Below are 57,671 nucleotides of genomic sequence, written 5' to 3' on the forward strand. Positions count from 1 at the left end.
TATTATTAACCCAACCTACTTCCAGTATTTATCACTTTAACGCCATTAAAACGGGTAGTTGCACTTCCGTGCGATACTGCACTTACCTGACTTGGTTGCCCCTTTCCATCAGAAAATGTGCCTCCTAGGCGATAATCATTCCCACCACAACGTTTTGCACAAGTGTTCCAAAATTCTTGTGTATTGGATTGGTAAGCAGCATCTTTATACATTCCTACAATTTTGCCCTCCTTAATTTCGTAGGCCAATTGCGCGCTAAATTGAAAATTATAGCGCTGTTGATCAATGGAGTAAGAATTTCTGCCAAACATATAAATCCCTTTCTCTACATCCTTCACCATATCTGCAGCCGTTAATTCTGTCGAATCTGGCGCTAAAGATACATTTGGCATTCGCTGAAATTGAATACTATCCCAACTATCGGCATAACAACAGCCTTGCGATTCTTTTAGCCCTAAAATATGTGCTTGGTCGCGAATAGTTTGATAATTTACCAAAATTCCTTTCTTGATGATGTCCCATTTACCACATTTCACACCTTCATCGTCATATCCCACCGCACCTAATGATCCAACTTCCATTTTATCGGCTATAACATTAACCTGATCACTACCAAAGTTGAACTTTTTGCTCTCCCATTTATCTAGGGTTAAGAAACTAGTACCCGCATAATTTGCTTCATAGCCTAACACACGATCTAATTCTGTAGGGTGACCAACCGATTCGTGGATAGTTAAAAACAAATGCGAAGGATCTAACACCAAATCGTATTTACCTGCAGGAATGGGTTTTGCTTTTAATTTTTCGGCCACATGTACGGTTGCTTCTTTAACGTCTTCGAACATATCGTAACGCTTCTTGTAAAGTGTTACAGGCCCGCCTTTAATCTTCTCGCTTTCTTTTGGGGTAAGATATTCATAGCCCATTCCCATTGGTGCACTTAACGCATTTCTGGTTTCGAATTTCCCACTCAAAGCATCTGTTTTGGTAACGGTAAAATTGGGCCAGATCCGATGGATATCTTGATCAATATACGAACCATCTGTTGAAGCAAAATATTTTTGCTCGTTTACCATAAACAGATTGGAACTCACAAATTTAGCACCTCCTTTTAAGGCCTCACTGTTTACATTTAAAAGCAAATCTACTTTTTGAGGGATAGGTACTTCGAAAGCATTTACCTCGAGAGGTGTTTTCCAACTTACTTCACCATAACCCTTTTGTGGAGCCAATTGAACGGGTTCACTCATCAATTTCGAATTGCCCTTTGCAATGGCCACCGCTAATTCTGCAGCTTTGGCGATACTATCGTTGTCCATATTATTTGTAGCTGCAAAACCCCAAGAGCCATGCGCTAAAACGCGAACACCCATGCCGTACGACTCGCTATTGGCTACATTTTCTACGCGAGCATCACGAGTGGCAACCACTTGATTTAAATACCGTCCTATACGAACATCGGCGTAGGTTGCGCCCTTAGCTTTAGCTGCATTTAGAGCCACGTCGGCCATTTGCTTCTTCAGTTTTACATCAATAGGTGTTAGTGCCTCTTCTACAGAAATTAACTTTCCAAAGGTGTTTAAGCTCGGCAACAGGGTTGCTCCGGCACCTAAACCTGCGGTATATAAAAAATCTCTTCTTCTCAATTTATTTTATTTAAATTATTTCGGCTCAAAGTGTTTCGTCATATCTCGTCGCTTCTTAGGTCGCTCGCTCGATATGACGATTCTAGTAATTTACAATCTTGCAGGTTAAATCGCATCAGACAACGATGAAAATGTAAAATCTTTTATTTTCATCGGCGGAATCATCCCGCTTCCCGTTCTTACTGGTTTACCTAAAGCTTCAACATTATTTAGCATAATAATCGGACTTTCGTTAAACCTGAAATTTTTGATTGGAAACTTAATTTCGCCATTTTCAATATAAAAAGTACCGTCGCGCGTAAGTCCAGTTAGTAATAAAGTTTGAGGATCTACAGAACGGATATACCAAAAACGGGTTACTAAAATTCCCTTTTCTGTACTTTTTATCAAATCTTGTAGGGATTGTGTTCCTCCCTCAATTACCATGCTTCTCCCCCCTGGCATAGGTTCTACTCCTTTTTTATTAGCCCAAAATCTCGAGTACGATAAATTTTTAACCACACCTTTCTCTACCCATTGTGTTCTTTTGAGTGCCATTCCGTCTCCATTCCAAGTTGCCGAAGGAATTTCAGGATTCATTGGATCTGAATAAATATTCACATTTTCAGAAAATAATTGTTCGCCTAAACGCGTTCCTCCACCTTTTTTACTCATAAAACTTCGTCCCTCATCTGCGCTCCGGGCATCAAAACCCCTAAACATATTCCCCAAAATATCGCTTGCTGCTAAAGGTTCAAGAATTACAGTATATTTTCCGGGCTCGATAGCTTTCGCACCCGCAGAGCCGGTAGCTTTATTTGCCGCAATTTTACTCAAGGCAAGCACATCCATTTTACTTAAATCGTTAAAGTCTTGCTCAACATAACCTGAACCTGTTCCCTCTTTATTTCGTATCGTTACCGAAAAGGATACATTGGTCGATTTATTATATGCAAATAAACCCTTAGAATTCATTACCGAATTAAACCGAGTTGAATTTTCTAAGAAACCCGCTGCATCTAACCCAGCAGCTTTGGCTATGCTTAAACTTTTACCTACCATATCTGCTCGTGTATCGGGGGTCATGGCCGCTGTATTAGCATTATAAGTTGCCGATTCTTGGAAGGTCTGTGGGCCTAATAAAGGCATCGCTTCAGGGTTTTCTGGTGCCAGCATCGCTAACTCTTCTGCCCTGCTAACCACTTTCTTGAGTGATGCATCATCAAATTCGTTGATTGAGGCAGATCCTGTTTTTTTCCCAAAAATAGCGTTTACCGATAAGCTCATTACATTGATTTGTCCGGCAGTAGACACCGCATTGCGTGCATAACGAATGTTCCCTCCGTTTGATCCGTTTAAACTTACTTCGCATCCATCGGCTTTCGAGTAGCTAAGTACTTTTTTTAATATTGCTTGGGCTTCTTCTTTACTTAATATGGCCATAATTATATTTTTCTTGCTGTATTGATAACATTAACTCCATTAAATCGTGTGGTAGAACTCCCGTGAGAAACTGCACTGCTTTGTCCGGGTTGACCTTTTCCATCGTTAAACGATCCACCTAAACGAAAATCACTTTCATCGCAAATGGCTGTACACGAATTCCAAAATTCTTGCGTATTCGATTGGTAGGCTACATCGTTCAGCATCCCTTCAATTTTACCATTTTTTATTTCGTAAAATAGTTGTCCGCCGAACTGGAAATTATAACGTTGCTGATCGATAGAATAACTACCATCGCCAATAATGTAAATTCCTTTTTCTACATTTTTAATCATATCGTCGACACTCAATTTTGCTTTTCCAGATGCCAAAGACACGTTCGGCATGCGTTGAAATTGAACATCATTCCAACCCTGAGCATAACAACAACCTTGTGATTCGGTTAAGCCTATCATAGGGGCCTGATCTCTGATGGCTTGGAAATTAACCAAAATTCCATCCTTAATTAAATCCCATTTTTTGCATTTCACTCCTTCATCATCATAACCAACTGCGCCTAAGGAGCCTATCTGGGTTTTGTCGGCAATAATATTTACCTTATCACTGCCAAATTTAAAATTCTTCGATTTTAATTTCTCTAAAGTTAAGAAGCTTGTACCCGCATAATTAGCTTCATAACCTAATACACGATCTAACTCGGTTGGATGGCCTACTGATTCGTGAATAGTTAACCACAAGTGTGATGGATCTAAGACTAAATCGTATTTCCCTGGTTCAACAGATTTTGCGGTTATTTTTTCTTTAGCCACACGAGTGGCCTCTTTTACGTCGCCCAATATGTCGTACCTACTCTTATAACGTGTAATTACCCCACTTACTTTATCTTCTGCCCTAGCGTTCATGTATTCATAGCCCATCCCCATTGGCGAACTTAGTGCCCCTTGGGATTTAAATTTACCCGATGCCCTATCAATTACAGTGACTCCAAAAGAAGGGTAGATACGATGTATATCTTGATCAATATACGAACCGTCTGTTGATGCGAAATACTTTTGTTCGTTAATGGCGGCAAATGACGCATTGATAAAACTTGCTCCATTTTGAAGCGCAACATCGTTTACATTAAGCAAAAGATCTACTTTTTCTTTAATAGGCACTTCGAAAGCATTAAGTTCTAAAGGAGTTTTCCAACTTACTTCGCCATAACCTTTTTGAGGCGCCAATTGTACCGCTTCACCTTGGATCTTGGCATTTGCCTTCGCAACGGCAACTGCCTCTTCGGCCGTTTTAGCAATCGACTCTTTAGTTACGATATTGGTGGCGGCAAAGCCCCAACATCCGTTGGCAATAACTCTAATACCCACGCCAAAAGATTCAGTATTGGCAACGCCTTGCACACGTTTATCTCGCGTAGCAACAAATTGATTTAAATAACGGCCAATACGAACATCGGTATAACTTGCACCTTTAGATTTTGCTGCATTTAAGGCAACATCTGCGAGTTCCTTTTTAATTTTAATATCTATTTTATCAAGGGCTTTTAAAGGGTCTATTGGGTTTGCAAATGCGCCAAAATCTGGCAAAACGAGCGCTCCCATACCTAATCCAGATAAATAGAGAAAGTCTTTTCTTTTCAAAATACTTAGTTTTTATTCGTTTATATTGATTGTTTTAATTGTAATCAAGAGCTCGCTTTGGCTCAGTTAGTGGTTCAAAGGGTAAGATAGTTAATTTCTAATTTAAAAATTATAACATTTTCAATAGATTATATTTTTAATGGTTATGAAGCAATTATGAGCATATCTTTTTGAATTCTGTTGGGTATAGTCTTAATTTTCGTTATTTATTCATCAAAAAGCGCTGTTCGTACCATAAAAATGAGATTGTAGCTAAAAAGCCAACAAAAAACCACCATTTGCTTAATTCCAAATTAACTAGGTATTCGATTTTAGTTCTCTTTAACCCATTATTACTTCTATTCGATATAAAATTTTCTGTCGCTTTTAATTTTAGATAATTTTTAGCCGCTTTCCAATCTGTTTTTTGATAGTTAAATATATTTTCTACTTTGTTGTTGATTGATAAGGTGGTCCAGCCTTGTGCTTTTGGCCAAAACAACCCATCCCACTCAAAAGGTAATTCCATATTTTGCCTTGGGGCAACATTGGCACTATCTATAATTACAATTGGGGGTTCGGTAGATGATACACTAAGGCTTAATCTTGTTTTCTCATCAATAGTGGGCCATTGAGGCTCGATGCCATAGGTATACGGTTTTACTTTCTTACGTAAAGCTTTCTTTAGGAGTAATGACCAGAATTGGCTGTAATCCACTTCTTTTCCACTCAACTGCCACTGATAAGTTGATGAAATGTTTGTGGTAATAATTTTTCCCGCCCCGCTTAAACGACTATCCACACTAACTTTTCCGGCTGTATCGGTAAGTAATGGTTGATGATCTTGAACAGATTTCATAGCCTTTGCCCGCACTAGTAAACCCATTCCATTGTTTACGGCTATCATTAATTCACGATTAATCTCTTCTTCATCTATGATCGCTACATCAAAATTTTTTAATAAGGACTGATTAATTTGGTTTAGGTTTACAGCTTTCCTATTCAAAAATTCAGTACTGTACTTATCTTTACTGATTTGACCCCTAAAGGCTACTTGGAATTGATTTTCAAAAAGCCATTTCTTCAAAAATTTATATTCGAAATCTGGGAACGAGGCTAAAATTAACACCTTAATGGGCTCTAAACCCTCAACCTCGACCGGAACAGGTTCTACAACAAGCGTATCTTTACCATTTAGGGCAATGAGATTAAAAACCGCTTTGCCCAGTTGCTTAGGGTTACTTGTAAAAGAGAAATTAACCTTCGTGTTTGCTTTTACGACAGCCGAATCTAACGATGTACCTAAACCAAATAGCTTTATTTTAACGGTGTTGTTAGTAGAATTTTGGTAGGTACCTTGAACAGTTAATTGCTCGGTTGTTTTTATTTTTTTTAGCCAACTGGCTGATATAAAACCGGAAGGAATAGCCAAAGGATGAAAGGAAAGTTGATAGGCATTTAATTTCTTTAATTCATCTATACTAAGTCCGTACCCATAAATATTTATTTTTTTTATTTCGGGATGTGCTTGTAAGTGGTAGTTTAAATCGATGAAAGGATTTGGCTTTTCAGTAAAAAAGTTTAATTCACTGAGAGGTTCTTCCTTTTTTATATTATAGCGAACAGGGATAATTAATAGGGCAAAACAGGCTACCGTTAATACACTCGCCAACAGACGTAAGGTTAATCGGGATTTATCTTGGCGTTTTGTTTCCTTAACGATTAAGAAAATCGCAAAAGCTAAACAAATTAAAATAACGCTGTATTTAAAGTCCATTTTTAAGGTGATTAAAATAACTACGATATAAATTTGTTTCTGGAATGGCCACTTTAGTTTGAGGTTTTAACGTTTCCACTCCCACTAATCGCTGAATAGCTTTTTGCACTGCAATTATATCGCTCGGCTCTAGTTGATTTGAAGTACTTAACTTGCGAAGGCTTTTTAATGCTGGAAGATATGAATTTGGCTGATTTGCGGCGGCCATTATTAAGTGTTTTTCTCCCGAATGCAATAGCTCTTTATCCCCATACTTAAATAGTTTACCCGCTTTTACTTCTTCCAGCAGGGCTAATAATATCTTTAATTCTTCAATGGTCTTATTGGTATTTTTAAAATCTACCTGTTGTGTGGGTTGTATTATTTTATCCAACTCGCCACTCAAGCGTTTTTCTAATTTCAGTTTAGCGATCTTAAGCGTTGTTTTGGCAACATAAACTCTCGATTTTTGTTGCAAGTCTTTTAATAATCGCAAAGCTTTGTATTCAAACGGTAGCGCTTCTTGTGGTTTGTATGTGCGTAATCTCAATTCTGAACTCCACATTTCATTTAAAACTGCCTTAAGCTGCGCTTTTAATTCGGGCTCAAAAAATGTAGCATCTTCTGCAATGTCGTGCTTGTGGGCATACTCGTCTATTAGGGCTTTCACATCTCCATATGCAGGTTCATCATGCCCTTCATGGTCGCCACCACTACCTGTTTCAGATTCTTCACCTAAAAATTTCCCGTAACGCAGCCTTAATAGCTTTTGATCTATACCCAACGCATTACTCCTGTTTTTAAATTCTTCGGTGGTTAGTGTTGGTTGGTCTTTCAGCAGCTTTTCGGTATCGATAATAATCTGACGTTGACTCCTAAAATATTCGGGCACTAAATCTACGCCATTTGTCATTCCCGCCATACTCATCAATTCGGTAGTATCTACAATAGAAACCAAGTACACGTCAGATCTGCTCGTTTGATTATGATTATCGGTTGCATGGATGAAAAAATAGAGCTCATCGCCTGGTTTCATATTCAATGCAGTTAAATCAAGTAGCTTGTTTAATTTTACCCCTTTTTTGCCCCGAAAATCGTTGTTAAACGTTAATTTTTTCTCCGTAAAGCTCACGCCCTCGCCTTTGCCACTCGATAGTGTTGTAGAAATATGCGCCTCATTAATCCCATAATCATCACTAAGCAATACGCTTAAATTTACCTTTGGTACTTCGCCAATATCGATGCTGGTGTGGGGCTTAGGGTTAATAATTTTAATGCGTATTGGTAAATCAGGAATCACTTCGATAGGATATAAATCAGATCTTTTACCATCCAGCATCAGCTGATAAAAGCCAGATTGATCAATAATCTTAGTAAAGTCTCCTGAATTATCTAAGTCTACAATTTCTTTATCGTTAAAAATTATCTGAATTTTTTTTACAGTCTCATTCGCTTCAACATGCCAAATTACACTTGCCCCAACTTCAGTCTTTAGGCCAAACTGACGTTGTGAACGCATTACTTTTCCAGTATAACTAGGTGGTATTACTTTTAGATTGAAATCTGTAATTTCTGGTGAAATCCTTTCCTTAACTGCTAGTGTATGATGATGAGTTATTGACGAGTTTTGAATCGTTTTCGGAACGTAAAAATTAACCGCAAAAGAAATGATCAGCAGTAAAAAGCTTAGTATAAGTTTTCTTATGGGTTTATTTAGGCGATTTGAAATTGGAAAAATTTTAACAATTTTCTCGATTTGAAATTTTTCTAAAAGAGACAATTCATCATCTCCTTTTATAAATAAAGCGGCACTTTCTTCAAGCTCAGGAAACTCTGCGTTTAAATAGTTGGCCACTTCTAGTGTTGATAGTTTCCATTGGGGAAGAAAAATAAAAATTGATCCAAAAACCAGTAGAGATACTACTAATAGTATTAAAAATGCATTTACAGCAAAGAAGGAAGCAAAAGACATCAATAGTATTCCAGCAGCGAGGCTAAAAAAACATGTTTTTAGCAGATAAAGGGAAATTAGCTTTATCCTAAACCTTTCGATCCAATTTTTACCTTCAGCTTTTAGCATAATTTATGTTTTTATTTCTGAAGGAGAGCACACGTTCAATAATCAATACTAAAAAGGCTAACATCCACATCACATCATCTATCTTTTGAGTTCGTATTTCTATTGAAGGCCTTGGTGTACTGTTTTTAGCTTCCGAAAATTGTGTTTTAGCTATTACTCTTTGGTCGGCATTACTATCTTCGAAACCAAAATCTACATCGTTTGGCTTACCCAGCACTATAGGGAGCAATTCTTTTACAAATTGCTCGTCCCATACCAAATCTGACCATTGCGGATTAAAACGGCTATAAAAATGGAAATGGTTGCGCTTAGCCTCCTTAATTAAAAGTGGTACGCCATAACCGTCGACCCAAATTATCGTACCTTTTAAGTTGTCGAAAACAATTCTATTTTTAAGCGCTATTGCGTGATCAGCATCTCCCTTTATTTGAAGTGTCGAATTCACCTTTTGCACTTTTCCCTTTCGATAGCTAAATAATCGAGCATTTGATTTACTTTTTTTAAGTATTATGGCCTGGTCTGAGAGCCAAAACACAACATCTGCTTCGCCAGGTAATTTGGTAATTTCAATCTTCCTTTTCGTGAAATCGGCAATTGCATTTAAGCCTGCTTTAATATATCTTGAGTCGATACCCGTTGGGTCATAAATCATAACCTTTACCTTGGGTAGATTTTGAGGTTGCTTGGCATTGTAAATGGTGAAACCTGGTGTTGATTTGGCCCGATAAAGCTTACCCAAAAATGTGGATGGCCAAGTTTTCACCGTATCACGATTAATTACTTCTTTCCAAACCAATTTAAAATGGAGTTGAGGCAAATTTCCATCAAAATTAGTTAACCGGCGATCAGCAAACACATAGGCTGCATAACCATGCGGTAAATCTCTATTTAGTTGATTTAACAACGTATTATATTTTAATTCTGAAGAAAATTTAATTCCGCTAATGCTATCATTAAGCGTAAATTTTGCAAAGCCAAAATTAAAATTGTGCAGTTCGAAGCCTATCCTTATTAGCGAATCGATGGTGTTTTTATGGCCCTTATAAATTTCGACGAGTTGATTTTGATCCATTAAAATCCAGCCCTTATTTTTCGTAGATGGGGTCGTTTTTTTAAAATAAGGTTGCGCCAGCATGAAAGCTATAAGTATTAAGATTAGGCAGCGCAAAACAAACAACAGCAAGTCGGTAATTTTAAAACTGTTCGAACTTGAAGTCGAGTTCTCACCCAAAAAAGCGATGCTTCCTATTTTAAGTGTTTTACCTGGTTTTATACTCCATAGATGTACAAGTACAGGAATAATTAATCCTGTGAATGCTAACAAACCGATGGGATATAAAAGCTGCACTTAAATTCTTAATTTATTTCGTTGCCTTAAAAAACTGCTTAGGGCTTGATCCAAGGGCTCGTCGGTAGTTATCGCTCTATAATAGATGCGTCTATCCAACATTTTGATCCGAGTTTCTTCCAGATATTGGGAAATCTTATGTTTATACTCCTTTCTTGTTTTTGACTGATCAATTTGTATAGATTTACCTGTTTCTAGATCTTCGAACGTTGAATATCCTTTAAAATCAAGGTCCAATTCATTTCTTGCTAGCACATGAAAAACAATAATCTCGTGCCTTAAGCTATTCAATGTGTCTAATAAAGTAAATATTTCATCATCTGCCTCATAAAGGTCGGTAATGAAAACTAAAAGTTCGCGCTTTTGCGTACCTGCAAAAATTTCTTTATAATGAATGGGTTTAGTAAATTTTCCTTCGGGCTGTATTTGCTCGAGGTTAAAAAACAATCTTGCTAAATGTTGATAATCTTGTTTAGCCACCATTGAAAATAATTCTGCATGCTTAAAGATATAAAGACCAATGGCATCGCCCTGTAAATTAGCTAAATAAGCTAGGGAAGCTGTAAGATACCGAGCATAGTCCATTTTTGTGAAATCGCCGTCATTATGATTCATCGATGCACTTGCGTCGACCAAAAAACGCACTGCAATATTTGTTTCTACTTCCGATTCTCTGATGTAATAGCGATCAGATCTGGCAAACATTTTCCAATCTAGGGACCGCAAATCATCACCAGGTTGGTAGCTTCTATATTGACTAAACTCTAAGCCCTGCCCCTTTATCGTACTTTTATTAATACCATTCATAAACCCATCGATCGTTGTCTTCGCCGATAGATTGAGGTCTTTTATGGCCATTACTATTTTTGGGTCGAGCAGTTTACTCATTAAATATTGGTTTTTGGGCGAGCAATGGCTTTCACTAATTCAGATGTTACCTGATCTGAAGATACATTTTCAGCCTCTGCCTTAAAGTTCATCAATATACGATGACGAAGTACCGGATAAGCCATGATTTGTAAATCTTCAATCATTACAGCATACCTCCCTTGAAAAAGTGCCCTGGCCTTTGCAGTTAAGATTAAAGCCTGTCCTGCTCGTGGTCCTGCACCCCAACGTACCCATTCTTTCACAAAACTCACGTTAGAAGTATCGGGCCGGGTGGCACGGATAAACTCACTTACATAAGTAATTAAATCATCACTAATGCTCACTTCGCGAGTTAGCGATTGTAATTGTTTTATTTCATCGGCTCCAATAATTGGTTGGATAACAGCTTTTTTCGAACCTGTTGTACTACTTAAAATTTGTGCTTCTTCTAGTGCTGTCGGATAGCCTATTTTAATGTACAATAAAAAACGGTCTAATTGGGCTTCTGGAAGAGGATAAGTACCTGCTTGCTCTATCGGATTTTGGGTAGCCAAAATAAAAAATGGTCGATCAAGCGGGTAAGTTTGTCCACCATAAGTAACCTCAAATTCTTGCATGGCTTCTAAAAGAGCCGATTGTGTTTTTGGAGGGGTCCGATTTACCTCATCGGCAAGCACAATATTTGCAAAAAGTGGACCTTTATTAAACTTGAAAAATCGTTTACCTGTAGCGTGGTCTTCTTCCAAGATTTCAGTACCTACAATATCTGTAGGCATTAAATCGGGTGTAAATTGGATGCGCCTAAACGATAGGTTTAATGCTTGCGACAAGGTGCGTACCATTAATGTTTTGGCCAAACCAGGTACACCCTCCAGTAAACAATGTCCACCAGCCATTAAAGCAATTAACATTTCTTCTATAATGAGGTCTTGGCCAACAATTACTTTCTGGATTTCACTTTTTAATAAAGATATTTTTTCGATTAACGATTTTACTTGGCTTTCTGTAGTATCCAAAACAATTATTTTTAATGATAATGAAGTAAGGTGTCTCAATATAGGTCATATTGGCATTATTTTTCATGTTTCGGTAAAACAATATCAAAAAATTTACACGAGTTATAGCCTAAAAATCTTGATTCTTAAAAATTGACACTATTTTAGGACAATGCGGGGCGCCAAGTTTACTTTTGCGAGATTAAAATATAATTCTGGAGATTGGGATACGGATCAGCGTATGCCTTCAAATCTTCTAAACTCGTTGTTAGAGTACACCACCATTCCATTAAACGAAGAAGAAAAAATTGTGGAGCTAAATAGTAAGGAGTTGTTTAATTACCCATTTTGCTATTTAAGTGGGCATAAATTGGTACAGTTTAACAAACAAGAAGCAACAAATTTTAAAACCTATGTACAAAATGGTGGATTTGTTTTTGTAGACGACTGTAACCACGATATTGATGGCCTTTTTGCCAAATCTTTTGAAGCGCAGATGAGCAGTTTATTTGGTGCACAAGCCTTAAAGAAAATTCCGAATACTCATGCTATTTATAGTTCATTTTTTAAGTTTGAAAAGGGCCCTCCGCCTACTTCTTTTGAGCTTAATGGTTGGGGTGATGATTTAATACACGATTATTTAAAGGCCATTAGCTTTAACAATCGCATTGGGGTGCTGTACAGCAATAAAGACTATGGTTGTGAGTGGGATTATGATTATAAGAATAAACGTTTTTTGGCAGAGGATAATACCAAATTTGGGGTGAATATTATTTTATATGCGATGGGGATTAATGCGAGTTGAGTTTGCTATTTCTTCGAAACCCATGCTTTAAAAAGCACGGTCATTCTTCTACTCGTGATTAATTCGATTGGACAAGTAACTAAAGATTCAATTTTAATATGCCTTAAATTAAAAGGCTTAATTGAGCGAATTATTGCTCGGTGTATAATGGTTTGACGGTTGATTTGAAAATATGTATTTTCGTTTAGTTTTTTTCTGGATTGCTCGATGTTAATTGGCCATACTGTTTTTATTCCTTTAAAGTCTATCGCAAAACAAGCCTTATCTTCATAAAAAATAATTGCGGGTAAAGTAGAATTCTCATTGGGTATATCTAACGAATTAGCATTAAACAAATAGTACCTAGACTTTATTGCATTTTTATAATAAAATAAAAGATATGCCATATTAACGCTGAAGATAAACAATAAAATAAGGGCATAGAGCTTCGTGAAATAACTTGAGTTAAAAATATTCTCTCCATTTATCCAATATAAAAGCATTGCTAATAAAAAGGCTATTAATGATGTTGTTAAAAAACCACTAACAAACTGTTCTGTAATTCTTTCGTTCGTTAGCGCTTCATTTTTGTGTTGTTGATTTAATTTTTTTGTAACAAAGTATACAAATTCTACCAGGATTAAAGCGATCACTAAACTACAGCAAACAGAATAGTAGTAATATCCTTTAGTAAACAGCACAGTTATGGTTTCTGTTGCACTTTGTACAACAATAAAGTGGGCTGCCAAAAGGCTAACCAATAATCGGCACAGGAAGTATAGAATTGGTTTAAGGGGTTTAAGGCTAAACATAGGGAGTTCAGAATTAATTCAACTGCTTAAACATAAATCAAAATCCAAACTAATCAAAAAATTGAAACGGATATTGTACCGCTTGGCAAAAATATTAGTACCGTTCAGTTAAACTAATTGGAAATACGAATTCCACATGCTTTAAAGGCATTAATTTAAGTAAGGCTAAAAAATAGCTGTCATTTATTAACCTTTAATTTTATAAAAATGGAAAAGCAACCCTTTACCCCTGCTGGAGTTTTAGCTTTACAGCAATGGCTTTATCAATTGCCACCAGTAGAATTTGATACAGAAATTCTTGCCATGGAAACCGATTTCGAAACTTGGTCACTAGCACATCTGGCACTTGACAACAATCAACTTACTTTTTATAATCAGCTAAGTTCGGTAGCTCAATACAACCTTGCCTACACGATCACGTTGGCCGCAATGTTTAAAAAGCCCGTTAGCTTAGTGCAACTCGTTCAAAACAGTAACGAACCAGATTCCTCCGAAAGTGATAAACTTTTTAAACCTAAAAGTACTATAACTATTACTAGCAATAGCGATGGAAATGATGTTGTTGAAGGCGATGTTGAGATTGAAGTAACCTACCTCAGTTAATTAATCATCCATGAGCGCTGTAAGATATTCTTCAAACAGCGCTCAGCTTAACTCCTATTCCATGTTTAACGATTCACATCTTTCGTCTTTGAAATTAAAGTTGGCTAGCTATGGTGCAATTAGGCAGCAGGCATGGACAAAAATCTTATCCCATCTCCTAGAAACTGAGCTTAAAACCGACGAAAGCTTCGATAGGAAAATTAATGCTATTGTTTATGTAACTAATGGGTTAATTAAAGAATATGAAACGCAACAACGTAAAAAGCCTTCCATCGTAAATTTTATTAACACTGGAAATTTTATCATTACCACTAAACACAATCAAACTAAATATCTAAAAGCCATTGATACCACTAAATTGATTTATCTCGACTTTGAAGCGCTTGTTTCGTTATTTATAACCTATAATGAGTTAAAATCAGTTTATGATGGGGTTCTAGCCAACTATGAAGATGGAATAGCATTTAGGCAATTGGTACTTGAAGAAAACGTAGCTTCTGCAAGAATAAAATTATTTATTGATAAGCATAGAACCATTCTCCCCAGTTTAAAGAAGAAAGATATTGCAAATTATATCCACGTCGATTATGATTATTTTATTCGAATTTATGGGAAACTGCTGTGATCTTTTCATAAACACTGTAAAACTTACAGTTAAAAACATGTCTTATTACAGTATTTTATACGTTGTTTACACAGGTAACAATACTTGTATCCACAACTACATTTGATTAATCAATCTGAAAAATCAAATGAAACTTGAACTTTTAAAATTCAGAGCTGCATTATTAATATTTATCTGCACCTTATTGGTTTTGCTCTGGGTATATTCTGCTGGAAGCAAATTGATCGACATAACTGAATTTAAACGTCAACTGGGTAATCAAACACTTGGCAAAACCGCAGCGGTTTTTTTATTTTGGTTCATCCCTATTAGCGAAATCCTTGCTGCGCTGTTGCTACTATTTAATACAACTCGATTTGCGGGATTGATTTTATCTACTTTTTTAATGTTTCTGTTTACGGGTTATATAGGCTTAGTGCTCTTGGGGTACTATGATCGAACGCCATGTAGTTGTGGCGGAGTTTTAAAAGAGATGGGTTGGCGCCTGCACTTTTGGTTTAATGTCTATTTTCTAGCGATAAGTGGTTTGGGAGTGTGGTTGGAGAGAAGAAAAAACTAACAAATAAATCTACAATGTTTTTCTAAGTTCTGGGAATTTTAAAAAACAGGTATTAAGCCTACCAGAGTGGCTACATAAAATAATCTAAAATTTCAACCAACTTTTTTCACTGTTTTTTCAAATGCAAAATAACAGTCTGATAATATGAAAAATTTAAAAAAATTATTGCCAATTTTTGCCTTTATATTAGGCTTAGGTTTAGTGTTTACGCAGAGTGCTTTTAAAAGCACAACCGCTACCGAGTACGGTTACGATCCAATGAATACAACGGGCTTAGCTGTTAACGGTTGGGTAGATTTATCTTTATTAATTGAAGATGATGGAAATCAAACACCAGGAAGATATGCGTGTGAAGATAGCGAAAGTACATGTAAAGCAGTTTTTGAGAGCCAACCTGATGCGGAAACACCAATACCTGGTGATGCTGAGCCAGGCACATTTGTAATCTATTAATTTTTTAACTACCCGCCCACAAAATGTGAGTGGGTAGTTAAATTTTAATTCACTGCATCTCTTACAACAATAACATCTATCTCCACTTCTTTTAGTATAAAAGCAAGATCGTATTTTGCCAATCCCTTGTTCAGTTCTGTGATGTTTCCCATACGAGCCTGAACTTCAATATCTACAAATCCTTTATAATCAGTTTGGTTGATAACCGGGTAATCAGAATTTTGCATATACAATGCATTTAAATCACTAACAAACCTCCATAAAGCGTGATTTTGCATTTTAAATCCAAATTGATTTGAAGCATATTTATAATCCCCACCTGCAGACGCAATTTTATCTTCGGTCGATGTTCTAATGAGCACCCAGCACTTCTTTACTTGCTTTTCTACGCTAAATTTATAATCCGTAAAAAAGCGGCTTAGATCATTTTGCATCATTTTAAAGCGATTCGCAGCCAACTTATAGGGCACAATTAATTCGTAGCAAAATTTATTTTTTCTAACCCACTCCTGATACGGTTGGTAGACATCGTACACTAATTTGCTTGTATCCTTAACCAAAAGTTGCATTCGATTACGTCCATATATTACTTTTCCCTCTCCATATGCATGCTTTAATAAATGTGATAGAGATGTATTTCTAAATATAATTTTAGCCGGCTGTAAGCTATCTGGATTTTTAAAAGAACCTCCCGCTATTAGTCCGTCGGTATAGCCTGTTAAAATAGAATGATACATCAAGTTATCTCCATTACCTCCATTACCATTTATTAAAAAAGGTTTACTGTCATCTATTGTAGTCTTAAAATCTTTCTTTTGTGCAACACTATATCCTTTACCAAGTGCCAAATTAATAGTTGCGACATTAATTTCTTTATATCCGGTAATGGCCCTTACTACACCACCTCCATCAATCCAAACATAATGTGGTAAATAGATATGAGGAAATAGCTTTTCCAGCACTTTACTACCGGATAAGTTAGTTATATTAAACTTTTTATTATTTCGCTTTTCAAGTTTTGTTAAAAATGGTAAAACTTCTTTTTCACTTTGATAGGCAACTGAAATAAATTTCAACTTACCATTGAACTGGGTCTGCAAACTATCCATTCTAGGAATCATTGCCACGCAGGGTGCGCACCAGGTAGCCCAAAAATCGAGAATAACCAATTTCCCTTTAAAGTCTGATAGTTTAGCAGTGGTACTTAATTTTCCAGACGCATCTGTATAATTGCTTAAGTTATTAAGGGCGACATCGGGTACCTGTTGGCCAATTTGAATTCCTGTTTTAACGATGTCAATAGCGGATTTTTGACCATAGGAATACTGGTTAATGATAAAGTTCATGAAAAACAACAGTGCTAATTTTTTTAAATTACTTAGATTAAATGCTGTTCTTGCGAATTGTTTCAAAATTCTCATATAATAAATGATTAAATGTTTTGATTGTTTTTACATGAACTGTTTAATTTACTGCATCCCTAATTACAAGCATGTTAATTGGCATCAGTTTCAGCTCTAATGTCAGGTCATACCTAGCTAATGCGTCATTCAATTCGGTTAAGCTGGTCATGTTTGTATCAAAAGACATGTCGACTAATGCCTTATAATCGGTGCCATTAACAACAGGATATGGTGAATTGGCCAAATAGAACAAATTAAGTTCTGCTACCAACCTCGGAAGACCGTAATTCTCCATTCTCAGTCCCCATGCACTTGCGCTAAAGCTAGATGTTCCCCCTGCTGATTTTATTTTATCTTTGGTTGATGTTCTTACGAGAACCAAACACTTTCGCATTTGATTTTCAACCGAGCATTCATATTCTGGGAACAACCTTTTCAGGTCTTCTTGCATAATTTGATACCGATTGGGCGTAAATTTTTCAGAAGTTAGCAATTCATACGAGTACCCATTTCCACTTTTTAGCCAATTGAGGTATACTGAGCCTCGAGCTTTATTTGAAAACTTAGTTGTGTCTTTCACTAGCAGTAGCCTTTTATTGCTGTTAAACATTTCCTTACCAACACCATATGCCAAATCGTAAAAATCTGTCAAAGGCAAATTTCTAAGCGTTATTTTTGCAGATTCTCCAGCAACTGGTTTAGAAACCGTGTACCCGGGTTTTAAACCGTCAATAAAGCCAGATAATATGGAATGGTATACTATTTTTTCACCATTACCTCCGTTTCCGTTTATGAGCAGCGGTTTAGTCTTATCAAATTCAATTTGTTTATCCTGCTTTTGGGTACTTGAATAAACTTGCCCTAAAGCTAGTTCAATCTTTGATGCGGTAATTTCTGTAAGTTCCGTAATCGCTTTAACCATGCCCCTTTCGTCTATCCAGACATAGTGAGGTAAAGTTACGTGAGGGAACAAGCTATGAAGCTTCTTACTTTTAGTAAGATAAGGGATATTAAAATGTTTATTGAGCTGTTTCTCGACTTTCACCATAAACGGCAAAACTTCTTCCTCAGTCTGATAGGTTACTGAAAGAAATTGAACTTTTCCCTTAAATTTTTTTTGCAAACTATCCATTCTAGGAATCATTGCCACGCAGGGCGCGCACCAAGTAGCCCAGAAATCGAGAATAACTAATTTTCCTCTAAAGTCCGATAGTTTAGCAGTGGTACTTAATTTCCCAGACGCATCTGTATAATTGTTTAAGTTATTCAGGACAACATCTGGTACCTGTTGCCCAATTTGAATTCCTGTTTTAACTACATCGATAGCGGAAGTGTTCTGGCCAAATGCGAATTGGTTAATAAACAAGAATAAAAATAATAAAGCCGAATTTCCAAAATGCATTAGCGTAAATGTGGTTCTTGCGAATTGTTGCACAGTTTTCATATTGTGTATAAGTTAATTACTTTGTAAAATTTGTTTTATCTTTCATTCTGTTCTATTCCGCTAGTTTTGATTTCATTATCGGGTATCGGCAAAACGTATTGTTTACTATTGGGCAAGAGTGTATAAATAGTACCATTCACATCTCGTTCTATCGTTTTCGAAAACCGCTTATCCAGATTTAATCTTCTCAAATCTGTCCAACGAATTCCTCTTCTCACCAATTCCTTTCTTCTTTCTGTTAGCACTTTCACCAAAGCATCATCCGCATTGGCGGCTTGCATAGGAACGAATGTTCCTTTAATCATCCGATTTATTAGCAGAAGATTTAAATTATCCATAGCGGCTTTAGCGTCCCCGCTCCTCGCTAAGCATTCTGCCTTATTTAAATAAACTTCATCAGTGGCTAAACCTCCAAAAATACTTGCAGGAGTACTTGGCCCGCTATAAGAGCCTCTAAAACTAAACCCTCCAACGCCTCTATCCGCATAGTATAACACTTTTCTTAAATCATTTGAAGAATAAGAATTGTATAGTTCTGAGTCAACAATCGTTCTCGTAATCGTAAAAAAACCATAGTTAGGTAGTGATGTATGAAAAATTACCTCATCATTTCCATTAGGTAGAGAAGTTGGAAATGACAACGATATAGGTGTGATGCTTAAATTATTGTAATCTATCAGCTTACCATTCAAGTTCAATGTTAAGTCTGCATAACGAATTGCATCAGTATAAGCAGACATAGATAAATAAACCCTTGATAACAATGCATATACTGCAGCTTTGTTCGGTCTACTTTTTACTGTGGTTTGTGCTGGTAACAACATTTCAGCACTTTTAATATCGTCCAAAATCTGATTGTAAGTTTGCTGAAGATTTCCTCTAACAGATTTTTCATTTACATTCGCGCTTAATCGAATAGGTAGACCGAGTTCAATAGATGCCGTGGCGCTTTGGTAAGGAGCAGCGAATAACTGTGCTAAATAAAACAAGGCTATTCCGCGATAAAAGTATGCCGTTCCTTCTATTTCTTTCGCCGTGGTATTCTGGTTATCATTTAACAATTTTAAACCATCAAGCACTAAATTTGCATAAAATATCTGCTTATAAGCGCTATTCCAATCGGGACCATTTGTGCCCTCATAAATATCCTTAGCCCATATATATGCATTTCTTTCGGCTACACCAAACGCTGTATATCCAGTAGTTGTAGCATAAAAATCATCACTAGCAATTTCTTGATAGCCAGGACAATTATTCATGATACTGATATTATCCAACAGCAATCGCATATCAATTAAGGTTGTTGGTATTAATAAGGCTTTATCAGGTTTGGCCGCTAAAAATTCATCCTTACAGCCACCAAAAATTAGTCCGCAAAAGAGTATAATTCCAATTATTATTTTTTTCATTTTCTTTCTCATTATCATTTAAAAATCTACTTTAAGACCTAGAGCAATAGTTTTAGGCGGTGGCCCAGTTTGATAATCTGGATCTAATCCGGTCTTACTTGCTTGCCACAATACACCCATGTTATTGGCATAGAGATAGACTTGCGCCCTTTTCAATTTTAAAGTGTTTAGGTAGCGCTTTGCAAATTCATAGCTAAGATTTACATCCTGTAAGCGGATATGATCGCCCTTCTCTACTAAAATCGATGAGTAAGTAAAAAATGCATCGCGATTGGTATTCGCAGCTAAAGGAATTGAAGGAACATAGGTTGTCCTTTCATCACCTGGAGCATTCCATTTTTTTGTATAATCAATGTGGCCTGAGCTCAAGCCCATATCTGTTCCATAACGTATGGATGTATTACGAAAATAATAGCCCATTCTATAACTAATACTGGTAGATAGGGTAAATCCTTTATAGGCCACTTCGTTTCTAAGCACTCCAAAAACTGTGGGGCGGGCTGAGCCATGATAAAGAATTGTATTCGGTCTTGCATCAGCGATTATCTTTTGATAATCTTTACTTATCTCACCATTTAAATAACCTTGTGGATCGCCATTGGCAGCATCCAATCCAGCCCATTGATAACTATAAACCGCATACAGGGGTTTTCCAATTAAGGGCTTACCTAAATTAATTCCAGTTTGAACATAATCTGTTGCTGTTGCATCTACTTTATAATCGGTTACTTCATCGTGGTTATAACTGAATAAAAATATAGAATTCCATCTTACGCTACCTTGGAAATTTATGGTATTCAAATTAAAATCTATACCATAAGCCTTGGTATTAGCGGTATTACCCGTAAAGGTCAAAATGCCACTTGAAGGTGCAAATGGAGTAGTACCAATTAAATCAATACCCACTTTTTTAAAATACTCTACTGTACCATTTATTCGTTGATTTTTACTCGAAAAATCGACACCCAGATTTAAGTTTTTAACCCGTTCCCATCTTAATTCAGGATTTGGTGGGTTAACAATAGTTCCATAAGGCAACCGAGTACCAGCATTATTTGAATTCCCTACACCTTGATTGTAAATTGCGGTTGCATACGCAGATAAATTTTTGTTTACATTTCCACTATAGCCATAGGTTGCCCTTAGTGAAAGTTGATCTAAGTAATCTAATTTATAAAAGGCTTCTTCATGAATATTCCACTTCGCACCGGCCGACCATAGCGGTACTCCCTTTTGATTTGTCTTTACGCCAAATAAATTACTTTGATCAAAACGTGCGCTTGCTGAAACAACATATCTTTTATTATAACTATAGGCACCATTGGCATAATAAGATAGAAAGCGATCTGTTAACACACCTCTCGAATCGCCATTTTCGATGAGCAATGTTGTTGTTGGTATAATTAATCGTTTAAATGAGGTGGTATAATCTACTGTTTTACTCGTTTCATGTTCTTCATCATAGCCATATAAACGATAGCGTTCTTCTTCTATATTTACATCCCGAATTTCTGTACCTGCTAAAGCATTAAGAGAATGACGATTGCCAAGCGTAGGACTGAAATTAAGTTGCATACGGGCATTCTGCGAAATTGTATTTGTAGTAGCCCGATCTAAAATACCTCCTAATGGAATTGGCCTAGTAAGAGAACCGTCTGCATTAATAATTGTAATCCCATTTATCAGATTACGTGTGTAAAAAGTAGCCTGACTCCTGTAGTTATTACCTACATTTAATCCTTGCCCATATTGATATAAAATGTCGGCCCTTAGGGTGGGTAAAAATTGATAATTAGCGCCAAAATTAAGCCTATAATCTGTTGTATTAACCGAATTATCATTCAATTCAATTTCCTCTAATGGCTTATACGTCCAATCTAATAATCCCTCATTCGTTTCAGTAAATGTATTTAGGTAACTAGAGCGATACTGATTGTCGACTGTAGCAGCAATACCATTATTTATGAGTTGCAAATAAGGATATCGGGCATTTAATGTAAGCGATGTAAAACCTGGATTATTTTGTGCCGTACTCCCTTTGGTATAAAACAACTCTGTTTTAATTTGCAATTTCCGGTCAACCAAAAAGTAACTATTGCTAGCATTTATGCTAACCCTTTTATACGAATTTCCTACCTCGCCTTTTAAATTTCTATCATATCCTCCCGAAATATAATATTGTTGCTTATCGCTCCCGCCACTCAAATTTAACGCATATTGCTGGTTATATGGGTTTTGCAAAATATAATCACTAAAATCATTTCTAGCATCTAAACTTCGTAATCCATCTATAGTTGTTTTGGCATCGTTCGCTGTAATTTTACCATCACGTTGTGCAATTAGCGTTTCTACAATTGGGCTCAGTGGCGCTTTATTCACCGATATCTCTGTATTTCTATAGAACCCTTTATTAAACAAATCAGTTTCGATATCAATAAATTGGCTGGTCGAAATCTTTTTTTCGTAAAACAAATTTTGTTTTTCGGAAACGGTTAAATTAGAATTAAATGAAAAACGAGGAGAGTTATTTAATTTTCCTTTTTTAGTATCAATTACAATTACTCCATTTCCAGCTCTTGCCCCCCAAATGGAGGCAGCTGCTGCATCCTTCAAGACTGTAATTCGTTCAACATCATTTGGATTAATGTTACTAATGTCTCCATCATAAGGAAAATTATCGACTACAATTAATGGATAAGAATTTGAATTAATAGTACTTGTACCGCGAATAGTAATAGGATTAGCTCCCTTCCTATTAAAAACCAATCCGGGTATTTCATCTTCCAATCGACTTAAAATATCTAAACTTACTTTACGGTTAAGTTTATTTATATTCATAACTGAGAATGAGCCAGTAGCACGTTCTTTTGGCAGCATTTGATAACCCGTACTTACAATCTGGATTTCATTTAACTCATCGTTGCTACGTAGCAGTTTAACACCTCCCATCTCTGGTTTTACAGGAATTTCTTGTGTTACATAACCGATGTAGCTAATCACCAAAATTGCATCATCGTTAACACCTGTCAAAAGGAATTCACCTTGGTTATTCGTAATCGTGCTCTTATTTAACCCTTTAACGGAAATACCTGCCCCACTAAGTGGCATCCCTACCTCATCTATCACCATACCCCTAGTGTCTAGTTGATTCAACTGAATTCGCTTAGTTTCTATCGAGGGTGGTAATTTTATTTCTATGGTTATTGTTTTATCCTTAATCTTATAGAATAAAGGTTGATTTTCGAAACATTTATCAAGTACATTCTTAACAGATGCATTTTTTACTGAAATACTAACTTTTTTTGCGGTTGCAAGCTGCTTATCGGTATAAATAAAGTCGTAATCGGTCTGTTTTCTAATATCCTTGAAAATTTCGCTTAATAAGGCGTTTTTCTTGTTAATTGTAATACTTTGAGCACTACTAGTTGAAGATACATGAAGCAAGAAACTAATTATTGCCAAGAATTTTATATAAGAAAGGTTCCACCTTCTAAGGTTAGTCTTATAAAGTGAGAGAAATTTAATAATGCACTGTATTACAAGCACACCTTTTAGATAAAATTTGTACATTTGAGTTGATTTAGTTGTTTATAGGTTGTTAGTCGCATTTTATTTATTAACTGAATTCTATTAAGCGAGAGAGTTCCCACACCCTCTCGCTTTTAATCAATTAACTATTAACCATTTTCGTTTATTAATTCATAACTGTAATCTCCCTTCCTTCAATTTTAAAGTGTACGTCATTTGTTGATTCTAATAGTTTTAACACTTCTGATATATTTTTTGATCGAGATACAGCCCCACTAAACCGTACCTTGGGTATCTCTCCACTATAGATTACTTTAATATCGTACCAAAGTGTTAACATTTGCATTACACTCTGAATATCTGCACTTTCGAAAGCTGTTTTTCCATTTTTCCAAGCAATTTCTAGGTCTGTATCTACTTTATTTATCGCAAATTGATGATTTGAAAAAGTAGACTGGTCGCCCGGTTTTAGCACTGCTCCTTGTACATTTGAAGCCGACACTCTAACACTTCCTTCTAGCAACGTAGTTTTAATCTGAGAAACGTTATAAGTGTTTATATTGAAATGTGTACCCAATACTTCTACTTCTTGACCATTTCCACCTGATTCCTTAGCTCCTGTAACTACAATAAAAGGCATTTTTGCACCTTTTACTTTTGTAACTTCAAAATACGCCTCGCCAGTTAAAATTACCCTTCTTTCGTTCTTCCCTATAAAAGAAACCGGATATTTAATTGACGAAGCTGCATTCAGCCAAATTTTTGTACCATCAGACAAAATCAGGTGGTATTGGCCACCCTTTGGGGTTGTAAGTACCTGCATCGCCTCGCCTCCACTTTTATCCTCATGGTCGATAATTTTACCATCTAAATAACTTACGGTATTACCACGTATCGAAACCCCAGATTTAGCAGTATTTAAGTTAATACTTCTTCCATCTGCAAGCGTTAGCGTTGCTTTATTTCCTCCTGGAGAAATATCATGTACATATTTTGATGTTTCTTTTAGTTGGCTATTACGATGAAAATGCCAAATTCCAAATGCTATCACTAACATTGCTGCTGCAGAAATTACACTAGCCCAAAGTTTTATTACCTTTTTCTTATGTATAGGCAATTCTGCATAGATTTTCTTACCTAATTCTTCAATACGTGTTGACGAAATATCGATATCATGCTCATTATATTGGAGCAACCAATCTTCCAGCAAAGCCTTTTCAGAAGGTGTGCATTTTCCTAAATTATATTTTAAAAGTAATTGTTCCGCTTCTTCGCTATTCATTACAACTGGATTAACCGATTTTGAAGATATGACGGAGAACTAAAAGGATATACCTAGAACTATTTTCAAAAGTTTAGTTCTCAACCTTTTTAAGGCGTTAGAGATTTGATTGTTAACAGTACGCTCCGATACAGAGAGTTTTTCAGCAATTTCTTTATAGGTAAGGTCTGATTTTCTGCTTAATTCAAAGATCTCTCTCATTTTGCTTGGCAACTCATTAATTGCTTTCTCTATATATGCCTTTAATTGCTTTTCTCTAACGAGATAATCTGTTTGCGCATTATGAGTAGTATTTGAATAATCTGCTATAGATTGGATATACTTCGATTTTACATGGTGATGCGAAATCAAATCAAATACTCTATTTCTAGTAGCCGTAAATAAATAAGATGCTAAATGGTTAACAGAAGTTAAGGTTGCCCTTTTTTCCCAAAGATTGGCAAATAGCTCTTGAATGCTATCTTTTGCCAAATCCTCATCTCTAAGCTTCTTATATGCAAACACAAGCATCAGGTAATAATAGCGCTCATAGATTTCGGTATATGCAATACTGTCTCCAAGTGATAAGTGATGAAGTAAATCAAAATCTGAAAGCGTTTTATAATCAGGCATGCTTGTTCGGGTGAATTGCAAGCCAATTTTAGAAACGAGAATTCTGATTTTTGAAATACAATAGGGTCGGAAACTCGCGAAGTCTAATGTCAACAGGCTCTGGAAAAGCCCCCCAAACTCCGAAGAGATGGTTCCACACACTAAACATAAGCGAGCACCGACCCTATTGTAATATAGGGTATGGATGCTACACTTACTCTCGTGTGGAAATTTTCCAGATTTGTTGACGAGGCTTGTAAGCAGTCTTATTTTTTAAAAAGAAGAACTGCTAAATTATACATTTTAAGTTAATTCTTTTTCAATTACGCTTTTAAACTATACCGGACTTTTAGGCTTTAATGCAAATAAGCAGTCGAATTCAAATACACTTAAATATGCAAAGCTTAGGGCATCAAATACGTTAAGGAGCTTATGCATAATTTGCTTGATTAGACTGTACAACCAGATGTTGTATTCAAATATAATAAAATATTTATAAAAGTCAACATTTATGTTTACTCAAATTGTTGGAATTATCCACAGTTTGTGCGGATGAAAGATATGCCCATTGCAGCATTCAAAATTAAGCTAGCGAAGCGGATTAGGCAACTTAGAAAAGAAGCCCATCTTTCGCAGGCGCAATTAGCGATAAGCATTGGCTTTAAGGATAAACAAATCGTAAATCATTACGAAATTAATGGGGCAAACCCAACCGCTTATAATCTGGCACTAATTGCTAGAGCTTTAAACGTAAGCATTGACGAGCTGTTAGATTTCGATAAATTAGAATCATAAGCTAATAAACTAAACGCTTACCACTCCTCATCTTTCAAAAAATTTATTCCTGGCATTCCAATTGGCGCTCCTGGCGGAGTAGCAACTGTAGCAGGAGCCGTAAATTTAGAAGGGTCGGTTTTAAAGGCTTCGATCTGACTTAAGGCAAACCACATATTAGCTTTTACAGTAGGTGAGCCCCCTATCATCCTTGTGGTGAGGTATAATTTTAGCTCCTCAATTTTCAACAATGCTTGCCCACGTACATTTTTAGCTGCCCCTGTATTCCCTGCTAAAGCCAAAAGATATTTTAGTACTTCGTTATTTACCATTACCTGCAATTCACCCTTATATCCATCTGGCAATGGCGCTTTCCATGTTTTTTCAATGAGTTTATCAAGCACAGCCAAAAAACCAGGTTGTTTATTATCGCGCGCTTTGTACTCGATTAAGCGAGCCGCACGTTCTTCATTTAGCAAATACGATAAGGTAATATTTACCGCAGTTTCGGCCGCAGCAATGGGATCGAAAGTAGGCCCGGTATTGCCCCTAAAATTTTCGATTGAGGAAGGGTAACCCGACGGACGAGGAGGTATTTTAGAAATCAGCGCATCTGATAAAACTAAAGCATCGGGTGTTAAGGTTTGCATCAACAAATCGAAGGCCTGCCACTGTATTTCTGGAGCTACCATTTTTGTAGGTATTTGTCCGTCGTTTTTTACCGCATGCGTAAAATACAAACCTCCTAAGGCTTTAGCAACCGCCTCTACCTGATAACGATGTAATAAATAAATTGGCACCAATACTTCTTCTAGGGTAGCCATAGGCGCTCCAGCAGGTATGGCTTTTTCCGAAAAGTCGTCTAGTACTTTTCTCCTTACTTTTAAAATGTTCTCCATTTGTACCAATGTATTCTTCCCCGTTTCCCATTGATTCGACCCGGGGTGAGCATTACCTCCAATATCTGGAATATACTCATAGCCCTGCTTAAGCGTTTCGGCCATAATTTTATCCAATTCGACATTCTCATCCGCACCTTTTTTAAACTGACTATAGGCCCAAATTACCGAACGCTTGTCCCAACTTCCAATTTCGTTGGTGTAGGGATTCGAAATATCTACAGTTCCATCCGCCTTTAGCGTAAACTTAGGAAAAGGATAATCCATAACCGAAGCATCGCCTTTTGGACTAGCGGCAAAATTGTGGTTAAAACCTAAGGTATGACCAATTTCGTGAGCAGATAACTGCCGGATGCGATTAAGTGCTAATGCTTCGATCTCTTTGGGTACTTTTTTACCGTCGATATAAGGTTGCATTAAGCCAATGGCAATTAAATAATCTTGGCGATGCCGATCTGAACCTAACGTAACCACCCCTTTTATAATCTCGCCCGTACGAGGATCGGTATATGAAGAACCAAATGAAAAAGCTCGTGCAGGACTGCCAGAACGGGTAATCCAGTTTACGACATTGTAGCGAATATCCATCGGATCGGCGCCTTCTGGTAATTCCTTAAATTGAAATGCGTTTTTAAAGCCCGCCGCTTCAAAAGCTTGGTTCCACCACATACCACCGGTTAATAATGCCGTTTTTACCGGTTCTGGAACTCCACGCGAAAGGTAATAAACAATCGGCTTTATGGCTTCGCTCATGGCAGCATTGGGGTCTTTCTTTTGTAAGCGATGCCTGCTAATGGTTCGTTTTACGATAGGCTCAGACATTGGTGCCGAAAAATCCAAATAGCTAAATTGGAATGAGGATGAACGAGGGTCAAATTTACGCATTTCAAATCCTTGCTCTGGCAGCTCTATAAAAGATTGATGCATATTTACGGTAATAGCTTTTATATCTGGCGTTGACCCTGCAAAAGTAATTAGCGCTTCAAATTCCGTATTTTTTGGAAAGTTTTTGGTATTCGGTAAATATACAACCGATCGGGTTTCATCAACCTTATACGAGGCAGTTGATGCTCCTCTGCCCACACTAGCGCCCAAACGAGACCCAATGCCTTGACTATCGCGTACGATAAAAGGAGTTAAATCGATTAAATAGGTGCCTTCTGAAGCTGCAACTGGCACAAACCCAAATACAACCGATTTGGCAAAATTACTCTCTACCGCATTCATTTCATCTTTATCTTTCGAATCGGCCCTATAATTGGTTACCGGTTGCATCAAAAGGATTTTGTTGCCCTCTTTTGAAAATTTTAATAGCAATGAAGACGCCTGGCCACGCTCCGGCCCTCCATTTCCAACCCCAGTTGATAAAGAGCCGAAATATAAAAATTCGCGATCTAACTTATCAATTGCTAAATAGATCTTACCTGTTTTCTCATCGTAATAAAAATTAAAATAACCTTCGAATTTTTTAAAGTTCTGTGTAAACTCGGTTAGATTGGCTACTTTAGTTTGAGCAAAAGAAACAGTGCTAACTAAAAGAAAGGCAATTAAGAGCGATGAAAATATTTTCATTAATGAGGGTTAATTTCTTGATAGCTAAAGATATAAATTTAGTTCGATGGTCTAAAAAATCTTCCTACCTTTTTATGTGATTGCAGGGAAACAAAATCGGCTACTTTAATTGGTTTTGTTAAATATTCGTGAACTTGCTCATACGTGTATGCTTTTGTTCTATCTGCTTCGTTTATAGAAGAGGTAACCATTACTACGTTGATATTATCTTTAAAAGGAGACGCTTTTAGAATATCAAGCAGTTCCCACCCGTTCATACCAGGCATATTGATATCTAAAAGCAATAAAAAGCTATGGCTGTCTTTATGCTCCATTATATAGTTCAATGCCAGTTCCGCACTTAAAAAATATTCTACCTGTGCTTTAATGCCACTGTTTTTAATCATCGTTCGATGTATAAACAAAATGATACTGTCGTCGTCTATTACTAAAATCTTAGAATCCATCGGTGTTTAAATTTCTTTATGGTCTGATTTTTTTATGATTTCTCTTATTTTTATATCTAATTCTTCTGCCGAATGTTCGATATGGCTTATAATAGCTTCCTCGCTAAGCTCAGTTTGTACACCTTTATCTTTCAACATGTAAACTAGGCCCATTAACCTCGATAACGGTGCCCTGATGATGTGCGATTGAATCCACGAAATTTCTTGCAATTTTCTATTTTGCTGTTCTAATGCATTAAAATATGAAATTCTCTCGGTAATATCATTGGCTACAATTACTTTCGCCATTTTACCTTTGAAAAAGATCGTATTACTTTTAATTTCTACATTTAAGCGTCTTCCTTGTTTATTTTGGTGAATGAAAACACCCTCATAAAAATGCTCACCGCTTGCTGATGATACCTTAATGGCATCTTCTAAATGAGACCATTCTTCTGGAGGGCGAATATCTTTAATGGTCATGTTTAAAAACTCCTCATAACTATAGCCATAATGCTTAATTGCCGTTTGATTCACATCTAAAAATCTAAACGTTTCTACATCATATACCCATTTCGGTAGCGGACTTAGATGAAATAAATCGCTATAGCGTTTTTCTGATTCTTCGAGCTCCCGAACTGCTTGCGCAACTTTTAGTTCGGCCTTCTTTCGCTCGTCGATATCTTGGAAACTACCATAAATTCGAATACATTTGCCATTTAACATTTCGGCTTGTCCTATGGTTCGAATCCATTTTAAATTTCCTTTAAAAGTAACAATCTGCAGTTCCTCGTCCCAAGGCGTTCCATTTAACTTACAATCGTTTACTTTTTGAGTAATGGTTTCTTTATCCTTTCCTTCTTTAAAATAATGTATACCTGTTTCTAGTGTAGGTATAAAACCAGGTTCAGTTTCACGGATTTCTTTAGTAATATCAGACCAATATACAGTGCCTCCAATAATATCAATTTCCCAGCTTCCCACTTTACCCATGCTATTCGATTTTAACAACAGCTCTGAAAGATTCCTTTCCTCTGTGATATCTTTTGCAACAGAAAAAATTAGACCTTCTTCCACGAGCGTATTCGAAGCCCAAGCCAACCATTTAATTCTTCCAGATTTGGTAAGGTACCTATTCTCAATGTAATACGTTTCGGCTTTATCCTTATTTGCATGAAGCTGATCTAATGTACTTTCTCGATCGTCGGGGTGTATAAAATTACTAATGGGCTGAGCTAAAAATTCGTCTAATGTGTATTCTAATAAACTACAAGCTGCAGGATTTATCTTTTTAAAATAACCTTCAAAATTAGCTGTAGCAATAATATCAGGGGCAAAAGTAAAGAGTTGATGCAACTCTTGTTCCAACTGTTTACGCTTAATCTCGGCACCGAGATGTTGTCCAAAATTTGTAGAGAGCACAGCAGAAACACCTAACTTACCTTGCTCACGAGAACCTAAAATTAATACACCATTTACTCCCTCATTTGCAAACAAGGGTAAACCTATCCCCCATTTAAGATTTGCTTCATAAGCTGCTTTTGTTCTAAAACTTGAGAAATCTGTGGTATTTACATCCCAAACTTGTAAAGTTTTGTACTTCCAGACAGTACCAGGCAGGCCTTCGCCAAATTTAAAGCTAAATTGATGCTCAGTTTGTTCATAGAATGCACCCATTTGTTCGTCGGCCCAATATTTAGTTAATAAATTTAGCTCCTTCTTATCTTCATCTACCAGCCAAATTTCGGCAGCGCAATAATTTCCCATTGCACTAATGGATTGCAATACCCTACTTAAGGTTTCGGGCAGCGTAAGCGTTGTGTTAAACAATTGGCTGATATCGGCCAGCAATACTTTTTGTAGCTCCAGATTTTTTTGTTCCGTAACATCTCTTTCAATCGAAATCCAATGGGTAAACCAACCTTTTTCATCTGCAACTGGCGTAATGGAGAGATGAATCCAAAATTCCTCTCCATTTTTTTTGTAATTAAGTAAAATTGCTTCGAAGGGTTCCCAATTTTTTAGATGCTTTTTTAAGTTGTCTAGTACCCCTCTATCGGTTTTTTTTCCTTGTAAAATGCGAGGAGTTTTTCCTATTACTTCATCTGCTGTGTAACCTGTTAATTTTGTAAAGGCATTGTTAACATATATAATACGTGGTCCAATTCCTTCTATAGGTTGGGCCTCAGTAATTAACACCGAGTCGTTCGTATTCGTAATTACCGATTCGAGTAGTTTAAGCTGCTGTTCTTCTTTTTTTCTTTGGCTGATATCTTGGATCGCACCCACCATTCGAATGGCCTTGCCGTGCTCGTCGCGTATTACAAATCCTTTATCTTGTACATACGCATATTTGCCATCAGCTTTTAAATACCAGTATTCTTCTTTCCAATTTGTTTGATCTTCACTATCTATTACTGAATTAACCCCATTTATAACTCTTTTTAAATCTTTTTTATGGATTTTGTCCGACCAAGACCTTATATCCGGTGCTAAATCTTTTAGCGCATATCCAAATAGCAGTTCAAATCCTTCGCCCCAATACAGTTCTTCTGTAACCAGATCCCAATCCCAAATCGCATCAGATGTGGCTTTTGTTACATATTTATAGCGTTCGTTAGAAAGTAAAATTACTTTTTGAGCTACCAATTTATCAGTTACATCTCTCGAATTCGAAACAATCCCCTTAATAGAAGGATCGTCTAGCATATAGGTTACTACTGTTTCAATCCACCGCCAAGTACCATTTTTGTGTTTAAAGCGAAAAGGGCTAAGCTCAATCCTTTTTTCTATGCCTAGATTTAAAAATTTGGCAGATACATTTTCCAAATCATCGGGATGTATAAAATCGAATGCGCTTTTACCTATAAATTCTTCGGGTGTCATCCCTAAGACAGGGATTGAAGTAGGAGATACATACAGGTACTTTCCCTTAGTATCTAAAATACCGATCATATCCGACCCTTCTTGGACCAAGCTCCTAAATCGCTGTTCAGCAAGTATGCGCTCGGTAATGTCATGAACTGAACCAATCAGTTCAACGCAATTCCCCTTTGTATCGAAAACTGGATTTACAGAAACAATTGCTGTTTTTTCGCCCGTAGGATATTGAGATGTTTCTTCCCAACTTACCATTTTCTTGCTTTCTATGGCAATTTTATAGTTAGCTAAAACTGATGTCAATGATGGTTCAGGAATAATTTCTTCTACGTAAGATCCTATTACTTGTTCTTCGCTTAAACCAGAAACCTTTGCAAACGCCTTATTAATTGAAGCAAATTTAAATTTCTTGTTATTTTCTACCGTAAGTAAAAAAACAACCTCGTTTAAATTATTGTAAATAAGCGATAGCTCTTGTTCTTTACTTTTTAACTGCTGTTCGAATTTTGTAATTTCTGTAAGGTCTGACGCAGCAACGAATACGCCAATTATATGTTGATTCTCGTCTGCTATGGGGCTATATTTTATTGAAATCTTACGAATTTCATTTTGGTATTCAATATCAATTACAGAATGTTCCACTTTACCCTTAAGTACATTTTGATATAATTTCTTCAACACGACCCTGCGATTGGGTTGAGCGTAAAGCATTATCGATTCGCCTTCAATAATATTAATTCCAAAATAAGTAAGATATAACTCATAAAACTTCGCATTAAAGGAGGTAATATTTAAATCTTTATCCAATACAATGAATGCTTCTTCTGTATTACTAATCAGTAAAGACAAAAGCTTTTCGGTAGTATGTTGAATTGGAATAGGTTTAATTACATGCAACAGATATTCGACGTCTCCCTTTTTATTAACCAATGGTGTATGGTGGATCTCTATCTTTTTTAAGCTAAGTTTAATTGTGTTGGGCTTCTTAGTTTTAATTGCCTTCGTTAGCGATTTTTTTATAGCTAGGCTAAATTGATAAAGATTTAAGTTCTCGGCTTCATTTTCGAGCATTGTTAAAAAATTCTCACCAGCAGGAATGGTGGTACCGATGAGATCGAGATAGGCGCTATTGGCTTCAACAACGCTAACCATGCCTTCGCTAACGGATAACAAAACCGTTGGCAGAGGCATTAAATTAAACATTTCTTGATATAAACTATTGGCCAACATAGGGAGATAAATAAAATAATTCACACCAATTAAATTCATTAATTAAAATTAATTCGTGAATTCTCTTGGCAAATCAGTTCAAGGTAAAGAAATTTAACAAAAACGATAACATTTATATCTAAAAATTAAACATTAATTAAGCAAATTTCCATTAACTAATAGTTAATTCCTTATCTATCAAATCAGTATCGATATTCGCTAGAACTTAGCATACAGAATGATTTAATTATTTGCAATAAAATAGTTAACTTGTGATAAACCAGCAAACTTAAGAAAAGAATGAAAGTACGTACTGAACAAGTTGTTGATCCTATTTTTTTCATAAAGTTGATTGAAAACATTGACGAAGGAATTTCGTTGATGGATAAGGATCTAAACGTTATATACAATAGCAGTTCTTCGAAAAAAATTAGTGGTTTTGATACCGTAACGAAAAAAAATGCTAATTTAAGAGACATTCTACATCCAGAAGATAGCCCAGAAATTATTGCACTTTTAGAAGATTTAATTTCAAACCCTGGACAATCTAAGACGTGTAGCTTTAGAGCTAGGCATGCGAATGGTAGCTTCGTGTGGTTAAAATGTACCTACACCAATAGATTAAACGAGCCAGAAATAAATGGCATAATCTGTAACTTCAAAGAAATTACCGCACAAAAAGAATCGGAAGACTTGCTTCAAAGAAGTATACAGGAGCTATCGGCGTATAAATATGCGCTTGACGAGGCAGCAATCGTGGCCATTACCAACCAAAAAGGAATAATTACCCATGTTAATGATAACTTTTGCAAAATCTCTAAATACAGTCGCCAAGAATTAATAGGACAGGATCACCGCATCATCAATTCTTCATTTCATTCGAAACCATTTATTCGCAACCTATGGAAAACAATTGCCAGCGGTAAGATTTGGAGGGATGAAATGAAAAATCAAGCTAAAGATGGCTCCTATTATTGGGTAGATACTACCATTATTCCATTTTTAAACAAACAAGGTAAGCCCTATCAGTATGTAGCTATACGTTCTGACATTACAGCACGTAAATTAGCTCAAGAACAAATTAGAATGGCAGAATTAGAAGTATTAAACAAAACTGCCCAAATAGAAAACTTATTAGAAAACATTACAGATGGCTTTATTGCACTCGATGAAAATCGATGCTATACTTATGCAAATTACGAAATTGGAAAAATGCTAGGTATGGATCCCCAAGAGCTTATTGGAAAAAATATATGGAAATTGTTTCCTGATGTCATCGGATCCGCCACCTATAATGCCATTGAACTCGCTATAACCAAAAAAAAATACATCATTAATGAAGATTATTATCAGCCTTTAAATCTATGGCAAGAAAATAGAATTTACCCCTCTGGCAATGGCATATCGATGTTTATTCGCAACATCTCGAATAGAAAAACAAAAGAAATTGAAAAATCTATTCTCGCCACTATCCGTCAGGTTTTTAATGAAGATTTAGACTTAACTCAAAGCCTAACTAAGGTATTAGAACAGCTAGCAAACTTTGGAAACTTTGGAATCGCTGAAGTCTGGCTTATCGACTCGGGAAGAAAAAACATTAACCGGGTGGCAAAATTTTCTAAAAAAGGTGCTAATGAGATTTTTTTTAAAGAAAGTGCTGAAACTATATTTTTCAAGAAAGGCGAAGGCTTACCTGGCTTAATTTGGGAGATCGAGAAAAATCATTTTTGGACAGACATAGACGAGAATGAATCTTTTATACGTGCAAACGCAGCAAAAAAATCGGGTTTAAAATCAGCATACGGAATACCCCTATTTTATAATCAACAAATAATCGGTGTATTGCTAATTGCATTAAACAGTAATATTAGCCACATCACTACTTTAACCGATTCATTAAAAAATATTGGGGCCCAGTTAGGTATAGAGATAAAACGTAAAGAGTTAGAACAAGAATTAAATCAAGTATTTAATTTTACGCCCGACATTCTATGTACGGCAAATAATGAGGGTTACTTCACAAAAGTGAATCCCGCCATGTGCCAACTACTTGAATATACTGAAGACGAACTCATGAGTAAACCTTTTCATAAATTTCTACATCCATTAGATATAAATGAAGGCGCTGAAGAATTAGAAAATATCATTAACGGTAAACCTACCTTTTATCTCGAAAATCGATATATCACAAAATCTGGCAAAATAAAATGGTTAGCATGGACCACTACGAGTGCTTCTAGTGAAGGAATAATTTATTGTTCAGGCAAAGACATTACCGAAAAAAAAGAATTGCAAGAACTACTCGATAAAGCAAATAGTTTGGCACGTATAGGCGGATGGGAAATTGATTTAGTGAAACAATCCGTTTATTGGTCTGATATTACCCGCGAAATTCACGAAACTGAAGCCGATTATGTCCCTGGTTTTGAAAGTGGGCTTAACTTTTACAAAGAAGGTAGAAATAGAACCTTAATCACATCAAAACTAAAAGAAGTAATTGAAACAGGCGCAATTTGTGATGAAGAGCTTGAAATTATCACGGCAAAAGGAAACCCGAAATGGGTAAGGGTGATCGCTGAAGCAGAGTTCATTAACGATAAATGTATCCGCATCCATGGCAGTTTTCAAGATATTAATGCATTAAAAAGCACCGAATTAACTGCAAAAAAAGTGCTCGAAGAACGAAACACTATTTTAGAAAGTATTCGAGATGCCTTTTTTGCGGTCGACAAAAACTGGATCATTACCTATTGGAACAGTTCGGCAGAATACGTGCTTCATAAAAGAAAAGAAGAAGTATTAAACCGCAACTTATGGGAAATTTTTTCAGATTCCGTAAGCTCGCTATCTTATGTAAAATATCACGAAGCCTTAGCCACAAATCAAGCCATGCATTTTGAAGATCATTACGAAGCACTTCATAAATGGTATGAGATAAGCGCATACCCTTCTGAAGTAGGGTTATCAGTGTACTTTAAAGATATTACGGAACGCAAAATTTCTGAGTTGTTACTACATGATTTAAACATCTCCCTTCATCAACAGGCTAAGGAATTATCTGCTTCGAATGCAGAACTCGAGCAATTTGCTTACGTGGCCTCCCACGATTTGCAGGAGCCACTGCGAATGGTTACCAGTTTTTTAACCCAATTGGAGCTAAAATATAATGATATTATCGACGATAAAGGTAAAAAATACATTCATTTCGCTGTAGATGGCGCAAAGCGAATGCGTCAAATCATTCTCGATCTACTTGAATTTTCGAGAATTGGCAGGTTAACATCTGCTGTTGAAGAAATTAATATTGAAAAAATTATTGGCGATATCCTCATTCTTTATCGTAAAAAAATCGAAGAACAAAAGGCCGAAATTTCATTTACGAATTTACCTATAGTCCACTCTTATCTTGCTCCAATACGACAACTTTTTCAAAACTTAATTAGCAATGCTTTAAAATACAAGCACCCAAATAGACCATCAAAAATCTCGATTAACTGTTTGGAAACGGATGTAGACTATACATTTGCGATAAAAGATAATGGCATCGGGATTGGGTCAGAGTATTTCGAAAAAATATTCATCATTTTTCAACGCCTACATAATAAAGACGAGTATAGCGGCACCGGAATGGGTTTAGCAATTTCTAAAAAGATTGTTGAAAATATGGGCGGCAAAATATGGGTCGAATCTACTGAAGGACAAGGAAGTACATTTTATTTTAGCATCTTAAAAAATAAACCATGAAATCGATACATATCTTATTAGTTGAAGACAATGAGGGCGATATTTTACTTACAACAGAGGCGCTCGAAGAAAGTAAAATCATCAATAAAATATCAGTAATTAAAGATGGAAGTGCGGCAATTGATTTTTTTGAACAATTAAAAGACGACCAGAATAAGCCTGATTTGGTATTGCTCGATATCAATCTACCAAAAAAAAGTGGTCAAGAAGTGCTATCCCATATCAAAAAACATCCATTGCACAGCCGAATACCTGTAATTATGCTCACTACCTCTTCGGCTGAGCGTGATATATTATTAGCTTACAAAAACTACGCAAATTGCTACATCACCAAACCTGTTGAAGTAAGTGAATTTATCAGTGCAATTGCAAAAATCCAAGATTTTTGGATCAATATTGTTTCTATCCCTAATCATAAATAATGAACAGGGAGTATCATATTTTGGTGGTCGAAGACAATATGGGAGATTTTGTCTTGATTGAGGATTTTATTGTCGAACAACTCGAATGCCCCACCATTAAACATGCGAAATCGTTTAAAGAAGCTGAAGCGCTCTTATTAGCATCCAACCACACTTACAATGTGGTGCTTTTAGATTTATCGCTTCCCGATCATAATGGAGAAAAATTAATAGACGATATTATTTCGTTATGCCACAATATCCCTGTAATTGTGCTCACAGGCTATACAAATTTTTCTTTTGGCGTAAAGTCTTTAAGTATGGGCGTGGCCGACTATTTGCTTAAAGAAGATCTAAACGGCATATCGTTACTAAAAAGCATTGTATATAGCACTGAACGAAAAAAAATAAGTTTTGAATTAGAAGAATCGGAACAGAGAGTTAGGAATTTTGCCAATCAATTAAATAATGCTCTTGAAGCAGAAAGATCCCTTATTGCCAGAGAAATTCACGATGAGTTTGGACAACAATTAGCTGGCCTAAAAATGTCTTTATCTATCTTAAAAAAACTAAACGGACAACCTGATGCACAGGAACAATTAATAAATGGTTTAATAGCCGACGTGAATGTGAGCATTGAGATGGTGAGGCGTATCGCCAATGAACTACGTCCGGTTCTAATCGATAAATTAGGCCTACATGTGGCATTAGAATGGCTTGTAACTCAATTTGAAAAGAAAACAGGGATCAAAAGTAGTATTGCCATTGATTCAAAACAATTTCAGTTTGATAAAAAAGTTGAGATTAACATTTTTAGGATTTGTCAGGAAGCACTCACCAATATCGCAAAACATTCGAATGCTACGGAGGTAGAACTAAAATTTGAAGAATTTCATAATCTACATAAGGTAACAATTGTTGACAATGGAATAGGTATGAATTCTGACATCATAAAAAACCCGCTCTCAATGGGTTTACTAAATATGAACGAGCGAAGTAAACTTATAGATGCTAGCCTAACGATTACGAGTAGTTTAAAAGCAGGAACAAGTATCGAATTAATTGTAAAGAAATGATAAGGAAAATATTAATAGCCGATGATCATTCGGCCATTCGAATCGGAGTAAGGCAAATCTGTTTGAGCGAGTTTCCCCTAGTTGCAATTGGAGAGGCTACCAATTATGCGGAAGTATTTCAAAAATTAAACAGTGACAGTTGGGATATTTTAATTTTAGATATTGACCTACCTGGCCGAAGTGGACTCGATATTTTACAACAAATCAAGGCCGAAAAAATGAAAGTTCCGGTATTGATGTTCAGTTTTCATGGCGAAGAACAAATTGCGCTTCGGGCGTTAAAGTTAGGTGCCTCTGGTTATTTATCGAAAGACGCAGCAGATTTAGAACTTGTGAAAGCAATTAATCAGATTGTATCTGGCCGGAAATTTGTTTCGCAAACCCTATCCGAAAAACTCATTTATATGATAGATAGTGACACAGAGAGGGAACCTCATGAGCTTCTATCAGAACGAGAATATCAAACCATGCTGCTAATTGCATCGGGTAAAACAGTAACGGAGATTGCCGAAGAACTTTGCCTTAGCAAAGCCACAATTAGCACCTATAGAGCTCGCATTTTAGAAAAAATGAAAATGAAGAATAACTCGGCATTAACTACCTATGCCATCACTCAAAAGCTGGTTTAAACGCCGATGTAAACCAAACTACTACACATTTTTCATAATCACATCTATACATATCGCTTTTTTAAATATGCAGTTTTGCAACACTAAACATACGATATGGAAATGCTACAGAAAGAATTTAAGGTTCTGGTAATTGAAGATAATGTGGGTGATTACGAGTTGGTAGAATTGTACTTAAAAGAGCATTTTCCTCTTTTAATCCTTCACCATGCAACTTCCTTTAGCGAAGCTAAATCAGTATTGAAAATCGAGGCACCCTCCCTTGATGTGATCCTTTTAGACCTCTCATTGCCCGACACAAATGGTTCAAAACTAATTAATCAAATCTTAGCCATTAGTTCGAACACCCCGATACTTGTATTGACAGGTTATGAAGACGTTGCCTTTGGCGTTAAATCATTAGCAAAAGGGGTTGCAGATTACATTATTAAAGACGATTTAACCTCAACCCTACTCTATAAAAGTATATTATATAGCATAGAACGTAAAAAAGCAATAACAGCTCTTCAAGAATCGGAAAAGCAATACAGTGAACTGTTTCATTTAAGTCCACAGCCCATGTGGGTATTCGAACCAAAGAAAAATCTTTTTTTAGATGCAAATGAGGCGGCTGTTCGCCAATATGGTTATTTGAAAGAAGAATTTCTGTCGATGTCTAGTGAAGAAATTAATCAACAGCTTAATGTATATGGAACTTGCGACATTAAAGAAGATCCTAAAGTTCATTCTCCAGGAATATGTATTCATAAGAAAAAAAATGGCGAATATATAAAGGTCGATATACACCGTAATAGTATCGAATATAAAGGGCAAGAAGCATTTATTATTTTGGCAAACGACGTAAGCGATCGGCTCGATTATATTAAAGCAATTGAGGTTCAAAACAAAAAACTCAAAGAGATTTCTTGGATCCAATCGCACAAAGTTAGGGCCCCTGTAGCACGAATTTTAGGTCTAGTTGGCTTAATCAAAGATGAAAATTCAGACGACAAAAATCAAATCATAGACTACCTCTATCACTCGGCAAACGAATTAGATGATGTGATTAAAGACATTAATAAGAAAATTAACAGAAAAGAAATTCAGAGGCTCATTCATGTTTTGTAAACCAAACAACGACATAACTTTCATAATTGTAACGATATTTTAGTAACCAACATAATCGCAATTTTGAATTGTTCTATTTAATTAACCATTTAAAGATTGTATTATGAAAAACCAAAGCATCACAACAGCATTAAGAAAAGGTATCGTAAACCTTTTAATTATTGGAACTAGCTTAATGGTTATGTCTTTTAGAAACATTGGGCCCACTCCAAACACCTATCAAATCATTAGTTCAAAAATTTCTATTGAAGGAACTGGAAAATTTAGCCAAATGAAATTAAATGCAGGCAATTGCAACGTTGAAGGCCAATTTAGCACGGATAGCGATCTATTAGAAGATATAAAAGACCTGCGTTTTTCCATTCCAATAGATCAAATTAATGCTCGCACTCAGCAAGATGCAGAAATGATAAAAACCTTATTTAAAAATAAAAACTGTAATGAAATTACTTTTAACCAAAAAAGCCTGATGGTACTTCCAATCATGAAAATGGTGCACATGATAGGAGAAATAAAAATAGGGAATGAGAAGCATGCTGTTCCTATGCAAATGCAATACTTAGCTAATGAAGATGGAAGTATAACTCTTTATGGTAGACAGTTTGTTAAGCTTAGCGAATTTGGCATCATTTTACCCAATACTAAACCTACTGATGTAGAAGAAGAAATTACCATTAATATTTCAATACAATTAAATAAACCACTACCAAACTTTGCCAAATTAATTATTCCCACCTTTCTACAAAAAGAAAGCGGAAATAATCTTTAATCGACTATTCCCGCTTATCTAAATTAACGCTCTCATATATATAGACGCTTGCATTTTTAGAATATTGTATATTACATAAAATAAATTTAAGAGAAGGCTATTTGGAAAGCATAGCCTTCTCTTATTGCATTTACGACAGACCTTGGCGTTAATACTTCTACACGTGTTAACGCTGAAATTTCTTTTCCTTCTTCATAACCAAAAGGCGACCAAAGGTAAATTTTTTGCAGTACCTCATCCAATTCTATGATCGAGGTAAATCAAAACCATATGTTGGATTCCCTTTTAACCAAGCTAATTTAAATCGTTTAGCGTTATCATGTCTGCATTCGAAGCGAGGCTGCAAATACATTATACAATAAATTTCGAAACCATCTATAATTTTGCTATTTCTTTTAAATAGGTAATTGAACTTGAAGTTATTACTGTAATGCACAAATTAATGTGCGCATTCGGATTTATTAATTTTAAGTGCTAACTTGATTAAAATTAACAACCCAATGAACAGGAAGAACTTTCTTAAAACTACCTTAATCAGCGCCGCAGCATTTACCATTCTGCCTCGCCATGTATTTGGAGGGAGTGGCTATTTAGCGCCTAGCGATCGAATCAATTTAGGATTTATAGGAACTGGGAAGCAATCGTTAGGTTTGTTAAGTGGAATGGCAAAATGCCCTGAAACCATGATTTTAGCGAGCTGTGATGTTGACCGTAAAAAATTGGCTCGTTTTACTTCATCAGCTAATGCGGAAAATCAAAAGAAAGCAGGCACTCCAATTAGCACCTATTCTAAATATAGAGAGCTATTAGCACGAAAAGATATCGACGCGGTTGTAATTGCTACGCCCGATCATTGGCATGCGCAGATTGCAATTGATGCTGCTAAAGCAGGAAAAGATATTTATTGCGAAAAACCTTTGTCGCTAACCATTGCCGAAGGAAGAGCAATGGTAGAAGCAACACGTAAATACAGGCGTGTTTTTCAAACTGGAAGTATGCAGCGATCGTATTTTAATTTTAGGCAGGCTACCGAATTAATTAGAAATGGATATATCGGTACAATTAAAGAAATTAATGTCTCGGTAGGTGTTCCCGTAGTTGAAATCGATTTACCTTCGATGCCGATTCCCGAATATTTAGATTGGAATACATGGGTGGGCCCGTCGGCCTACCGCGGCTATTCGCCCATACTAGCCCCACCTATTGAAGAAAATGTGTGGGCCCGTTGGCGAGAGTACAAAGGTTTTGGAGGTGGATATGTTACCGATTGGGGGGCTCACATGTTTGATATTGTACAATGGGCTTTAGACATGGATGAAAGCGGTCCGGTAGAATTTAATCCACCTAATACACCTGGGGCAACAGAAGGTCTTTCTTTTGTGTACGAAAATGGTGTTATCGTTAATCATAAGCGGTGGACTTCTTCAAATGCTATACAATTTATTGGGAGTGAGGGTACACTTGAAGTTTCGAGAGAGTTTTTACGATCTACTCCAGTTAACCTTGCGAAAATCGAAATTAAATCTTCCGATAAACGAGTTTACTTTAGCGATAATCATTACCAAGATTGGATCAATTGCATCAAGAAAAGAACGAAACCTATTGCCGATGTAGAAATTGGACATCGCACCGCTAGCATTTGTAATGCCGTAAATATTGCGTATGAATTGCAGCGCCCCTTAAAATGGAAGCCAAAAAAAGAAAAATTCGATGATATTTCGGCTAATTTAATGATTTCTAGACCGTATAGGGCACCGTGGGATTTTAGAAATTTCTAGCTAAAAATCAACACTAAGCTTAATTCCACCTTGCAGCAACTTTATATTTTCAGAAGAAACGCTACTAAAAGGAACTTTTACAAAGGGTCCAATATTTAATTTTAGGTTACCAATTGCTTGTTTTTTACCTGCCGAGAAGTTAAAAAAGCCCATATAATTGTTCAATGGCGCTATACTCTCTTCGGTTTTTCTTTCCGAAACCACTTTGTAAACGTCGTTCGCTAATCCGGCATTAGGCGATGAAAGGGCTACGGTTTTTTCTTCCAAAAAATTGTACTCAAGCTTATCCTTTAGTAGACCCAAAGCCGAAACTCCAGCTGAAGCATAAAATCCGCCACTCGTTTGATATTGTATTCCTAAGGGCAACTCTAAACCAGATACTGCAAGATTCGCACTCTCAGGGGTAGTATTTGCAGCGGCAAGCGATTTTCCGTTCGACTTGGCATTAAGTGAGGTGTACATCAATCCACCATTAATCGAAAAGTGCCTCCCTACCTTATAAGAAAGTTCCATACCTGCGCCAAAGTTCACTTTCTGATTGCTTACTGATGGAGAAACTACTAAGGAATAGGTAAGTTTACTTTCGCTTTTTTCGGTGATGACATCTACACGTTTGCGGTTAGCCAAACTATCGTATGCCCCAGGGAGAACTTGGGAGAACTTATCTTTTTGCTGAACAATAGACTTATCATTACTGACAATTGATGGCGCTGTTATACTATTCTCTGCTGAATGCTGTTGTATGGGTTCAGGTTGATGTATTTGAACAGCAGTTTCTTCAATTGGGTTTTGATTTGTTACAACAAGGCTGCTCGCACTCGAGGCATTCGAGCGATTTGCGGAAACAATAGGGTTATTTTGCAGGGGCGGATTCAGAGGTTGCCTATCCTCTCCTTTTACTGGTCTTTCATCGCCCTCTTGTTGCTTTTTAATATGTTTTACTACTATATTATCCTTTTCAGGCGTGTTCTTGATCGCGATTTCGAACAGTCCGAATCCAAGGCATAGCAAAATAATTGCAGCTGCTGCCCATGTATACATTGGCCATCGTTGCTTTTTCTTTTTTCTGTTCGCATCAAATTCTTCCCACGCGCCAAGCTCATAGGTTTCCTCATGAGTTTGCAGAACCTCCTCTATCTGGTTAAACAACCCTTGTTCTTGTTCTTTGTTCATTTTCTTCTGCTTGATACAATATCATTAATTTCTCTCTTGCCCTTTTAAGGTAAACCCTGCAAGTGTTTGGCAACATATTTAATTCCTTGGCAATTTCGTCGTGTGAAAACCCTTCTATAGCATACATATTAAAAATTACGTGTTGGAGCGGCGGTAGCTGATCTAGCAAAGCCATAATATCGTTAAACGACAATCGATTTACTGGTTGCACAGACAACTCAATTATGCTTTCTTCAGGAACATCCTCCACGTGGATCAATTGTTTATGCGACCTGAACTTGTCGATCGCCATATTTGCGGTGATTTTTCCGATCCAACCTTTAAATACCTTTGTGAGTTCGGGATCATCACCAACAAAATGAAAATCTTGAATCTTACTGAAAATCTTTAGAAATGCATCATTTACCAGTTCTTTTACCATCTCTCTTTCTCTCAAATATCGAAAGGCAACACCTGCTATATAGCCATAAAAGCCTTTATATAGCAGTTGCTCACAAGTAATATCCTTATTCACGCAGCCTTCGATAATTTTTCTTAAATCAGGTATCTTTTTGTGCACTTTAAAATGTTATATCTCCACACCTTACCAAACTTAGAAGTTTGTTAAAGTGTGGAGATTATCGTTTTTAATAATTTTTAATAACCGAAACGCCAAGTGCGTCGTTACCTGTTTCGCCTTTAGCACCCTTCGCCCATATCGTATAGCTATGCCCGCTCTCCAAAGTTACTTGCGGTATGCTTACTGTATCGGTTAGGGCAGCATTGTTTCTAATTACAAAGGTATAACCCGTATCTCCATTAACCGCAACAAAATCGCTAGCAGTTTTATACGCTTTTTGTGTAATTAGCGTCGACCCATTGGTTAATCCGAGGTTAAGTACGCCTGAATTTATCCCCATGTTTACAAATCGGATATGTGCTTTGCCCGCAGCGGTTTTGGTAAGGCTATCTTTCAAAAGCACCAATTCGGTTTCCGGCCATTTTCCCGTCAAAAACACCGAATAGAATTTGCCATCCTTAAGGTTAAACTTTGCAGAAATCTTTTTATTGGAGCCTTGATAAAATGAAATTTCTCTTTCTCCTGAGTACGCATTCAAATACCCCATATTTTTTCCGAAAGTAAATAAATCATCGTTAATTTTATTTTCGCCAATAAAAGCATCCAAAGCTGGCGAACCTGGTGAAGCATTTACAAAGGATAGCGCAGAGATTAAAGGTGTTTCTATAGTATCTTTTTTGCAGCTGGCAAATGCCATTACCACAACTGTTGCTAGTAGCAGTATAGTTTTTCTTGAATAGTGCATAATTTTTATGTTTATAAATAAATAGTAAACGGCTAGCTAACCTGTTTACAATTTAAACGAGTGTTTGATGGATGGCGTGACAAGGAGTGGATTATTTATTTACAAGTAGTTGATTTAGAGGCGAAAGAATTAAGAAATCAAGGTATTTTAAAAACATTAGCTGTTGCCTCATTGTCATAGGCACATTGTTAGCACGTGTAAAAGAAACTATGCTTACAACTCTTCCAATGCATCATCACGCTATTACATGAAGGTTCGTGTAAGTGCTAACGATGGTAAAGTTGGTCTAGTAAAAGGTGTATATACTGCTTATGCGCCCAGAAAGGGAGGTTACTTAAGCATGGCACGTGTTGGCGATCACAGCATAGGTATATTATCTAATACTGCAACCGAAGAAAACACCCAATCTCTTGCCAATCCCTGGCGCATTGATTTTCATCGTGTTAACTTACCCTGGATAAATGGTGAGTAAAATCGATAAATTTGAGTATTAAACGCAGAAATTAAACCTCACACTTGATTAAACCGCTTTAAACGCAAAAAAACCCCAGATTGCTCTGAGGTTTTTAAGTGGTATGGGCCGGGATCGAACCGGCGACACATGGATTTTCAGTCCATTGCTCTACCGACTGAGCTACCGTACCTACTTCCCGTTTGGGATTGCAAATGTAGTGTCTTTTTTTTTAATAAAGAAGATTTTTTAACTTTTCTTTTCTTAACCCTTAATAAACGCACTATTCACACTATAAATCAACTATTTACAGACACCACAAAACCTAAATTATTCATATCCATTCTAAATTTTTAATTTTATGCATGCATAGTAATATATTTTAAGATTAAAACTTTTACCTTAGCTTACAGATTAACCAATGTAAACTATGGCGTCTCAAATCGTATTCATCATTCTTTGCCTTACGGGCATCGCTTTATTTAGCTTTAACGTACGCAAGGTAATTCGAAATATAAAATTAGGGAAAGCTGCAGACCGTACCGATCAACCGGCAAAAAGATGGCTTACGATGCTTAAAGTGGCATTCGGACAGACCAAAATGGCAGCTAGGCCCGTTCCTTTTTTATTGCATCTGGTGGTTTACCTAGGCTTCGTCATTATCAATCTCGAAGTACTGGAAATTATGATCGATGGAATTTTCGGTACACATCGCGTATTCGCTGGCTTAGGCGGCTTCTATGATTTTTTAATTGGTTCGTTCGAACTTCTAGCCTTAGGCGTGTGGTTAGGCTGTGCTATCTTCCTAATCAGAAGAAACATCATTAAATTAAAACGCTTTAGCGGTGTAGAGATGAAGTCGTGGCCAAAATCGGACGCAAATTACATCCTAATCACGGAAATTCTTTTAATGACGGCATTCTTATTAATGAATGCAGCCGATGCAAAATTACAAGCACTGGGACAAGAACATTATATAAGCGCTGGTGCATTTCCAGTTAGTGTATGGTTACAAAATATTTTACCATCAAGTGCAGGGAGTTTAATACTTGTAGAACGCATATGTTGGTGGTTCCATATTGTTGGCATTTTTGCCTTTTTAAACTACTTACCTTATTCGAAGCATTTCCATATTTTGTTTGCTTTTCCGAACACCTATTTCTCAAATCTAGCGCCTAAAGGCGAATTTACCAATATGGTGAGTGTAAACAATGAGGTAAAAGCGATGCTCGATCCTTCTTTTGTTCCAGCAGAAACTGCCTCTGGTAAATTTGGCGCCAAAGATGTAAACGATTTAACGTGGATCAATTTGATGAATGCCTACACCTGCACCGAGTGCGGAAGATGTACTTCGGTTTGTCCGGCAAATATTACAGGAAAGCTTTTATCGCCGCGCAAAATTATGATGGACACCCGGGATCGGATGGAAGAGGTGGGTAAAAACATAGATAAGCACGGCATTGATCACCAAGATGGAAAAGCACTATTAGACGATTACATTACCCGTGAAGAAATATGGGCCTGTACCAGTTGCAATGCGTGCACCGAAGCCTGTCCAATAAATATCGACCCATTAGCCATTATAGTAGAACTCCGCCGTTTTGCAGTTATGGAAGAATCTAACGCACCCGCTAGCATTAATGCCATGTTGGGCAATGTAGAAAACAATGGCGCGCCTTGGAAATATTCACCTGCCGATCGATTAAATTGGGCGGAGGGAAATTAGCCGTCGATTCGTCGTCCGATGAATAGCTACAGGGTGCAAATACTTATCAGATGACAAGAAGTGGCGGCAATGAAACGCAAAGGAATATGAACAATGAAAGTATAGTAAGGTAGTTTAGCACCAATTCAGGCATCTAACTACTAAATACTAACTACTAAAAACTAAAAAAATGGAATTTAAAGTACCTACAATGGCCCAATTAATGGCTATGGGCGAAGAGCCAGAAATATTGTTTTGGGTGGGTTGTGCCGGAAGTTACGACGAACGTGCGCAAAAAATTACGCGCGACATCTGCAAGATTTTACATCATGTAGGTATTAAATATGCTGTTTTAGGAACTGAGGAAAGCTGCACAGGCGATCCGGCCAAAAGAGCGGGAAACGAGTTTCTCTTCCAAATGCAAGCGATCACAAATATTGAAGTGTTGAATGGATATAACATTAAAAAAATTGTAACCGGTTGTCCGCATTGTTTTAACACTATTAAAAACGAATACCCTGGTTTAGGTGGAACCTACGAGGTCATCCACCATACTCAATTAATTCAAGAGTTAATTAACGAAGGCAAACTCAAAGCCGAAGGCGGTGAAAGTTTTAAGGGCAAAAAAATTACGTTCCACGACCCATGCTATTTAGGTAGAGGAAATGGGGTTTATGAAGCTCCTCGAAAAGCATTAGAAGTTTTAGATGCGCAGCTGGTAGAGATGAAGCGATGCAAAAGCAACGGACTTTGTTGCGGGGCAGGCGGTGCACAAATGTTTAAGGAACCCGAAAAAGGCAATAAAGACGTTAACATTGAGCGAATTGAAGAAGCCTTAGCTACCAGCCCACAAGTAATTGCTGCAGGATGCCCATTTTGCATGACCATGCTAAGCGATGGCGTTAAAATGAAAGATAAAGACCAAGAGGTAAAAGTTTTGGATATCGCAGAGATTACCGCAAGAGCGAATGGACTTTAAAGGGATTCTGAAATCTTAAGTCATGAGTCTATTTTTTTGCTAATCGTGTATTTATTTGTTTAAACTGTTTGGCCAAATTATTCAGCACATCTTGATCGACCTCCTTTAATGGAATGACCATGTGCGTGGCCATCGAGTCTACATCCCCTTTTCTGTCGTTATGTGTTTGCACAATTACATCATCACTATTGGTATATAGAAGAAGTTCTCCTCTTTCGATGCTGCCATAATATTCGATATCTTTAAAACGTGACAAATTGAATGAAAAAAATTCAGTTTTTCCGTTGGCATATATCTTCTTATATTTACAAAAACCGTTGTTAGTAACCTGTAGTTCGAAGCGTTTTAAAGCTGCTCCATCTACCGAAGAATCATAATGTTTAAGTAGTGTATGCTCAATAATTTCTGTACTTTCTTCAGCGGTTTCAAACCCCGAACAAACAAATAAAACTAGACAGACCGAAAAGAAAACGGACTTTCTTGAGTACATTGTAAACTTTTGCATGATATAATGGTTTAAACTGATGTAAAAACAAATACTGATGAAAATTAAATAAAATGATAAATTTGAACATGATTTTTTCTCCACAATCTAAAGTTTGGATCTATCAAAGCAATCGCGCTTTTACCGCGAATGAGGTAGTTTCCATTCAGCAAAAGCTGGATGCATTTACAGCACAATGGAAAGCCCATGGGCATCAATTAAAAGCAAAGGCAGAAATCCCCTATAATTTCTTTATTGTATTAACCGTAGACCAAGATATGGCAAGCGCCACCGGCTGTTCTATCGACTCGTCGGTACGTATAATAAAGGAGATTGAGAACGAATATGGAGTCGATATGTTCGATCGTTTTAACATGGCTTATAAAATTGGAGACGAAGTTCATGTAAACAGCAAGGAAGATTTCGAGACCCTCATCACCATTAAAAAAATCACCCCAGAAACAATTGTTTTTAACAATTTAGTACAAACTTTAGAAGAATACGAAGAAAAATGGGAAGTTCCATTGGCCCAAAGCTGGCATAACTTTGTTTTTGCAGAACAATTGAATGTTTCCTAAAATCGTCCTAACGAGTGAGCACTAACAACGAGATATACCAATTATCTAATAGTTCTCTCCTCGCAACTCGTTCGAGATAACGAAATCCGTTAACAAACATTAGCTGCTTTATTTTGTTATATTTATTTAAACCAAACCATGAAACGCTGGCTAAAAATTCTTCTCAAAGTTGTAGCTGGCCTACTCGTGCTTATAGTGCTGGTTTGGCTTGGCGCAGCATATTATATCAACCATAATAATAAAACCATTTTAAATACTATCCTTACTCAGCTTAACGCCAATGTTAACGGGAAAATTGAAGTTAAAAGCATGGAAACTACCTTGCTTAAAGGTTTTCCGGGGGTAGCCGTGTCGCTAAGGAAAGTACTTTTAAGGGATAGCTTATTTAAAACCCACAAACACGATTTGCTAAATGCTGCTGATATCGATGTTTCCTTAAATGTATTCTCGCTTATTGTTGGAAACATTAAAATCAACAAAATCAGTATTAACAATGCAAATATTTACCTCTATACCGATAGTAATGGCTACAGCAATACCAGTATGTTTAAAAAAAATACAACTGGTAAATCATCTGAAAAGGATAAAAAAGCTTTCGAAATTAAGCGTATAGACTTTAACAAAGTTAATTTAATTGTCGACAACAGACGGCGATTTAAGCTCTTCCATTTCTTGGTCGACGAGCTAAATGGCAAAATAGACTATCCCGATTCTGGATGGAATGGAAATATAAAATTAAAAACGCAAGTAAAGAGTTTCGCCTTCAACACCAAAAAAGGTAGCTTTTTAGAGGGAAAAACACTCCAGGGAACCTTAATTACACATTATAATAACGAGCGAAAAGAAATTGTAATTGAGCAAAAAAAGCTAAAAATCGGAGAAGATGAATTTTTAATCGGCGCAAAAATAGATTTGGCAAAAAACGAATCTCCATTCGCAATTGACGTACGCGCTGATAATATTTTATATCAAAATATTTCCCTTTTACTCTCTCCAAATATCTCGTCAAAGCTCTTGCGTTTTGTGATCGATAAACCTATAGCGATTGTAGGGCATATTGTCGACGATGGAAACAAGGAGAATAAAGACCCTCGAATTGAGGTAAGAATCCAGGTAAAAGACAATGGAGTTACGATTCCATCTGGCCGATTAACTAACTGTAGTTTTACAGGCACATTTACCAACAAGGACACCGTTAACAAGCCTACCGGCGACCGCAATTCTGCCATTCGTTTTTACACATTAAGAGCCGATTATTATAATGCCCCTTTAAAAATAGACACTTTTGCGATCACGAATCTGGAGCGCCCAATTGCAGCTGGTTTTATCACCTCTCAATTTCCACTCGAAAAACTAAACAGTTCTATTGGCGGCGAGACATTTAATTTTAAAGGCGGCACAGCCGATGTACGCTTATACTGTAAAACTGATATTGATAATTTTAAGTTTGTTCGACCTGTTTTATCGGGAAATGTAATCATCAAAAATGCAGAAATTACCTATTTACCTCGAAATATGAGATTGGTAAATAGCAATTTAACCTTAAATTTTAACCATAAAGATCTATCCATCACCAAAAGCCGATTTCAATTGGGTAAAAGCGTGCTTAACATGAATTGTTCCATCCAAAACTTTTTGAATTTCTATTATTCAGCGCCCGAGAAGATTATCGTTAATTTAAAAATGAGCAGCCCCACCTTATCTTTAAGCGAATTCATGTCATTTTTAGGCCCACGTAAAGCTATAAAGAAAAAACCCATAGTTAAAAACTCTGCAAACGAGGTTGCAAATCAATTGGCAGCAGTGTTAGAGGCATCGAAAGTAAACATCCAGCTCAACGTAAATAAGGCAATTTATAAGCATTTTATGGCCAATAATTTAAAGGCTAACATATCGATGCTGGGCGATGGCATTTACTTTAACAAAATAAGCATCAGCCATGCTGGCGGAAGCTTAAACTTAAACGGAAACATTAAACAATCGGGTCCAATCAACAAATTTGTAATTAACTCCATTATCAGTAAAGTTAATGTCAAAGAGTTCTTTTATGCTTTCGAAAATTTCGGACAAAATTCAATTACCAGTCAGAATTTAAAGGGCTATTTATCGGCAAAGGTAAATGCTTCTGGAAATATTACCGATAAGGGAAGCATTGTGTCGAGATCCATGTACGGACAAGTTATCTTTAACCTAAGTAATGCTGCCTTGATTGGATTTGAACCCTTACAAAGGGTACAAAGCTTTGCTTTTCCAAACCGAGATTTCAAAAACATTACCATACCTAAGCTAGATGGAACCTTAACCTTAAATGGAGACAAAATAGACCTCCAGCCCATGCAGGTAAATACCAGTGTTTTAAATTTCAACATGAAAGGCATTTACGGATTAAGCAATGGCACCGATATTGCTTTAGATATCCCATTACGCAACCCAAAAAAGAACGAAGGCATTACCGACAAAGAAGAGTTAAAATTGGCCCGAATGAAAGGCATTGTTCTACATCTAAAAGCGATAGATGATGGTAAAGGGGGCATTAAGATTCGGTGGAACGGCGACCATGATTAGTCGGCAGGCTATAGCGTGTAGACTCATGACTAAAAATCTAGCGGCCCCAATCTTCGCATATTTCTTAAAATCAAATATTGGCGGTGATAAATGTAGCTTGTTGGTTTATTCGGATTCCATCGCAAAGGATTAGGAAAGCAGGCAGCTATTAACGCAGCTTCACTTTTACTTAATTTATTACACGATTTGCCATAATATTTCTGGGCAGCAGCTTCAGCTCCATAAATACCATCGCCCATTTCAATTACATTAAGGTATACCTCGAGAATACGTTCCTTACTCCAAAGCAATTCGATAAGTAATGTAAAATACGCTTCAAAGCCTTTTCGAATAAATGATCTTCCTGGCCAAAGGAAAACATTTTTAGCAGTTTGTTGAGAAATGGTACTACCTCCCCTTATTTTTTTGCCTTTAGCATTGCTAGCATAGGCTTTCTCGATGGCTTTAATGTCGAAACCCAGGTGTGTTAAGAACAATTGATCCTCTGCTGCCACTGCAGCCCTTTTCATGTTATCAGAAATATCCTCAAAATTTACCCATTTCTTATCAATTTTCGCCTTTTTATCGTCTGCTTTGCGCTCAAAATTACGTTGTACCATTAAAATGGTTATTGGCGGATTAATAAAACGGTAACTTAACACCCAAATTAGACTTACTAAAACAAACCATAAAATTATTTTGCAAGTAATTATACTAATTCGCTTAAATAATGACTGTTTAATTCGATCAGGTTTGGATTTCCTTTTTACCATTACAACAAATGTAAAGATTTATTTAAATTTATACTCGGCCTTATTAAAATTCGCATATCTTCAAACCCTAAAAAATGGCAACACCCAAATTATCAGATAAAGAGCAAGTTGATGAGCATATTGCTAAACTTGAGCCAACCATTAAACCTACCATCGAATATTTGAGGCAAATTATTTTAGCTACCGATCCAGAGATTAGCGAACGCATTAAATGGAATAATCCGAGCATGTACTATGCTGGCGAAATGAAACCTTTCGATCCGAAAGAATACAAAAGGGAAATTGTGGTTTTTAATTTACATAAAGGCAGAATTATGCTAGTTTTTCCATCTGGTGCAAAAGTGAGCGATGTTTCTGGCTTATTAGAAGGGAAATTTAATGATGGCAGGAAAATAATTGTTTTTAAAGATTTGGATGATGTTAAAACGAAAGAAAAAGATTTACAACACGTTATTAAAACTTGGTTAAGTAGAGTTGATAAATAAAACTTAGGTTTTACCCCTTACAAAAAAAGTCCCGACTATGAGTCAGGACTTTAATTATCATAAGATCCCGACCTTTTATTCGGGATCATAGCTGTTTGTTTTATTCAGCTACAACTTCGAAAGGAACTTTAACTTTCACTTCTTTGTGTAAGTTTAAGTTAGCTACGTACTCGCCAACCATTTTAGGTTCAGTTTCGAAAGTGATTCGACGACGATCTACATCAAAGCCTTTAGCTTTTAATGCATCAGCAATCATAATTGTATTTACTGCGCCAAAGATTTTTCCAGTTTCGCCAGCTTTAGCACCAATGCTCAATTTCACATCAGCTAAACGTTGTGCAATACCTTCTGCATCTTTTTTAATTTTATCTTGTTTAAAAGCAGCTTGTTTTAAGTTTTCTGCTAATACTTTTTTAGCAGATGGTGTAGCTAATTGTCCAAAACCTTGAGGAATTAGATAATTACGACCGTAACCTGGTTTTACTGTAACGATATCGTCTTTCTCACCTAGTGATTTGATATCTTGCTTTAAAATAATTTCCATTCTCTGCGCTTATTTTAATTGGTCAGTAACGAAAGGCAACAAACCGATATGGCGGGCACGTTTAACCGCTTGAGCCACTTTACGTTGAAACTTTAATGAAGTACCTGTTAAACGACGTGGTAAAATTTTACCTTGGTCATTAATGAATTTCAATAAGAAGTTTGCGTCTTTGTAATCGATATATTTAATACCATTTTTTCTAAAACGGCAGTATTTTTTTCTGTTATCGTCCACTTTAGGAGCGGTAACATATTGTATTTGATCCTTTGCCATTATACTCCAGCCTCCTCTTTCTTAGGTTTTTTGTTGAAAGCTCCACTACGTTTTTTCTCACTATAAGCAATCGCATGGCGATCTAATCTTACTGTTAAGAAACGTAACACACGCTCATCACGTTTTAACGCTAATTCTAACTTGCTAACTACTTCACCATCAGATTTGTATTCTGTAAGGTGAAAAAATCCACTTGCTTTTTTTGCAATCGGATACGCTAATTTTCTCAGACCCCAATTGTCTTCTGCGACAATTTCGGCTCCGCTATCAGTGATAATGCTTTTGAATTTGGCTACTGCCTCTTTCGCAACATCTTCTGATAACAACGGGGTAAGAACGATAACAGTTTCGTACTGATTCATCTTTGTTATTTAATTGTTTTTATTAGTTAATTTCCGTCACTAAAACGGGTTGCAAATGTACTAATAAATTTCCTTAATTCAAAGAGTTTTTCGACAATTAGTTATAAGACGAAAAAGAGGTTAACCATCTAAATGATCAACCTCTTTGCTTTTTTTATAGTGTATTCTTAATGTATTTTAAAAGTCTCAATATGCTCTTCACCTTTATAGCTTACCATAAATGTAAGTTCTTTTGCATCTGTTCTGCTTACGTCGAATTTCTGAGTAAGAGTAGCTGAGGTATAAGCTTTGCTAAACAACTGATCATTATATTCATTCACAATAACCACGTTTACTGCATCTTTATCTTGATTTTTAACGTTCAAGATAATCATATCCTTTTCTTTAACTAATACAGGCTTAAAAAGTTCTGTAACCAAAGGAGTAGAAAGTATTGCTTTACCGTCTATAATTGCAATTGTATACGTTGTAAGTTTTGATGGAGTTTCTAATTTTAAGGTATAATTTCCATTTGGGAAAGATTCTAGATTATAAACCTTTTTGGCAGCACCAGTAGCGTGGATTTTTTGCTCGTAAACCACTTCATCTTCAGCAGTTAAAATCGAAAGGTTAATATCATGCCCTTCATTGATGAGAAATTCTATCGATTTTTCATCGCCAGCTTTAACCTTTACTGAAAATTTATCATCATTTGCAAAAGCACCGAAAGAAGTAAATAATATGGCTGTTAGTAAACTAATTTTTAAGAAAGTTTTCATAATAAATCGTTTAAGGAGTTAATAAATTAATAATATCCAAAAGTACCTCTCATTTTACTGCTTTTTTTATTCCATATTCCCTTATATCTATGCTAGATTAACCACTTTACATTATCTTAACATATAAAGTATCAATAAAGCATAATTTTTTAAGTATTTTTGCGATAGAGATGATAAAACGTATTAAACCTAGCTTTGAAATTGTCGAATCTTCGTTCGGAAGTTCATTTTATTATTCAAAATATGTAGAAAATGAGAATAATAAGGCCCATTTATGGCATTATCATCCCGAAATTGAAATTGTTTTTGTAAATGGTGGCGCTGGAAAACGGCAAATTGGAAGCCATATCTCTTATTATACAGATGGCGATTTAATTTTAATCGGAAGCAATCTACCGCATTGTGGATTTACCAATGAGCATACTGGAAATAAAAACGAAACGGTTATCCAATTGAAACCAGATTTTCTAGGATCTACTTTTTTTAACCTACAAGAAACAAAATCTATTCTAGAGTTATTCGACAAAGCCAAGGGCGGAATTGCATTTGGTAGAGAAACGATGCGAGCAGTTGGCCCTCGTATCGAATTAATGGAAGAACAAGCTCCATTCGAGCGCCTACTTAGTTTACTTTCAGTTTTAAAAGACCTTAAAAACGCTACCGATTATAAAATCTTGAACGCTTCTGGCTTTTCGATGGAAATGCAAGTACAGGATAACGATCGAATTAATATGGTGTTTAACTACGTTAAAGATCATTTTACAGAAGAAATTAGTTTAGAAACCATTTCAGATATGGCTAGCATGACCGTACCCTCTTTCTGCAGGTATTTTAAAAAAATCACCAAAAAGACTTTTACCCAGTTCGTAAACGAGTACCGCATTGTACACGCTTCGAAGTTATTGGCCGAAAAACAAATCAGCATCGCCAATATTAGTTACGAGAGCGGATTTCATAATTTTAGCCATTTCAATAAATTATTTAAAGAATTTACAGGCAAGAGTGCATCTCAATACCGAAAAGAACTAAAATCGGTGATCAATTGATGCCAATATGCTATTGAATAATTACCTTCTTAAAATACCAGCCATTTGGATCAATTACTGGCTGAATTTTGCTTTTAATTTGTAGTTCCTCACCCCTTTTGGTATTTACGAAATCGATTTTCTGTATGCCAATATCTGTAAGTACCTCGAAAGTTAATTTCATCGGCATATTCTGTAGACGAATAAGGTAGGTATCGGGCTTAACCTTGGTCAGTTCGATATCAATGGTCTCTGCTTTGTATAAATAAAAATCAAAAAGTGGTTTAAGATCTCGTTTTGCATAGCGAGAGAAATGCTTCTCTACATCATTACTATTTAAAAAGCGGTTATATGGGTAAACCACATCTGTACTTAATTGCTTAAGCGCTGGAAAAAATAGTGAATCACCAAGAACATATCTGAGCGTATGCATAAAAAATGCCCCTTTGTTATAAACATCTCCATTGTAAACCTCTTTCATGTTAAGTCCGTCTCCTAAAACTATGGGTTTCTTATTGGCGATTCCTCTCCTTTTGCTTAGCATTACCGAATCATATCCTTTTTCGCCTAACCAATCTCTAAAAAACAGCGCGTCTGCATAGGTGGTAATGCCTTCTTGAATCCACATGTGTGCCCAATCTGTATTGGTAATTTTATTTGCGAACCACTCATGTGCAAACTCATGAAATAAGTTTGCCGAAAACTCAAATTTCGGGTATTGCGTAAATTCAAATGGCCCTCCAAATGTAATCATCGTTTGGTGCTCCATCCCTGGGTTGGGCACTTGAGCAAGGCCAATTTTCTCTTTAATCCATGGATATTCTCCAAAATACTTCTCCAGTACTCGAGTATCGCGTTCGCGCATATCTAATAATTTCGTAGCCTTTTCCATATACCCTGGCAGCAAATAAAACTGCATTGGCACCTTCGTACCATTTATAGTGGTATACGCTCTTTCTGCTACCTCGTACTTTCCAATATTAAAAAGGATGCAATAATTACTAATGGTATAATTCGTTTTCCAATGCCAAGTGCTAAGATTATTCTTTTGTGGTTTTACCGACTGCAAAAGTCCTGGCCCTGCAACCGACAAGCCCTTTGGAATAGTAATGTATAAATCTGCTCCTTCGTTGGGCTCATCGCTTGGGTGATCTTTACATGGAAAATATATTTTTGCGCCATTTAACTGACAATTAATTGCCACCCAAGCATTTCCAGCTTTATCTTTAGTCCAGGTAAACCCTCCATCCCAAGGTGGATTAATCGCAATCGGTGGTTTCCCTTCATAATTAATTTTAACGATGTGCCTACCTGTCGAAATTTTTGGCTTTAATACTAACACAGAATCATGTTGATGCTTAAATGTAACGGCAACTTTATCTAACCAAATTGATTTGATTTTGTAAACATCAATTAAGTCGAGCAAAAGGGTATCGGCAGGCTGTATCAAATCAACCGTAATCTCGGCGAAACCACTGATGGCTTGCTGGTCGATAGCTATATTCAAATTTAAAGTATAATGACGGATATCCATATTTGCCTGTAGCGGCTTTAGTTTTCCGCCAGAAAAAATGTCTAGTTTTAGCTGTGCTTTGCTAGCCTGACAACAGAATAAAAGAATAAAAAGAATATTTAGTTTAGCCAAAAATTTCATCTGCGGAGATTTTAGATTTAGAACTAATTTACACTAAAAATTTTCTTATTTTCGTGGCGATGGAAAATTTTATCGTTTCGGCACGTAAAT

The 57,671-nt window shown here is 36.4% G+C and carries 50 protein-coding genes and 1 tRNA gene (1 of these 51 running past the window's edge); 21 read left to right on the forward strand and 30 right to left on the reverse strand.

Going from position 1 to position 57,671, the window contains the following annotated elements; all coding sequences use genetic code 11:
• Positions 1 to 5 precede the first annotated feature (5 nt).
• From WG904_RS08110 to WG904_RS08145, 8 genes are all read right to left on the reverse strand, one after another.
• Complete coding sequence (locus WG904_RS08110) at positions 6 to 1,646, reverse strand: TldD/PmbA family protein (protein ID WP_339578805.1); 1,641 nt, start codon at positions 1,644 to 1,646, stop codon at positions 6 to 8.
• Positions 1,647 to 1,751: 105 nt separating this feature from the next.
• Positions 1,752 to 3,068: a TldD/PmbA family protein gene (locus WG904_RS08115; RefSeq protein WP_339578806.1), complete on the reverse strand. Its 1,317-nt coding sequence runs from the start codon at positions 3,066 to 3,068 to the stop codon at positions 1,752 to 1,754.
• A gap of 2 nt (positions 3,069 to 3,070) precedes the next feature.
• Entirely contained in the window at positions 3,071 to 4,705 is a 1,635-nt protein-coding gene (locus tag WG904_RS08120; RefSeq protein ID WP_339578807.1) for a TldD/PmbA family protein, read from the reverse strand.
• A gap of 202 nt (positions 4,706 to 4,907) precedes the next feature.
• Complete coding sequence (locus WG904_RS08125; RefSeq protein ID WP_339578808.1) at positions 4,908 to 6,461, reverse strand: hypothetical protein; 1,554 nt, start codon at positions 6,459 to 6,461, stop codon at positions 4,908 to 4,910.
• On the reverse strand, positions 6,451 to 8,520 hold the full coding sequence (locus tag WG904_RS08130) for a hypothetical protein (protein ID WP_339578809.1): 2,070 nt from the start codon (positions 8,518 to 8,520) through the stop codon (positions 6,451 to 6,453). The genes WG904_RS08125 and WG904_RS08130 overlap by 11 nt, the downstream gene beginning before the upstream one ends.
• Positions 8,507 to 9,868, reverse strand: a complete 1,362-nt coding sequence (locus tag WG904_RS08135) for a BatA domain-containing protein (protein WP_339578810.1) — start codon at positions 9,866 to 9,868, stop codon at positions 8,507 to 8,509. Before WG904_RS08135 ends, WG904_RS08130 begins: the two co-directional genes overlap by 14 nt.
• Positions 9,869 to 10,756, reverse strand: a complete 888-nt coding sequence (locus WG904_RS08140; protein ID WP_339578811.1) for a DUF58 domain-containing protein — start codon at positions 10,754 to 10,756, stop codon at positions 9,869 to 9,871.
• Complete coding sequence (locus tag WG904_RS08145) at positions 10,756 to 11,754, reverse strand: AAA family ATPase (RefSeq protein WP_339578812.1); 999 nt, start codon at positions 11,752 to 11,754, stop codon at positions 10,756 to 10,758. Before WG904_RS08145 ends, WG904_RS08140 begins: the two co-directional genes overlap by 1 nt.
• A 151-nt stretch (positions 11,755 to 11,905) precedes the next feature.
• Between WG904_RS08145 and WG904_RS08150 the strand changes: the two genes are divergently transcribed.
• Positions 11,906 to 12,538, forward strand: a complete 633-nt coding sequence (locus WG904_RS08150) for a DUF4159 domain-containing protein (protein WP_339578813.1) — start codon at positions 11,906 to 11,908, stop codon at positions 12,536 to 12,538.
• Between the two features lie 5 nt (positions 12,539 to 12,543).
• Here the strand turns inward: WG904_RS08150 and WG904_RS08155 are convergent, their stop codons facing one another.
• A complete protein-coding gene (locus tag WG904_RS08155) occupies positions 12,544 to 13,329 on the reverse strand; it encodes a hypothetical protein (protein WP_339578814.1) in 786 nt (261 codons plus the stop codon).
• 207 nt (positions 13,330 to 13,536) lie between these two features.
• Here WG904_RS08155 and WG904_RS08160 point away from each other — a divergent pair, with 207 nt between their 5' ends.
• The 4 genes from WG904_RS08160 (at position 13,537) to WG904_RS08175 (ending at position 15,569) form a co-directional block, all read left to right on the forward strand.
• Positions 13,537 to 13,932: a hypothetical protein gene (locus WG904_RS08160; protein ID WP_339578815.1), complete on the forward strand. Its 396-nt coding sequence runs from the start codon at positions 13,537 to 13,539 to the stop codon at positions 13,930 to 13,932.
• A 10-nt stretch (positions 13,933 to 13,942) separates the two neighbouring features.
• Entirely contained in the window at positions 13,943 to 14,557 is a 615-nt protein-coding gene (locus tag WG904_RS08165) for a cyclic nucleotide-binding domain-containing protein (protein WP_339578816.1), read from the forward strand.
• A 127-nt stretch (positions 14,558 to 14,684) separates the two neighbouring features.
• On the forward strand, positions 14,685 to 15,116 hold the full coding sequence (locus tag WG904_RS08170) for a MauE/DoxX family redox-associated membrane protein (protein ID WP_339578817.1): 432 nt from the start codon (positions 14,685 to 14,687) through the stop codon (positions 15,114 to 15,116).
• A gap of 144 nt (positions 15,117 to 15,260) precedes the next feature.
• Positions 15,261 to 15,569 carry a DUF6520 family protein gene (locus WG904_RS08175; RefSeq protein WP_339578818.1) on the forward strand — a complete coding sequence of 103 codons (309 nt, stop codon included), beginning with the start codon at positions 15,261 to 15,263 and terminating at the stop codon, positions 15,567 to 15,569.
• 44 nt (positions 15,570 to 15,613) lie between these two features.
• Here the strand turns inward: WG904_RS08175 and WG904_RS08180 are convergent, their stop codons facing one another.
• From WG904_RS08180 to WG904_RS08205, 6 genes are all read right to left on the reverse strand, one after another.
• On the reverse strand, positions 15,614 to 16,990 hold the full coding sequence (locus WG904_RS08180; protein ID WP_339578819.1) for a TlpA family protein disulfide reductase: 1,377 nt from the start codon (positions 16,988 to 16,990) through the stop codon (positions 15,614 to 15,616).
• A 43-nt stretch (positions 16,991 to 17,033) separates the two neighbouring features.
• A complete protein-coding gene (locus WG904_RS08185; protein ID WP_339578820.1) occupies positions 17,034 to 18,416 on the reverse strand; it encodes a TlpA family protein disulfide reductase in 1,383 nt (460 codons plus the stop codon).
• A 35-nt stretch (positions 18,417 to 18,451) separates the two neighbouring features.
• Positions 18,452 to 19,825, reverse strand: a complete 1,374-nt coding sequence (locus WG904_RS08190) for a RagB/SusD family nutrient uptake outer membrane protein (RefSeq protein WP_339578821.1) — start codon at positions 19,823 to 19,825, stop codon at positions 18,452 to 18,454.
• Between the two features lie 18 nt (positions 19,826 to 19,843).
• Positions 19,844 to 23,287, reverse strand: a complete 3,444-nt coding sequence (locus WG904_RS08195; RefSeq protein WP_339578822.1) for a SusC/RagA family TonB-linked outer membrane protein — start codon at positions 23,285 to 23,287, stop codon at positions 19,844 to 19,846.
• A 232-nt stretch (positions 23,288 to 23,519) separates the two neighbouring features.
• Positions 23,520 to 24,635: a FecR family protein gene (locus WG904_RS08200; protein WP_339578823.1), complete on the reverse strand. Its 1,116-nt coding sequence runs from the start codon at positions 24,633 to 24,635 to the stop codon at positions 23,520 to 23,522.
• 39 nt (positions 24,636 to 24,674) lie between these two features.
• Positions 24,675 to 25,247, reverse strand: coding sequence for an RNA polymerase sigma-70 factor (locus tag WG904_RS08205; RefSeq protein WP_339578824.1), 573 nt, complete (start codon positions 25,245 to 25,247; stop codon positions 24,675 to 24,677).
• Positions 25,248 to 25,778: 531 nt separating this feature from the next.
• Here WG904_RS08205 and WG904_RS08210 point away from each other — a divergent pair.
• Entirely contained in the window at positions 25,779 to 26,021 is a 243-nt protein-coding gene (locus WG904_RS08210; protein ID WP_339578825.1) for a helix-turn-helix domain-containing protein, read from the forward strand.
• Between the two features lie 17 nt (positions 26,022 to 26,038).
• On the opposite strand, the gene WG904_RS08215 is transcribed toward WG904_RS08210, so the two are convergent.
• From WG904_RS08215 to WG904_RS08225, 3 genes are read right to left on the reverse strand one after another with little or no spacing between them, the layout of a single operon-like run.
• Positions 26,039 to 28,471: a zinc-dependent metalloprotease gene (locus WG904_RS08215; RefSeq protein ID WP_339578826.1), complete on the reverse strand. Its 2,433-nt coding sequence runs from the start codon at positions 28,469 to 28,471 to the stop codon at positions 26,039 to 26,041.
• Between the two features lie 38 nt (positions 28,472 to 28,509).
• Complete coding sequence (locus WG904_RS08220; protein WP_339578827.1) at positions 28,510 to 28,917, reverse strand: response regulator; 408 nt, start codon at positions 28,915 to 28,917, stop codon at positions 28,510 to 28,512.
• 6 nt (positions 28,918 to 28,923) lie between these two features.
• Positions 28,924 to 33,045 carry a PAS domain S-box protein gene (locus tag WG904_RS08225; RefSeq protein WP_339578828.1) on the reverse strand — a complete coding sequence of 1,374 codons (4,122 nt, stop codon included), beginning with the start codon at positions 33,043 to 33,045 and terminating at the stop codon, positions 28,924 to 28,926.
• 240 nt (positions 33,046 to 33,285) lie between these two features.
• Here WG904_RS08225 and WG904_RS08230 point away from each other — a divergent pair, with 240 nt between their 5' ends.
• The 6 genes from WG904_RS08230 (at position 33,286) to WG904_RS08255 (ending at position 40,711) form a co-directional block, all read left to right on the forward strand.
• Positions 33,286 to 36,729, forward strand: coding sequence for a PAS domain S-box protein (locus tag WG904_RS08230; protein ID WP_339578829.1), 3,444 nt, complete (start codon positions 33,286 to 33,288; stop codon positions 36,727 to 36,729).
• Positions 36,726 to 37,151: a response regulator gene (locus WG904_RS08235; protein WP_339578830.1), complete on the forward strand. Its 426-nt coding sequence runs from the start codon at positions 36,726 to 36,728 to the stop codon at positions 37,149 to 37,151. The genes WG904_RS08230 and WG904_RS08235 overlap by 4 nt, the downstream gene beginning before the upstream one ends.
• Complete coding sequence (locus WG904_RS08240) at positions 37,151 to 38,206, forward strand: ATP-binding response regulator (protein WP_339578831.1); 1,056 nt, start codon at positions 37,151 to 37,153, stop codon at positions 38,204 to 38,206. The genes WG904_RS08235 and WG904_RS08240 overlap by 1 nt, the downstream gene beginning before the upstream one ends.
• Complete coding sequence (locus WG904_RS08245; RefSeq protein WP_339578832.1) at positions 38,203 to 38,835, forward strand: response regulator; 633 nt, start codon at positions 38,203 to 38,205, stop codon at positions 38,833 to 38,835. The genes WG904_RS08240 and WG904_RS08245 overlap by 4 nt, the downstream gene beginning before the upstream one ends.
• Before the next feature lie 96 nt (positions 38,836 to 38,931).
• Positions 38,932 to 39,942: a response regulator gene (locus tag WG904_RS08250; RefSeq protein ID WP_339578833.1), complete on the forward strand. Its 1,011-nt coding sequence runs from the start codon at positions 38,932 to 38,934 to the stop codon at positions 39,940 to 39,942.
• A gap of 103 nt (positions 39,943 to 40,045) precedes the next feature.
• Positions 40,046 to 40,711, forward strand: coding sequence for a hypothetical protein (locus tag WG904_RS08255; protein ID WP_339578834.1), 666 nt, complete (start codon positions 40,046 to 40,048; stop codon positions 40,709 to 40,711).
• A gap of 86 nt (positions 40,712 to 40,797) precedes the next feature.
• On the opposite strand, the gene WG904_RS08260 is transcribed toward WG904_RS08255, so the two are convergent.
• Positions 40,798 to 40,953: a hypothetical protein gene (locus WG904_RS08260; protein ID WP_339578835.1), complete on the reverse strand. Its 156-nt coding sequence runs from the start codon at positions 40,951 to 40,953 to the stop codon at positions 40,798 to 40,800.
• A 258-nt stretch (positions 40,954 to 41,211) separates the two neighbouring features.
• Here WG904_RS08260 and WG904_RS08265 point away from each other — a divergent pair, with 258 nt between their 5' ends.
• Positions 41,212 to 42,489 carry a Gfo/Idh/MocA family protein gene (locus tag WG904_RS08265; protein WP_339578836.1) on the forward strand — a complete coding sequence of 426 codons (1,278 nt, stop codon included), beginning with the start codon at positions 41,212 to 41,214 and terminating at the stop codon, positions 42,487 to 42,489.
• On the opposite strand, the gene WG904_RS08270 is transcribed toward WG904_RS08265, so the two are convergent.
• The 3 genes from WG904_RS08270 to WG904_RS08280 all read right to left on the reverse strand — a co-directional run bounded on the left by WG904_RS08270 (position 42,490) and on the right by WG904_RS08280 (position 44,966).
• Positions 42,490 to 43,662, reverse strand: a complete 1,173-nt coding sequence (locus WG904_RS08270; RefSeq protein WP_339578837.1) for a hypothetical protein — start codon at positions 43,660 to 43,662, stop codon at positions 42,490 to 42,492. It abuts the gene before it with no gap.
• Complete coding sequence (locus WG904_RS08275; RefSeq protein WP_339578838.1) at positions 43,631 to 44,221, reverse strand: RNA polymerase sigma factor; 591 nt, start codon at positions 44,219 to 44,221, stop codon at positions 43,631 to 43,633. Before WG904_RS08275 ends, WG904_RS08270 begins: the two co-directional genes overlap by 32 nt.
• 67 nt (positions 44,222 to 44,288) lie before the next feature.
• Positions 44,289 to 44,966 carry a DUF4397 domain-containing protein gene (locus tag WG904_RS08280; RefSeq protein WP_339578839.1) on the reverse strand — a complete coding sequence of 226 codons (678 nt, stop codon included), beginning with the start codon at positions 44,964 to 44,966 and terminating at the stop codon, positions 44,289 to 44,291.
• A gap of 247 nt (positions 44,967 to 45,213) precedes the next feature.
• On the opposite strand from WG904_RS08280, the gene WG904_RS08285 reads away from it, so the two are divergent.
• Positions 45,214 to 45,438, forward strand: a complete 225-nt coding sequence (locus tag WG904_RS08285; RefSeq protein WP_339578840.1) for a hypothetical protein — start codon at positions 45,214 to 45,216, stop codon at positions 45,436 to 45,438.
• 99 nt (positions 45,439 to 45,537) lie between these two features.
• On the opposite strand, the gene WG904_RS08290 is transcribed toward WG904_RS08285, so the two are convergent.
• Positions 45,538 to 45,610 (reverse strand) — tRNA-Phe (locus WG904_RS08290).
• A gap of 237 nt (positions 45,611 to 45,847) precedes the next feature.
• Between WG904_RS08290 and WG904_RS08295 the strand changes: the two genes are divergently transcribed.
• A complete protein-coding gene (locus tag WG904_RS08295) occupies positions 45,848 to 47,143 on the forward strand; it encodes a 4Fe-4S dicluster domain-containing protein (RefSeq protein ID WP_339578841.1) in 1,296 nt (431 codons plus the stop codon).
• A gap of 169 nt (positions 47,144 to 47,312) precedes the next feature.
• Complete coding sequence (locus WG904_RS08300; RefSeq protein WP_339578842.1) at positions 47,313 to 48,101, forward strand: (Fe-S)-binding protein; 789 nt, start codon at positions 47,313 to 47,315, stop codon at positions 48,099 to 48,101.
• A 28-nt stretch (positions 48,102 to 48,129) separates the two neighbouring features.
• On the opposite strand, the gene WG904_RS08305 is transcribed toward WG904_RS08300, so the two are convergent.
• Positions 48,130 to 48,606 carry a hypothetical protein gene (locus WG904_RS08305; protein WP_339578843.1) on the reverse strand — a complete coding sequence of 159 codons (477 nt, stop codon included), beginning with the start codon at positions 48,604 to 48,606 and terminating at the stop codon, positions 48,130 to 48,132.
• Between the two features lie 53 nt (positions 48,607 to 48,659).
• Here WG904_RS08305 and WG904_RS08310 point away from each other — a divergent pair, with 53 nt between their 5' ends.
• Both WG904_RS08310 and WG904_RS08315 read left to right on the forward strand, forming a co-directional pair.
• Positions 48,660 to 49,163: an ABC transporter ATPase gene (locus WG904_RS08310; RefSeq protein ID WP_339578844.1), complete on the forward strand. Its 504-nt coding sequence runs from the start codon at positions 48,660 to 48,662 to the stop codon at positions 49,161 to 49,163.
• Between the two features lie 138 nt (positions 49,164 to 49,301).
• Entirely contained in the window at positions 49,302 to 51,728 is a 2,427-nt protein-coding gene (locus tag WG904_RS08315) for an AsmA family protein (RefSeq protein WP_339578845.1), read from the forward strand.
• A 29-nt stretch (positions 51,729 to 51,757) separates the two neighbouring features.
• Here the strand turns inward: WG904_RS08315 and mtgA are convergent, their stop codons facing one another.
• A complete protein-coding gene (gene mtgA / locus WG904_RS08320; protein ID WP_339578846.1) occupies positions 51,758 to 52,480 on the reverse strand; it encodes a monofunctional biosynthetic peptidoglycan transglycosylase in 723 nt (240 codons plus the stop codon).
• A gap of 74 nt (positions 52,481 to 52,554) precedes the next feature.
• On the opposite strand from mtgA, the gene WG904_RS08325 reads away from it, so the two are divergent.
• Complete coding sequence (locus tag WG904_RS08325; protein ID WP_339578847.1) at positions 52,555 to 52,965, forward strand: DUF1801 domain-containing protein; 411 nt, start codon at positions 52,555 to 52,557, stop codon at positions 52,963 to 52,965.
• 100 nt (positions 52,966 to 53,065) lie between these two features.
• Here the strand turns inward: WG904_RS08325 and rplI are convergent, their stop codons facing one another.
• The 4 genes from rplI to WG904_RS08345 all read right to left on the reverse strand — a co-directional run bounded on the left by rplI (position 53,066) and on the right by WG904_RS08345 (position 54,902).
• On the reverse strand, positions 53,066 to 53,509 hold the full coding sequence (gene rplI, locus WG904_RS08330) for a 50S ribosomal protein L9 (RefSeq protein ID WP_339578848.1): 444 nt from the start codon (positions 53,507 to 53,509) through the stop codon (positions 53,066 to 53,068).
• Positions 53,510 to 53,518: 9 nt separating this feature from the next.
• Complete coding sequence (rpsR, locus tag WG904_RS08335) at positions 53,519 to 53,782, reverse strand: 30S ribosomal protein S18 (protein ID WP_055132310.1); 264 nt, start codon at positions 53,780 to 53,782, stop codon at positions 53,519 to 53,521.
• The gene (gene rpsF, locus WG904_RS08340) at positions 53,782 to 54,144 is read right to left on the reverse strand and encodes a 30S ribosomal protein S6 (protein ID WP_339578849.1); all 363 of its coding nucleotides are present in this window, start codon (positions 54,142 to 54,144) and stop codon (positions 53,782 to 53,784) included. The genes rpsR and rpsF overlap by 1 nt, the downstream gene beginning before the upstream one ends.
• Positions 54,145 to 54,311: 167 nt before the next feature.
• The gene (locus WG904_RS08345) at positions 54,312 to 54,902 is read right to left on the reverse strand and encodes a hypothetical protein (RefSeq protein WP_339578850.1); all 591 of its coding nucleotides are present in this window, start codon (positions 54,900 to 54,902) and stop codon (positions 54,312 to 54,314) included.
• 170 nt (positions 54,903 to 55,072) lie between these two features.
• Here WG904_RS08345 and WG904_RS08350 point away from each other — a divergent pair, with 170 nt between their 5' ends.
• Positions 55,073 to 55,948, forward strand: coding sequence for an AraC family transcriptional regulator (locus tag WG904_RS08350; protein ID WP_339578851.1), 876 nt, complete (start codon positions 55,073 to 55,075; stop codon positions 55,946 to 55,948).
• A gap of 10 nt (positions 55,949 to 55,958) precedes the next feature.
• On the opposite strand, the gene WG904_RS08355 is transcribed toward WG904_RS08350, so the two are convergent.
• Positions 55,959 to 57,581 carry a M1 family metallopeptidase gene (locus WG904_RS08355; RefSeq protein WP_339578852.1) on the reverse strand — a complete coding sequence of 541 codons (1,623 nt, stop codon included), beginning with the start codon at positions 57,579 to 57,581 and terminating at the stop codon, positions 55,959 to 55,961.
• A 59-nt stretch (positions 57,582 to 57,640) separates the two neighbouring features.
• Here WG904_RS08355 and WG904_RS08360 point away from each other — a divergent pair, with 59 nt between their 5' ends.
• A protein-coding gene (locus WG904_RS08360) for a DNA polymerase III subunit gamma/tau (RefSeq protein ID WP_339578853.1) crosses the window boundary here: on the forward strand, positions 57,641 to 57,671 show its 5' end (the start). 1,847 nt of this gene lie beyond the right edge of the window; only the first 31 of its 1,878 coding nucleotides appear in the window; the start codon lies at positions 57,641 to 57,643; the stop codon falls past the right edge of the window.

Origin of the sequence: Pedobacter anseongensis, assembly GCF_037482965.1 — a bacterium.
GTDB classification, from domain to species: Bacteria; Bacteroidota; Bacteroidia; order Sphingobacteriales; family Sphingobacteriaceae; genus Pedobacter; species Pedobacter anseongensis.

What these genes read in the sequence shown, in the direction of transcription:
- WG904_RS08280 (WP_339578839.1), bottom strand. Translation starts at nt 44,966, where the DNA reads ATGCACTATTCAAGAAAAACTATACTGCTACTAGCAACAGTTGTGGTA.
- WG904_RS08170 (WP_339578817.1), top strand. Translation starts at nt 14,685, where the DNA reads ATGAAACTTGAACTTTTAAAATTCAGAGCTGCATTATTAATATTTATC.
- WG904_RS08255 (WP_339578834.1), top strand. Translation starts at nt 40,046, where the DNA reads ATGAAAAACCAAAGCATCACAACAGCATTAAGAAAAGGTATCGTAAAC.
- WG904_RS08285 (WP_339578840.1), top strand. Translation starts at nt 45,214, where the DNA reads ATGAAGGTTCGTGTAAGTGCTAACGATGGTAAAGTTGGTCTAGTAAAA.
- WG904_RS08185 (WP_339578820.1), bottom strand. Translation starts at nt 18,416, where the DNA reads ATGAAAACTGTGCAACAATTCGCAAGAACCACATTTACGCTAATGCAT.
- WG904_RS08295 (WP_339578841.1), top strand. Translation starts at nt 45,848, where the DNA reads ATGGCGTCTCAAATCGTATTCATCATTCTTTGCCTTACGGGCATCGCT.
- WG904_RS08305 (WP_339578843.1), bottom strand. Translation starts at nt 48,606, where the DNA reads ATGCAAAAGTTTACAATGTACTCAAGAAAGTCCGTTTTCTTTTCGGTC.
- WG904_RS08230 (WP_339578829.1), top strand. Translation starts at nt 33,286, where the DNA reads ATGAAAGTACGTACTGAACAAGTTGTTGATCCTATTTTTTTCATAAAG.
- WG904_RS08355 (WP_339578852.1), bottom strand. Translation starts at nt 57,581, where the DNA reads ATGAAATTTTTGGCTAAACTAAATATTCTTTTTATTCTTTTATTCTGT.
- WG904_RS08180 (WP_339578819.1), bottom strand. Translation starts at nt 16,990, where the DNA reads ATGAGAATTTTGAAACAATTCGCAAGAACAGCATTTAATCTAAGTAAT.
- WG904_RS08125 (WP_339578808.1), bottom strand. Translation starts at nt 6,461, where the DNA reads ATGGACTTTAAATACAGCGTTATTTTAATTTGTTTAGCTTTTGCGATT.
- mtgA (WP_339578846.1), bottom strand. Translation starts at nt 52,480, where the DNA reads ATGGTAAAAAGGAAATCCAAACCTGATCGAATTAAACAGTCATTATTT.
- WG904_RS08345 (WP_339578850.1), bottom strand. Translation starts at nt 54,902, where the DNA reads ATGAAAACTTTCTTAAAAATTAGTTTACTAACAGCCATATTATTTACT.
- WG904_RS08310 (WP_339578844.1), top strand. Translation starts at nt 48,660, where the DNA reads ATGATAAATTTGAACATGATTTTTTCTCCACAATCTAAAGTTTGGATC.
- WG904_RS08220 (WP_339578827.1), bottom strand. Translation starts at nt 28,917, where the DNA reads ATGGATTCTAAGATTTTAGTAATAGACGACGACAGTATCATTTTGTTT.
- WG904_RS08205 (WP_339578824.1), bottom strand. Translation starts at nt 25,247, where the DNA reads ATGCCTGATTATAAAACGCTTTCAGATTTTGATTTACTTCATCACTTA.
- WG904_RS08240 (WP_339578831.1), top strand. Translation starts at nt 37,151, where the DNA reads ATGAACAGGGAGTATCATATTTTGGTGGTCGAAGACAATATGGGAGAT.
- WG904_RS08155 (WP_339578814.1), bottom strand. Translation starts at nt 13,329, where the DNA reads ATGTTTAGCCTTAAACCCCTTAAACCAATTCTATACTTCCTGTGCCGA.
- rpsF (WP_339578849.1), bottom strand. Translation starts at nt 54,144, where the DNA reads ATGAATCAGTACGAAACTGTTATCGTTCTTACCCCGTTGTTATCAGAA.
- WG904_RS08175 (WP_339578818.1), top strand. Translation starts at nt 15,261, where the DNA reads ATGAAAAATTTAAAAAAATTATTGCCAATTTTTGCCTTTATATTAGGC.
- WG904_RS08160 (WP_339578815.1), top strand. Translation starts at nt 13,537, where the DNA reads ATGGAAAAGCAACCCTTTACCCCTGCTGGAGTTTTAGCTTTACAGCAA.
- WG904_RS08245 (WP_339578832.1), top strand. Translation starts at nt 38,203, where the DNA reads ATGATAAGGAAAATATTAATAGCCGATGATCATTCGGCCATTCGAATC.
- WG904_RS08130 (WP_339578809.1), bottom strand. Translation starts at nt 8,520, where the DNA reads ATGCTAAAAGCTGAAGGTAAAAATTGGATCGAAAGGTTTAGGATAAAG.
- WG904_RS08140 (WP_339578811.1), bottom strand. Translation starts at nt 10,756, where the DNA reads ATGAGTAAACTGCTCGACCCAAAAATAGTAATGGCCATAAAAGACCTC.
- WG904_RS08150 (WP_339578813.1), top strand. Translation starts at nt 11,906, where the DNA reads ATGCGGGGCGCCAAGTTTACTTTTGCGAGATTAAAATATAATTCTGGA.
- WG904_RS08115 (WP_339578806.1), bottom strand. Translation starts at nt 3,068, where the DNA reads ATGGCCATATTAAGTAAAGAAGAAGCCCAAGCAATATTAAAAAAAGTA.
- WG904_RS08300 (WP_339578842.1), top strand. Translation starts at nt 47,313, where the DNA reads ATGGAATTTAAAGTACCTACAATGGCCCAATTAATGGCTATGGGCGAA.
- WG904_RS08270 (WP_339578837.1), bottom strand. Translation starts at nt 43,662, where the DNA reads ATGAACAAAGAACAAGAACAAGGGTTGTTTAACCAGATAGAGGAGGTT.
- WG904_RS08350 (WP_339578851.1), top strand. Translation starts at nt 55,073, where the DNA reads ATGATAAAACGTATTAAACCTAGCTTTGAAATTGTCGAATCTTCGTTC.
- WG904_RS08190 (WP_339578821.1), bottom strand. Translation starts at nt 19,825, where the DNA reads ATGAAAAAAATAATAATTGGAATTATACTCTTTTGCGGACTAATTTTT.
- WG904_RS08210 (WP_339578825.1), top strand. Translation starts at nt 25,779, where the DNA reads ATGAAAGATATGCCCATTGCAGCATTCAAAATTAAGCTAGCGAAGCGG.
- WG904_RS08315 (WP_339578845.1), top strand. Translation starts at nt 49,302, where the DNA reads ATGAAACGCTGGCTAAAAATTCTTCTCAAAGTTGTAGCTGGCCTACTC.
- WG904_RS08200 (WP_339578823.1), bottom strand. Translation starts at nt 24,635, where the DNA reads ATGAATAGCGAAGAAGCGGAACAATTACTTTTAAAATATAATTTAGGA.
- WG904_RS08325 (WP_339578847.1), top strand. Translation starts at nt 52,555, where the DNA reads ATGGCAACACCCAAATTATCAGATAAAGAGCAAGTTGATGAGCATATT.
- WG904_RS08225 (WP_339578828.1), bottom strand. Translation starts at nt 33,045, where the DNA reads ATGAATTTAATTGGTGTGAATTATTTTATTTATCTCCCTATGTTGGCC.
- WG904_RS08215 (WP_339578826.1), bottom strand. Translation starts at nt 28,471, where the DNA reads ATGAAAATATTTTCATCGCTCTTAATTGCCTTTCTTTTAGTTAGCACT.
- WG904_RS08265 (WP_339578836.1), top strand. Translation starts at nt 41,212, where the DNA reads ATGAACAGGAAGAACTTTCTTAAAACTACCTTAATCAGCGCCGCAGCA.
- rplI (WP_339578848.1), bottom strand. Translation starts at nt 53,509, where the DNA reads ATGGAAATTATTTTAAAGCAAGATATCAAATCACTAGGTGAGAAAGAC.
- WG904_RS08235 (WP_339578830.1), top strand. Translation starts at nt 36,726, where the DNA reads ATGAAATCGATACATATCTTATTAGTTGAAGACAATGAGGGCGATATT.
- WG904_RS08165 (WP_339578816.1), top strand. Translation starts at nt 13,943, where the DNA reads ATGAGCGCTGTAAGATATTCTTCAAACAGCGCTCAGCTTAACTCCTAT.
- WG904_RS08250 (WP_339578833.1), top strand. Translation starts at nt 38,932, where the DNA reads ATGGAAATGCTACAGAAAGAATTTAAGGTTCTGGTAATTGAAGATAAT.
- rpsR (WP_055132310.1), bottom strand. Translation starts at nt 53,782, where the DNA reads ATGGCAAAGGATCAAATACAATATGTTACCGCTCCTAAAGTGGACGAT.